Annotated in this window: 44 protein-coding genes and 2 pseudogenes (1 of these 46 running past the window's edge); 21 read left to right on the plus strand and 25 right to left on the minus strand. The window is 62.9% G+C overall.

Annotation, left to right across the window (positions count from 1 at the left end; genetic code table 11):
- Positions 1-732: 732 nt before the first annotated feature.
- Positions 733-1323: pseudogene (locus D7S86_RS22115) on the plus strand (DUF1016 N-terminal domain-containing protein); the annotation flags it as partial.
- A gap of 172 nt (positions 1324-1495) precedes the next feature.
- Here D7S86_RS22115 and D7S86_RS22120 read toward each other — a convergent pair.
- The 7 genes from D7S86_RS22120 to D7S86_RS22150 form a co-directional block, all read right to left on the minus strand.
- Complete coding sequence (locus tag D7S86_RS22120) at positions 1496-2902, minus strand: lactonase family protein (protein WP_121089419.1); 1407 nt, start codon at positions 2900-2902, stop codon at positions 1496-1498.
- Positions 2903-3718: 816 nt separating this feature from the next.
- On the minus strand, positions 3719-6139 hold the full coding sequence (locus D7S86_RS22125) for a TonB-dependent siderophore receptor (RefSeq protein WP_158602050.1): 2421 nt from the start codon (positions 6137-6139) through the stop codon (positions 3719-3721).
- A 297-nt stretch (positions 6140-6436) separates the two neighbouring features.
- Positions 6437-7468: a FecR family protein gene (locus D7S86_RS22130; RefSeq protein WP_121089423.1), complete on the minus strand. Its 1032-nt coding sequence runs from the start codon at positions 7466-7468 to the stop codon at positions 6437-6439.
- 2 nt (positions 7469-7470) lie between these two features.
- On the minus strand, positions 7471-7986 hold the full coding sequence (locus tag D7S86_RS22135; protein ID WP_121089425.1) for a sigma-70 family RNA polymerase sigma factor: 516 nt from the start codon (positions 7984-7986) through the stop codon (positions 7471-7473).
- Positions 7987-8415: 429 nt separating this feature from the next.
- Entirely contained in the window at positions 8416-10425 is a 2010-nt protein-coding gene (gene fhuB, locus D7S86_RS22140) for a Fe(3+)-hydroxamate ABC transporter permease FhuB (protein ID WP_121089427.1), read from the minus strand.
- Positions 10422-11396 (minus strand): ABC transporter substrate-binding protein, encoded by a 975-nt coding sequence (locus D7S86_RS22145; protein ID WP_121089429.1) that lies wholly within the window; start codon positions 11394-11396, stop codon positions 10422-10424. The genes fhuB and D7S86_RS22145 overlap by 4 nt, the downstream gene beginning before the upstream one ends.
- A gap of 108 nt (positions 11397-11504) precedes the next feature.
- The gene (locus D7S86_RS22150) at positions 11505-13757 is read right to left on the minus strand and encodes a TonB-dependent siderophore receptor (protein WP_121089431.1); all 2253 of its coding nucleotides are present in this window, start codon (positions 13755-13757) and stop codon (positions 11505-11507) included.
- Between the two features lie 372 nt (positions 13758-14129).
- Between D7S86_RS22150 and D7S86_RS22155 the strand changes: the two genes are divergently transcribed.
- A complete protein-coding gene (locus tag D7S86_RS22155; protein ID WP_121089433.1) occupies positions 14130-14915 on the plus strand; it encodes an AraC family transcriptional regulator in 786 nt (261 codons plus the stop codon).
- Positions 14916-15033: 118 nt separating this feature from the next.
- Here the strand turns inward: D7S86_RS22155 and D7S86_RS22160 are convergent, their stop codons facing one another.
- Both D7S86_RS22160 and D7S86_RS22165 read right to left on the minus strand, forming a co-directional pair.
- Positions 15034-15846, minus strand: coding sequence for an isocitrate lyase/PEP mutase family protein (locus D7S86_RS22160; protein WP_121089740.1), 813 nt, complete (start codon positions 15844-15846; stop codon positions 15034-15036).
- A 175-nt stretch (positions 15847-16021) separates the two neighbouring features.
- Positions 16022-17200: an MFS transporter gene (locus tag D7S86_RS22165; RefSeq protein WP_121089435.1), complete on the minus strand. Its 1179-nt coding sequence runs from the start codon at positions 17198-17200 to the stop codon at positions 16022-16024.
- Between the two features lie 146 nt (positions 17201-17346).
- Here D7S86_RS22165 and D7S86_RS22170 point away from each other — a divergent pair, with 146 nt between their 5' ends.
- Positions 17347-17865 carry a winged helix-turn-helix transcriptional regulator gene (locus tag D7S86_RS22170; protein WP_121089438.1) on the plus strand — a complete coding sequence of 173 codons (519 nt, stop codon included), beginning with the start codon at positions 17347-17349 and terminating at the stop codon, positions 17863-17865.
- A gap of 3 nt (positions 17866-17868) precedes the next feature.
- Here D7S86_RS22170 and D7S86_RS22175 read toward each other — a convergent pair whose 3' ends face one another.
- Positions 17869-18882 (minus strand): LysR family transcriptional regulator, encoded by a 1014-nt coding sequence (locus D7S86_RS22175; RefSeq protein WP_240648345.1) that lies wholly within the window; start codon positions 18880-18882, stop codon positions 17869-17871.
- 400 nt (positions 18883-19282) lie between these two features.
- On the opposite strand from D7S86_RS22175, the gene D7S86_RS22180 reads away from it, so the two are divergent.
- The gene (locus D7S86_RS22180; RefSeq protein ID WP_121089442.1) at positions 19283-19525 is read left to right on the plus strand and encodes a DUF4148 domain-containing protein; all 243 of its coding nucleotides are present in this window, start codon (positions 19283-19285) and stop codon (positions 19523-19525) included.
- Between the two features lie 63 nt (positions 19526-19588).
- Here D7S86_RS22180 and D7S86_RS22185 read toward each other — a convergent pair whose 3' ends face one another.
- Positions 19589-20254: a winged helix-turn-helix domain-containing protein gene (locus tag D7S86_RS22185; RefSeq protein WP_121089444.1), complete on the minus strand. Its 666-nt coding sequence runs from the start codon at positions 20252-20254 to the stop codon at positions 19589-19591.
- Positions 20255-20572: 318 nt separating this feature from the next.
- Here D7S86_RS22185 and D7S86_RS22190 point away from each other — a divergent pair, with 318 nt between their 5' ends.
- Positions 20573-21772 carry a porin gene (locus D7S86_RS22190; RefSeq protein ID WP_121089446.1) on the plus strand — a complete coding sequence of 400 codons (1200 nt, stop codon included), beginning with the start codon at positions 20573-20575 and terminating at the stop codon, positions 21770-21772.
- A 106-nt stretch (positions 21773-21878) separates the two neighbouring features.
- Here the strand turns inward: D7S86_RS22190 and D7S86_RS22195 are convergent, their stop codons facing one another.
- The 7 genes from D7S86_RS22195 to D7S86_RS22225 form a co-directional block, all read right to left on the minus strand.
- Positions 21879-22895, minus strand: a complete 1017-nt coding sequence (locus tag D7S86_RS22195) for an alpha/beta fold hydrolase (RefSeq protein ID WP_121089448.1) — start codon at positions 22893-22895, stop codon at positions 21879-21881.
- A gap of 51 nt (positions 22896-22946) precedes the next feature.
- The gene (locus tag D7S86_RS22200; protein ID WP_121089451.1) at positions 22947-24146 is read right to left on the minus strand and encodes an ABC transporter ATP-binding protein; all 1200 of its coding nucleotides are present in this window, start codon (positions 24144-24146) and stop codon (positions 22947-22949) included.
- Between the two features lie 51 nt (positions 24147-24197).
- Positions 24198-25070, minus strand: coding sequence for an ABC transporter permease (locus D7S86_RS22205; protein ID WP_121089454.1), 873 nt, complete (start codon positions 25068-25070; stop codon positions 24198-24200).
- Positions 25071-25072: 2 nt separating this feature from the next.
- Complete coding sequence (locus D7S86_RS22210) at positions 25073-25933, minus strand: ABC transporter permease (RefSeq protein WP_121089742.1); 861 nt, start codon at positions 25931-25933, stop codon at positions 25073-25075.
- A gap of 150 nt (positions 25934-26083) precedes the next feature.
- A complete protein-coding gene (locus D7S86_RS22215) occupies positions 26084-27415 on the minus strand; it encodes an ABC transporter substrate-binding protein (protein ID WP_121089456.1) in 1332 nt (443 codons plus the stop codon).
- A gap of 146 nt (positions 27416-27561) precedes the next feature.
- Complete coding sequence (locus D7S86_RS22220; RefSeq protein WP_121089458.1) at positions 27562-28440, minus strand: response regulator transcription factor; 879 nt, start codon at positions 28438-28440, stop codon at positions 27562-27564.
- Positions 28434-31877: a hybrid sensor histidine kinase/response regulator gene (locus tag D7S86_RS22225; protein ID WP_240648346.1), complete on the minus strand. Its 3444-nt coding sequence runs from the start codon at positions 31875-31877 to the stop codon at positions 28434-28436. Before D7S86_RS22225 ends, D7S86_RS22220 begins: the two co-directional genes overlap by 7 nt.
- A 793-nt stretch (positions 31878-32670) precedes the next feature.
- Between D7S86_RS22225 and D7S86_RS22235 the strand changes: the two genes are divergently transcribed.
- From D7S86_RS22235 to D7S86_RS22255, 5 genes are all read left to right on the plus strand, one after another.
- A complete protein-coding gene (locus D7S86_RS22235) occupies positions 32671-33447 on the plus strand; it encodes an SDR family NAD(P)-dependent oxidoreductase (protein ID WP_121089462.1) in 777 nt (258 codons plus the stop codon).
- A gap of 105 nt (positions 33448-33552) precedes the next feature.
- The gene (locus tag D7S86_RS22240) at positions 33553-34869 is read left to right on the plus strand and encodes an MFS transporter (protein ID WP_121089465.1); all 1317 of its coding nucleotides are present in this window, start codon (positions 33553-33555) and stop codon (positions 34867-34869) included.
- A 127-nt stretch (positions 34870-34996) separates the two neighbouring features.
- On the plus strand, positions 34997-35815 hold the full coding sequence (locus D7S86_RS22245) for an SDR family NAD(P)-dependent oxidoreductase (protein ID WP_121089467.1): 819 nt from the start codon (positions 34997-34999) through the stop codon (positions 35813-35815).
- 92 nt (positions 35816-35907) lie between these two features.
- On the plus strand, positions 35908-36516 hold the full coding sequence (locus tag D7S86_RS22250; RefSeq protein ID WP_121089469.1) for a glutathione S-transferase family protein: 609 nt from the start codon (positions 35908-35910) through the stop codon (positions 36514-36516).
- Positions 36517-36746: 230 nt separating this feature from the next.
- Positions 36747-37529, plus strand: coding sequence for an IclR family transcriptional regulator (locus D7S86_RS22255; RefSeq protein WP_121089471.1), 783 nt, complete (start codon positions 36747-36749; stop codon positions 37527-37529).
- 21 nt (positions 37530-37550) lie between these two features.
- Here the strand turns inward: D7S86_RS22255 and D7S86_RS22260 are convergent, their stop codons facing one another.
- Entirely contained in the window at positions 37551-38180 is a 630-nt protein-coding gene (locus D7S86_RS22260; RefSeq protein WP_121089474.1) for an OmpW/AlkL family protein, read from the minus strand.
- A 240-nt stretch (positions 38181-38420) separates the two neighbouring features.
- On the opposite strand from D7S86_RS22260, the gene D7S86_RS22265 reads away from it, so the two are divergent.
- Positions 38421-38879, plus strand: a complete 459-nt coding sequence (locus D7S86_RS22265) for a universal stress protein (protein ID WP_121089476.1) — start codon at positions 38421-38423, stop codon at positions 38877-38879.
- Between the two features lie 171 nt (positions 38880-39050).
- Here D7S86_RS22265 and D7S86_RS22270 read toward each other — a convergent pair whose 3' ends face one another.
- The gene (locus D7S86_RS22270) at positions 39051-40121 is read right to left on the minus strand and encodes a fatty acid desaturase (RefSeq protein WP_121089746.1); all 1071 of its coding nucleotides are present in this window, start codon (positions 40119-40121) and stop codon (positions 39051-39053) included.
- Between the two features lie 659 nt (positions 40122-40780).
- On the opposite strand from D7S86_RS22270, the gene D7S86_RS22275 reads away from it, so the two are divergent.
- The 4 genes from D7S86_RS22275 (at position 40781) to bluB (ending at position 45095) form a co-directional block, all read left to right on the plus strand.
- Positions 40781-41377, plus strand: a complete 597-nt coding sequence (locus tag D7S86_RS22275; RefSeq protein WP_121089478.1) for a hypothetical protein — start codon at positions 40781-40783, stop codon at positions 41375-41377.
- Positions 41378-41610: 233 nt separating this feature from the next.
- Positions 41611-42942: a TAXI family TRAP transporter solute-binding subunit gene (locus D7S86_RS22280; protein WP_121089480.1), complete on the plus strand. Its 1332-nt coding sequence runs from the start codon at positions 41611-41613 to the stop codon at positions 42940-42942.
- 172 nt (positions 42943-43114) lie between these two features.
- The gene (locus D7S86_RS22285) at positions 43115-44095 is read left to right on the plus strand and encodes a quinone oxidoreductase family protein (RefSeq protein ID WP_121089482.1); all 981 of its coding nucleotides are present in this window, start codon (positions 43115-43117) and stop codon (positions 44093-44095) included.
- 319 nt (positions 44096-44414) lie between these two features.
- Entirely contained in the window at positions 44415-45095 is a 681-nt protein-coding gene (gene bluB / locus D7S86_RS22290; protein ID WP_121089484.1) for a 5,6-dimethylbenzimidazole synthase, read from the plus strand.
- Here the strand turns inward: bluB and D7S86_RS22295 are convergent.
- The 3 genes and pseudogenes from D7S86_RS22295 to D7S86_RS22305 form a co-directional block, all read right to left on the minus strand.
- The gene (locus D7S86_RS22295; protein WP_121089486.1) at positions 45086-45361 is read right to left on the minus strand and encodes a DUF4148 domain-containing protein; all 276 of its coding nucleotides are present in this window, start codon (positions 45359-45361) and stop codon (positions 45086-45088) included. The two genes, bluB and D7S86_RS22295, sit on opposite strands and share 10 nt — an antisense overlap.
- 234 nt (positions 45362-45595) lie before the next feature.
- A complete protein-coding gene (locus tag D7S86_RS22300) occupies positions 45596-46651 on the minus strand; it encodes an aldose epimerase family protein (protein WP_121089488.1) in 1056 nt (351 codons plus the stop codon).
- A gap of 359 nt (positions 46652-47010) precedes the next feature.
- A pseudogene (locus D7S86_RS22305) lies at positions 47011-48186 on the minus strand (XylR family transcriptional regulator); the annotation flags it as partial.
- A 241-nt stretch (positions 48187-48427) separates the two neighbouring features.
- Here D7S86_RS22305 and xylB point away from each other — a divergent pair.
- From xylB to D7S86_RS22330, 5 genes are all read left to right on the plus strand, one after another.
- On the plus strand, positions 48428-49900 hold the full coding sequence (gene xylB, locus D7S86_RS22310; protein WP_121089492.1) for a xylulokinase: 1473 nt from the start codon (positions 48428-48430) through the stop codon (positions 49898-49900).
- Between the two features lie 138 nt (positions 49901-50038).
- Positions 50039-51055: a D-xylose ABC transporter substrate-binding protein gene (gene xylF, locus D7S86_RS22315; protein ID WP_121089494.1), complete on the plus strand. Its 1017-nt coding sequence runs from the start codon at positions 50039-50041 to the stop codon at positions 51053-51055.
- Positions 51056-51282: 227 nt separating this feature from the next.
- On the plus strand, positions 51283-52812 hold the full coding sequence (xylG, locus tag D7S86_RS22320) for a D-xylose ABC transporter ATP-binding protein (RefSeq protein WP_121089496.1): 1530 nt from the start codon (positions 51283-51285) through the stop codon (positions 52810-52812).
- Positions 52813-52848: 36 nt separating this feature from the next.
- On the plus strand, positions 52849-53991 hold the full coding sequence (locus D7S86_RS22325) for a sugar ABC transporter permease (protein ID WP_121089498.1): 1143 nt from the start codon (positions 52849-52851) through the stop codon (positions 53989-53991).
- Positions 53992-54374: 383 nt separating this feature from the next.
- Positions 54375-55517, plus strand: a complete 1143-nt coding sequence (locus D7S86_RS22330; protein ID WP_121089500.1) for an aromatic ring-hydroxylating oxygenase subunit alpha — start codon at positions 54375-54377, stop codon at positions 55515-55517.
- An 80-nt stretch (positions 55518-55597) separates the two neighbouring features.
- Here D7S86_RS22330 and D7S86_RS22335 read toward each other — a convergent pair whose 3' ends face one another.
- Positions 55598-56218, minus strand: coding sequence for a hypothetical protein (locus D7S86_RS22335; RefSeq protein WP_240648347.1), 621 nt, complete (start codon positions 56216-56218; stop codon positions 55598-55600).
- Between the two features lie 233 nt (positions 56219-56451).
- On the opposite strand from D7S86_RS22335, the gene nudC reads away from it, so the two are divergent.
- Positions 56452-57447 (plus strand): NAD(+) diphosphatase, encoded by a 996-nt coding sequence (nudC, locus tag D7S86_RS22340; RefSeq protein ID WP_240648348.1) that lies wholly within the window; start codon positions 56452-56454, stop codon positions 57445-57447.
- Positions 57448-57542: 95 nt separating this feature from the next.
- Here the strand turns inward: nudC and D7S86_RS22345 are convergent, their stop codons facing one another.
- Positions 57543-57671, minus strand: partial view of a ribonuclease T2 family protein gene (locus D7S86_RS22345; protein WP_121089506.1) — the final stretch only. The gene runs 555 nt beyond the window's last position; only the last 129 of its 684 coding nucleotides appear in the window; its start codon lies beyond the right edge, outside the window; its stop codon occupies positions 57543-57545.

Raw genomic sequence — 57671 nt, forward strand, 5'->3', positions numbered from 1 at the left:
TCGACATTCGCAAAATCACACCGACTCCGTAAGCCAGAGCTATAACTCGCGGGGGACACACGCTCGGCACTCTGATGAAGGAAATTCGCTTCGTTTAGTGCTGAGCGTGCCTTCGGGCCGCGACGAGAAGCACAATAATCACAATGCCATTCGTCGGCCGTGCAAGCGAACCTCCGATCGAGAAATCGGGCGTCCGCTTTCCATTTAGGCTGAGACGTCCCGTGACGTTGGTCAAACGCCTGCTATGGGTCGGTTGCGCCGACTGCGGCGGACCGTGACCGGCCAGGATCGGTCTCACGCATAGCGGCGCTGTACGACCACAGTCCCGCCGGCAACAGTCATCTAGGCAAGTCCCTTTGAAAGCCAGCGTGCGCCCTGCAATTGACGTCGGGCGCTGGCGTTGACAGCCGTACAGGTCGCGAGCTCGCCGAATATTGACGATCACATTGATCCGAGTGTGGGCGGGCAGATATTCCCAACTGATTCAGTCGGTGACGACGCGCGAGGATTGAGCGCTCGGGTACCGGCAGAACGATGCGGCGCGCCCCGTGGATGCACAGCGAATTTATGAGCGAAATATGAAAGTATGTGGCGGCGCTGGCGCGATACCTTCAGGGTTTCGCCTGAACCGCACCATACGATGAACAGTCAAGTATGCATAGGCCTGATGGCCTGTGACACCGCGCGAAAGAGGGCCAAGCACGCGGATACCGAATCTTGACGTACTTGGAAATCGGGCCGGTCGAGTACACAAAACTTCACAACGAAGTCACGCAAGTTGTTGAGTCCGCACGCCGCGCGGCCGCGCGCAACGTCAACTCAATCATGACAGCGGCGTATTGGGAGGTTGGGCGACGTATCGTGAGCTGCGAGCAAAATGGACAATCGCGTGCTGGATACGGCCAGGCGTTGATTGCAAGATTGGCCGACGACCTCACGCGTCGCTTTGGACGTGGCTTTGGGCCTGCAAATTTGGCCAACATGCGCGCGTTCTATAGCGCTTGGCCTGAGGACGAAATTTTCCAGACGCCGTCTGGAAAATTGGTGGCTACCGATACACGTTCGATGGGTTCCCTAGGAGCGCGACAGTCTGACAAAGTCGCCGACGCGTCGACCATCTCACCGCGCTGTTTGCATTTGATGGCTCGATTCAAGTTGCCGTGGTCCGCCTACGTGCGTCTGCTCTCCTTGAAAACGAAAGACGCGCGCGCCTTTTACGAAACGGAAGCGCTTCGCGAAGGCTGGTCAGTGCGACAACTCGATCGCCAGATCGGCAGCCAGCTTTATGAGCGATGCCTGCTATCGCGCAACAAAGCGGCGCTCGACAGTATGAAATCACCGTCTGTTCTCGTCCCCATTTGGGCCTCCGATGAGACGATCTTGCGGGTGAGTCGGCGAGGACACCGCTAAACGCGTCTGACAAGCTTGAATCCATAAAGAGCGCGCGCCGCCGGCACATATTGCGTGACAAGTACGTGCAGCGGCGGAGGGTGAGTCACGGTTGTGCGATCGCGATCGAGTACGGCGAGCTCCCCGTCGTGAACGTTCCCGTGACCAGTGTCAGCTGGCCCGTAGACGCGTCGAGACCGAAAACGGAGACCGAGTTGCCCGTTGTATTTGCCGTCAATACGAGGTTGCCCGCCGGGTTCAACGCGATCGAAAGCGGACCGTCACCTGCCGCAAAGGGACTGTTCGCAACGGCGGTCAACACGCCAGTGCTTGAGCTGATCTGATGGACCGAAACATTGTTGTCTGGCCCATTTGCTTGCACCGCCAAGGTGCCTGTGGAGTTGATCGCCACCGAATACGGTGTGGTTGCCCCTGTGTCGTCGAACGGACTTCCTGCTACGGATGTCAGTACGCCGTTTGCGTCGACGTTAAAGGCGAAGATTGACATCTCGCCCGGACTCGCAACCAGTATCAGGGTGCCCGCGGGATTCACTGACACGGCGTAAGGATTGAATACCGTCCCAACTGAACTTTCCGTCACGGGTGTGAGCTGGCCGGTTTCCGTGTTGATGCTGAAAACCGAGAGCGAGTTGCCCGTTGCGTTCGCCACGAACGCCAGGGTGCCCGCTGGGTTCACCGCCACGGATTGCGGCCCTTGACCTGTGGCGAAGGGGCTGCCGCTCACTTCTGTCAATTGGCCGGAGGAAGCGTCGACACTGAACACCGAGACGTTGTTGGCGGTGCTATTCGTCACAAACGCGAGTGTGCCAGCGGGGTTCAACGCGACCGAGGTCGGTCCGCCTTGCGTCGCAAATGGACTTCCCGTGACGGGCGTGAGCGCGCCGCTTGTGGCGTCGATCTGAAATACGGAAACGTCGGAATCGTCCGAATTCGTGACGAACGCCAAGGTGCCGGCCGCATTGACGGCCACGGCAGAGGGGGCTTGCCCTGCATCGAATGGGCTGCCCGTCACAGGCGTCATCACGCCCGAGTTGGGGTCGACGATAAAGGCGGAAACGTTGTTGCTAACGTTGTTGGCCACATAGGCGAATAGATTTCCGGCGGCGCAACTGACGTCGATCGTGCTCACGTCGTTGTTGGAAATCGACCCCGAGCCCTGAGCGATCGTACACACCTGATGGAGCGGATTTGCGCCGACGGTCACGGCGTAGGTTTCGCCGGCCGTGAGCGTCGCGGCAAACGTGAAGGCCCCATTGCTCGACACGCTGAGGTTGTTGCCGCCGTTGTCTCGCAGCACCAGCGTGGTCCCTGAGGCCAAGCCTGATACGGTGCCACCAACCGTAAAGGTGGGCGCGGTGGGGCTGCTTGCGGACGTGGATGACGCCGTGCCGTCACTGCCTCCGCATGAGGCGATGAGGAAGGCCAGGGATACCCCCGCGAACAATCGAAGCCAGCGCGCTGACGACATCCGAATAGCATCCGTTGTTTTCATCTGTCTGATCCCTATGCGCTAGGTCGCATGATCGAATGACCCGACGGCGGGCCCTTCGAGCACTCTGCGGTTTGACAGCGAGCCGCACGCACCGCGTCGATATTGTGACCCCGCGACGCCCCCCGTTTTTTGCGCGACGTTACCCAATCTTCAGGGAGAGCGCCATACGCTAAATTGGGTAGATTGCGCGCCGAGTTCGAGCGCGCGCGGGCAACGCTTTCGCTGAAGATCGCGGACAAGTCGGTAGCAGGGTGACGGTGTTCCACAGTCGCTTGTCACGCTTTCTACGGTCCAATTCAAGTCGAGGAACGGACAATCAACAGTGAGCGGCGATGGTCCGTTCGGGGTCGTCAAGCGTCAGCCGATGAGGCGCTGACGGGTTTGAGTGTCGTGGCGGTGCCAAAGTCGGTCGACGTGAACGGATGACAAGAAACACGAACCGAATAACCGACATGGAAAATCGTAATTCGGTGCCATGGGCAGTTGTTGCCAAAGGAATCGACCATGTCGTGCGCGGCGGTCTAAGGAAACCCGGCGATCATGTTTAGCAGCACGGCACGATCCCTCAGTCGACACGTCGCGATCTGTAAGTTGAGGTTGTCATGAAGTGCGCACGCTCAGCGGGTGACGCGGGGGGCGTTGCTGCACCCACACGTGTCGTGCGCGAGGCTGGATCGAGCCTACGCCGCCGCTATCGGATGGGCTATTGGAAAGTGGCGAATCTCGAACCAGCGCGGCCGGCCCGCTCAACCGCGCCGCAGCTCCGCTGAGCGCCGCCTATCCCGTGCACCCCACCCGATTCAGATCAGCCCACACTCACCAGTCGTATTTCGCCGTTGCGATGACCGAACGTTCGAGGCCGTAATAGCAGCCGTTGACGCAGGTCTGCACGTACTTGCGATCGAGGAGATTTTGCGCGTTGAGCCCGAGCGTGACGCCGCGCAGGCGCGGGTCGATCCGGCTCAGGTCGTAGTGAAGCGCGAGGTCCACGATGGTGAACGACGCGACCCGCTCGGTGTTGGATTGATCGAGCGTCGAGCCCGTGAAGCGCACGCCGAGCCCGAGACCGAGACCCGCGAGTGGGCCGCGGTGCAGATCGTATTCACCCCATGCCGAAACGGCGTTCAGCGGTACCGCGTAAATCCGGTACCCCTGGTCGCCATTGTTCGATTTGGCCACCACGGCATGCGTGTAGGTATACGAAGCAATGATCTTGAAGTCTTCCGTCAGATTGGCGCGTGCTTCGAGTTCGGCGCCGCGCGAGCGCACCTCGCCGGTCTGGATGCTGTTGTCGGGGTTATTCGGGTCCTGAGTGAGCTCATGTTGCTGACGGATGTCGAACAGCGAGGCTGTCACGAGCAAATCGGTGTTCTTCGGCTGATATTTGATGCCGATTTCGTATTGCTGGCCTGTCGTAGGCACGAAGGCTTGCCCGTACGCATTGGTGCCGACAGTGGGTTGAAACGAGGTCGAATAGCTCGCGTACGGCGCAATGCCGTTATCGAACAGATAGAGCAGGCCCGCACGCCATGTGAACGCATGATCGTGCTGGGTGCTCGAGGTATTTGCGATCTCGTCGTCCGTCGACGTGCTCGCGGCGTCCTCGCGCACGCCGAGCGTCGCGAACCAGTGACCGATGTTGAGCTGATCCTGTGCGTAGACGCCGACCTGATTGATCGACTGACGGTTGCGCAAATAGTAGTCGCTGTCCGTATACGCCGGCAGCGTCATCGTATAGTTCGGATTCAGGATGTCCTGCGAAGGCGCATCCGCATCCGCTTCGAGATCGTGCGTGACCGTGTGCTGGTAATCGAGGCCGAACAGCACCTTGTGCTTGAGCGGGCCCGTGTCGAACGTGGCCTGCGCCTGGTTGTCGAGCACGAAGCTATTGTCGGTGCTCTCGTCCATGAATTTGTCGCGCACCAGACTCGTGCCAGAGAGACTGTCGCCCTGGACGCTGTCGAACTCGAAGCCGATATGCTGGAACCGCAGGTTCTGGCGGACCGTCCAGACATCGTTGAAAACGTGCTGGAACTGATAGCCGATATAAGCCTGAGTGCTCGATGTCGTGTTGAAGCCGAGATCGCCCGAGTAGAAATCATAGGGAATCTGGCCCGCCGCATTCGGTAATACCGTGCCAAGCGCGGGCAGCTTGTTCCAGAAGCCCATGTTCGGATCGCGACGATAGTCGGCCATCAGCGTGAATGTGGTCGCGGCATCGGGCTTCCAGGTGATGGACGGCGCAATCTCGAGCCGCTTGTTGCGCGTGTTGTCGACCTGCGAGCCCGTGTCGAGTCCCACCGCCGTGAGCCGGTACAGCCATCGATGATCGGCATCGAGCGGGCCGCTGAAGTCGAAGCCCGCGCTCAAATGGCCCCAGTTGCCCACCTGCGTGAAGATTTCGTGAAGCGGCTCGTCGGTCGGCTTCTTCGTGACATAGCTGACCAGCCCCCCCGGCGAAAGCTGCCCGTAGAGGACCGATGCGGGTCCTTTCAGAATTTCGATGCGGTCGAGCATGTACGGATCGTAGGCGGCTGCGATAAACGTGCCGTTGACGAGCGGCAGGCCGTCCAGGTATTCGGTGCGTCCGATGCCGCGCACGACGGTCTGCGAATCGAGCTTGGTATCGGCGCCGTTCATGTCGGTGACGACGCCGGTCGAATACCGGAACGCCTGATTGACGCTCGTGTTGACGCCCTGATCGTCCATTTGGTCGCGCGTGATCTCGCTCACTGTTTGCGGCGTCACGAGCAGCGGCGTATCCGTTTTCGTCGCGACGGTACTGCGCTGCGCGACATAGCCCACGCCCGGGCCGTCGGGATTTTGCGCGTCGGCGCCCGCGTTGACGTTGACGGTCGGCAGGCGCACCTCGTCGGGCACAAGCGGCGGCGCACTGACCGGCGCGGGCACGAGTGTGTAGCCGGCGTCGGTCTTGCCGATCGCATAGCCGCTGCCGGCCAGCAGCGTATCGAAGCCCTGTTCGATGCCGTAGGTGCCGTGCAGACCCTGGCTCGTGCGGCCTTTGAGCCGGTCTGCGTCATATGACAGCGCGACGTGCGATTGCTGGGCGAAACGCGCGAGCGTATCGATCAGATCGCCGGCCGGGATGTCGTAGGTCGCGTCCGCCGGTGCGGCTTCGGCGCGTGCCGATGTATCGAGCAGCGCGGGTGCCGGACCCAGCAGCGCGATTTGCACGGCGAGCACGGCGGCACGCTGGCGCAGCGTGGGGCGAGGCATGGGAACGGCGGTTAAGCGGCGGGCCTGCATGATGAGCGGAGTCCTCTGTCGTTGAGATCGGGCGTCGATCGACGAAAGCAGGCGCTGACCCACGCAGGTACCCGTTAGCGGTGAACCGGGTCCGGAGGGACCTTGCTTGACGCGGCGTCGCGGCCCATGTTTTCGTCGTTTCAGAGAGGTAGGACGGACGAGATTTCAAAACGCGAACCCGCGCCCGTCAGGTCGCGACTCAATTGATGGGGCTGAACGGGCTGAGGCGAGTCAGTGGTGTGGGCGAATCGCGCCGATCGAAGGCATTCAGCGGGCCGGCGCATCGATGATCACGAGCCACGGCGTGAACTCGCGAATCCGGATCATCGGCAGGCTGTCGGCGAGCAGTTGCAGGGACCGGTCCGTGTCGTCGAGCGGCAGCACCGCCGCGACGTTGAGCCCCTCGATTTGCGCGCGGTCGTAGACGATGGCGCCGCGTCGATACCGATTGAGCTCATCGAGTACCTCCGGCAGCGGCCGGTTGCGTACGACGAGGTCGTGCGAGGCCCAGGCCGCTTCGAGGCTGCGCGCATCAACGGGTTCGAGCGGACCCGTGCCGTCGGCCGTGATCCGCAGATGCTGGCCGGCCTCGACGAATACCGCCTCGTTGCTATTCGCCCGGATCTCGGCCTTGGTCTGTACCGCGACCCGCGATTGCAGCATGCTGAGGTCGGTGACGCCGTCGTGCCGCTCGACGACAAAGCGCGTACCGAGAGCGCGAATCGTGCCTTCGCCAGTTTCGACGACGAACGGCCGCTCCACGTCATGCGCGACTTCGACGAGGATCTCGCCCTGTACGAGCGCGAGCGTGCGTCGCTTCGTATCGAAGCGGATATCGACCGCGCTGTCTGCGGCAAGCGTGATGCGCGAGCCATCGGGCAGCGTTTGCGTTTGCCAGTGTCCCGTGCTCGTGCGCAGATCGGCGCTCAGATAGGCCAGCGGGTTGTGCGCGATCCATAGCCAGGTGGGCAGGCCGATCGCGCAGGCGAGGGCAATCGACGCGATCACCTTGCGCGCTCGCGCCGGGCGTGCGCGTCGCGCGGCGTTCAGCGCGCTGCGCGCCGGGCCCGGGCGTCCGCCCGCTACGGTGCGAACCTGCTCGATACGACCGACGAGATCCTGCATGCGTGCGGCAGCCCGTGCATGGCGCGGGTCTTCACGCGTCCAGGCCTCGAAGTCCGCGCGCAGTTGCTCGCGTTCGGCGTCACTGCCCGCACCGAGCCGCACGATCCATTCGGCGGCCTGGGCCGTGATCGCGTCGGGTATGGCGTTGCGGGACGTGGAGGTGGACCGCTCCATCGTCAGCAGTCGAAAATCCGGTGACAGCAGAGCAGTGCCCGCGTCAGATACTTTTGAACCATGCGTATGGAGATACCCATACGCGTGGCGACATTCGCCTGGCTTTCGCCATCGACGTAGTGCAGTTGAAACGCCTCGCGCGCTTTCTCCGGCAACGCTTCGAAAACCCGCACGAGTTCATGGAGCGCATCCACCGCCGCGAGCACGGCTTCGGGGCTGGCCATTTCGCAGGTCGACGCGTGCGCAGCGGCGAGTTCGGACAGGTACACCTGTTCGATACGTTGGCGCCGGCTATGGTCGATCAACAGGCGCCGCGCTGTCGTCGCGAGAAACGCGCGCGGCTCGGCAATACCGATCAGCAGATCGCGCGCGCCGAGAATCCGCACGAACGTATCGTGCGCGATATCGGCGGCCAGTTCGCCGCAGCCGACCTTTTTGCGCAACCAGCCTCTAAGCCAACCATGGTGATCGCTGTAAAGCTCGCTGAGCGCCGAGCTGGGGCTGTCGAGTCGGGTCACGATGGCGGCGTCGAATATGCAAATGAGAATTATTATTGATTATAACGAGGCAAGCCCACGCGGTCCATCGCCACATCCAATGCGTCGCCAATCCATTGGCGCTAGGCAAATGCGCTTTCGATGAACGTCGGGTTTGACACTGTGCACTGTGGATTCAACCCGTCGATGCAACACACTTGAGCCCGTATGAACGGCAGGCGTCTTGCCATGAAGCAAAGCCGACGGATTGACTATTCGGACCGAGATCGGCCGGATGCGGGCCCGTCGCAGCCTTTCGGCGACGGGATACGGTCGACCGTCGTCGGCTTGAAAGCAGCCGCGCTTGATTCGATCACACGGCATGGATGGCTTCGGCCGTCATCGGCTCGTTGCCGAACTGTTTAAGTCGCGTGGTCACGACTCACGGCTCGCCGCACGGTTTAGCAGCGGTTACTTTTGCCTCCATAGGAGGACCAGGAAATACGGTCCGCCGACAAATATCGCCAGCAATCCTGCCGGCACCTGGTTCGGATACAACAGATTCCGGCCCGCCCAGTCTGCGAGAACCAGTAATGCCGCGCCCAATGTCGCAGCACAGAGTGTCTGCGATATGCCGCGTCGAAAACCGGCCATCCTGGCCAGGTGCGGAGCCATCAGACCAATAAATGAAATGGGACCGACGATCACGGTTGCCGCTCCAGTAGCCGATGCGCAAAGCAACAGCATCAGCGTCCTGTCGCGGCGGACATGTACACCCAAAGAACATGCAGCCGGTTCGCCCATAAACAGAATGTCCATCGGCCGAGCGATAAACGGAATCATGCTCGCGCAGACCGCGAGCAGGCCCAAGGCAAGCAGGGCCGTCGGCCTTTGTACGGCATAGGTCGAACCCGACATCCATGCCGCGAGAAACGACATGCGCGGATCGCCGCTCGCCATCAGCAACGAAACGATGCTGCCCAGTAAGGTTGTCATGATGACGCCGGTCAACACGAGCCGTCCCGGCGAAAGCGTCGCACGCAAGGTCGCTGCGAACACCATGACCGTCGCAATGGCGGCGCCGAAACTGGCCGCTGCAATCTGGAGTCCTTGTGCGGCTACAGGCATGACAAACATGAGGACAATCAGGCCGAGTGAGGCACCGGACGAGATACCCAGGATTTCAGGGCTCGCCATCGGATTTCGGGTCATTCGCTGCATCAGGACGCCGGCCAGACCCAACAGGCCGCCCGCTGCCGCGGCGCCACCGATGCGCGGACCGCGCAACGGAATCATAAAGCGCACGTGCGACCATGTTTCCCAGTCCCAGGCGCCCAGCGTGCGATTGAACGATGCAGCAACCACGATCAGCGCGAGTAGCGCGCCTGCGCCCGCAACGCCCCAGACTTGTGTGTGTCGCCGCGAGATGCGTGGAGTAGGCGTCGGCGCAGTCGACAAGGGCCCGACCTCGCGCACGCTGCGCATCAAGAAGAGAAGCAGCGGCGCACCGATGAGCGCCGTCACCGAACCAGTCGGAAGTTCGTTGCCGGGAGTACTCCACAACTGCACGCAATTGTCGGCCAGCCAAAGTAACCCTGCCGATATGAGCGATGCCCATATCAGCCGCTGCCGCAGTGTTCGTGCTCCGCTAAGACGCGCAAGCCACGGGCCCGTCAACCCGACAAAACCGATGATGCCGACCGAGCTGACGACAGCGGCAGCTAACGCTGAAGCGATCGTCAGCGCTAAGGTGCGGATCAGGCGCGGAGACGAGCCGACACTGCGCGCGCTTTCGTCTCCAAGTTCGAGCACGGCAAGCGGCCGATAGATCCATGTCACGAACAGCATGCCCGCGGCGCACTCGCTGAACAGGTGCGCCGCGTTCGCCCAACCGTTCTGATACAGACTGCCGCTTTGCCAAAGAAAGACAGAAACGAGATTGTCCCCGAAGAACAACATCAGAACCGATGTCGCCGCGCCCGCCGACAGCGTGGCGAGTAATCCTCCAAGGATCAGGCTGATCGAAGAGAACGCATGTCGCCATGCAATCGATATCACGATACCGAGGCCCGCGAGTCCGCCTATCATGGCCACCCAATCGCGGCCATAGACAAGCAAGCTTGGAAACCACAGCGAGACGATGACCAGCGAAAGGCTGGCACCGGCCGATACGCCGAGGGTCGTCGGATCCGCGAGCGGGTTCCGCAACACATGCTGAAGGACCGCGCCGGCCAGCCCCAAGGCGGCGCCCGCAATCAGAGACACGGCACACCGAGGAAGAAACAGAAACTGCACCGTCAGCACGCGCATATCGCCGACATTCCGATGTGCGAACAGGGCGGCCCACTGGGCAACAGGCAACGCATGCGACAAATCGATTGCCGCCGCCCACGCGGCAAGCGTCGCCAGAATCAGCACGACATGCTCCGGCCGCAGCGACCGTCTGCGTGCATGTCGGCAATGCGTCGCGGTGCCCGTCATGCGCGCCCTCGAGCCAACATCGACGCCTGAAAGTGCTCGGCAAACTGAACGGCGGTGGGTAATGCGCCCATCGGGTCGAACAGAGCGATGGGGTAGACCCGGCGCTCCCGCACCATCGGGAGTCGGGGCCAGACTGGACTGTGCGCAAGTTGCGCCAATGCGGCGACGGTCTGCTCGCCGTAGTCGATATACAGGAGATCGGCCTCCGGCACGGTCGCGAGCTGATCGAGTCCGATCTGCGCACAACCGTAAGTGTTCGTATGCCCAGTCCACGCGCTCTCGAATCCGATCCGCTGCATGACGTCGTAGGTCACGCTGTTGCGCGCATACAGCAAGATGCTCCGACCCGAAGGATCAAGCTGCGCGATCAACACGGGGCGCTTGGCGTATCCGTGCATTTGCTTACGGATCGTCTGCAAACGTTCATCTGTCCATTGCCGGAAATGGCGCGCTTCATCGACACGACCGATACGCTGTGCGAGTCGAAACATTTCCGCGCTGGCGCGTTCGACAAACTCCGCACGGCCGCCGTCGCCATAAATCTCCATCACGAAGACTGGGGCGACCTGTTCGAGAACGCCCTTGAGACTCGCGCTCATGGCTTCGATGACGACAAGGTCCGGTTGAAGCTCGCGGAGTATCTCGAGATTGGGCTCGAACGGGTACCCGATATCCACGGCATCCTGCGACAGGGGCGGCGTTCCGCCGATCGCTGCGTAAATGCTCGGGGAGCCGACAGCAAGCGGTGATACGCCTAGCGAGAGTAACGTCTCGGTGCCGATGCGGTCAGGCGTCGCCACGCGCACGGCAGGGTGTGCCGTCCGCGCGGGATTCGCGGCCCATGCGCCTGGCGCGACCGCCGACAGCAAAAGCGCGCGCAGTACGTCGCGTCTTGTGACCTTCCGGACTCTCATTTCAGTGATGCGCTCATCTACGATTCGATGGTGATTCGAGCCAAGCCCGATCGGCATGATCGATCAAGCGAAAATGCCCTGCCGGATTGTGCATCGGGCAGGGCGGCGCTAGAGGACGAGCATGTTCCGCGAAAACGTCGGAACTGCTCTGGACTCAAATCTTCGTCACAGCGAAGCGCGCAAGGTGAACAGCACCTCTCGGCGATCGCCGTAGAAAAGGCTCCCGGTACTCGCAATGGATTCGTAGTATTGGCGATCGAAAAGATTCGTCACGTTGATCGATGCGGACAGGTTTTTGTTGATCTGGTAACCCAGTCGCAGATCCACCGTGGCATATCCCCCCTGGCGGACTGTTCCGATACCGTCCGTGGCGCTGATACCGCTTGAAACATATGTACCGCCGCCCAGCGAGAACCTGTGGAGTTCGCCCGGCAGACGATAGTCGGTCCACAGCTTCAACAGGTGCTTGGGCGAAATCGCGGAAAAACCGATGTAATCGGGATTGACGCTCGCGTCCATGTAGTACGTATCCGTATACGTGTACCCGGCGAAAACCGACCAGTCTGATGTGATGTATCCCGTCGCCGTTGTTTCGACGCCGCGGCTGCGCGCCTTGCCCGTCGCGATGTAAAAACCTTCGTCGGGATAACGCGGGTCCGACATCCCCCGGTTTTTCTCCGTCAATTGGAACACCGCCAGCGAGGTGTTCAGGCGGCCATTCATATAGTCGCCCTTCACGCCGACTTCATATTGCTCGCCTTCGATCGGCTTGATGATGTTGCCCGATGCATCCGTCTCTGTTTGAGGAACGAAGATCGACGTGTAGCTCGCGTAGAGCGAGTATTGATCGTTCAGGTCATAGATCAGCCCGGCGTAGGGCGTGACTTTGCCTGTCACGCTGCTGTGCGAGTTGGTGTCGCCAAACGGATTTTCGGCCGCATCTGGCGTGTATGTTTCATTCCACCATGTCGCACGCAGGCCAAGCACCAGCGTCAGAGGATCGGCGAGGCTGAAGCGCGCGTTTCCATAAAGACCATATTGATTCGTCAGCGTGTTCCGTCCGTAGACAGGACCATCGAAGGCGGGCTCGGCGGAGAGATTCGAATAAAGGCTCCCGGTAAATTCGCAGAAATTGCCCGAGCTGCCGAGCAGCGCGTTATCGCTGGCGCCGCAGTAGTAATTGGTCTGCGTCAGACTCTCTCTCTCGTAGCTCGCCCCCACGGTCAGTTGATGCTGACGGCCAAACAGCGTGAACGGCCCGTTCGCCATCAGGTTAACGGACTCCTGCTTATCGTCGAAATTGAACTTGTCGGAACTGAACGTCACTTGATTGTCCGAACTGACGTTCGTGAGCAATGTTTCGTTGAGGAGCGAGTACCGGTTCTCGAGATAGTTGAAGTCGAGATTCGCTTTCCAGCCGCCGCCGAGTTTTTGCTCGATGCCGGCGAATGCCGTCGTGATATCCGATGAGTCGTGATTCCAGGGCGCGCCGAAGTAGGTCGAACGGGAAACAGGCACGGGCGCGTAGTTGTCGTACACCGGATCGCCGTTCCAGGACGCTTTCTGGTCAATCCGTTCGTAACTCGCTCCCACGCGTACCGTCGTATCGCGCGCGATGTCTGCTTCGAGTGTTCCGTATACCGATTTATCGCGCTTCCAGGTCGAATCCTGCAGCAGATCCTGATAGCTGTCGCTGGCCACCACCCGGCCGCGTAACGTGCCGGCCGCATTGATCGGTCCGCCGATATCGACATCGCCGCCAAGATGGCTGCTTGTGCCGCCATAGATTTCGGCGTTTGCGCTGAAAGTCGAAGGCGCGCGCTTGCGGACCAGATTGATCGAACCGCCAGGGCTACCGAAACCATTCAGCAGGCCGTCAGGACCATTCAGTACCTCGACGCGGTCGTACATGACAAGGCTCGGGGCGATCGATGCCAGATTCTGCGTGGTCGGCATTCCGTCGAGCAGCCATGTGTCGATCGGGAATCCGCGCGCGTAGTAATTCGAACGGTCCGAATCCCCATGAAACACGGTGACGCCTGGCGCATAGGTCATGGCGTCATCGAGCGTGCGCATGCTTTGCTGCTGGATTTGCTCCTGGGGAATCACGGTGACCGATTGCGGAATTTCGCGTTGACTCAACGGTATTTTCGAGCCGACGGTCGTTGTGGGATTCACGGCGTCCGCGACGGTGTCGCGATTGGCGTTCACTGTAACGGTCGGCAGCGTGGGGACCGGTACATCCTGGCTCGATGCCGCCGCTCCCGACGGTGCCGACTGTGCGGGCGTGCCCGGCGCATCGCTTGATTGGGCATGCACTGTTGCCGTGAGCGCGATGCCCGCAGCCAGCGCGCTCGCTGTCGACAAATACCGTCTGCCCGCATTCGTCCGCAATCGTCGAATTTTCCTGTGTGTCATACCCCGTTCCTACTGATTTCCAATATCCAAAAATGAATCGGCGCGTTGCACCGACTCGCCACTGAAAGAAGCGTTGTTTGTAGGAACAGTTTTGTATTTATCGATGGGCACGACCCCGAAGCCACGGGACTTCGCATGGCTACGGCAAACCGCTTGCATCGGCGCCTGGACAGATCATTCGGCTTGAAATCGATGCGCTCGAAGGACGGTAATGAGAATCATTAAAACATCGAGCGCCTTGATCCCCGCTGTCGGCGGTACGAAAGGATAGCCGTTTAGCTTACCGAAAGGTCGAAACAGAGCGACGATTTTTGGAACAAAATCTTCGTTTTATCGCTATGATGGCGAAATATCGAAAACTGGAAATCGAGGATGAAAGAGTTCCTTGTGAAGCAGTACCCAAGAAGCCGGGAACGTATCTCACGACCGGTTTTTGCCGCGGTTTCTCGCTATGAACATCAGGATGTTTCAGTCTGGCATCAGCATTCCTACGGCCAACTGGCGTTCTCGATTCGGGGCGTCGTTCGGATGTTGACGCCGACGCGCACGTGGACGCTGCCGCCTTCGCGGGCGATATGGCTTCCGTCTTATGTCGACCATGAATTGCACGCGGTAGGAAGGTCTGAACTTTGCAACGTGTACATTGAACCCGAGGTGTTTCCGTGGTCCTGGTCAAAGCCGACCATCATCACCATCACGCCGCTACTGCGTGAGCTGGCGATCCTCGTGAGCGAAGGCGGGGAAGCATACAGTCCGGATAGCCGCGCCGAGCGTGCAGCCTCGCTGCTGCTGGAAGTTCTTGCCGAGCAGCCTGCCTTGCCTGAAAGCGGAATCCCTCTCCCACGTGACGAGCGATTGCTGGAAATTTGCTCGCGCTCGCTAGCTAACCCGGCAAGCAATCAATCGCTGGATGTCTGGGGCGAGAAATTCGGCGCGACCGGAAGAACGCTCGCAAACCGCTTCCGGGAAGAAACGGGGCTGACTTTCGGCCTCTGGCAGCGCCAACTGCGCGTCGCAGAAGCCATCACGCGGCTTGCGAACGGTCAGACCGTGACAAAAGTGGCAGCCGATCTGGGCTACAGCACCTCGAGTGCATTCATCGCGATGTTCCGACAAGCCACAGGCGACTCTCCACAGCACTACCTGGAGCCGAGGTAGTGGCTGTGCGAGCCGCACCCGTTCTTGTCTGTTGCGCCGGTTTGTATCTGCTCAAGCGTCATCATCGGTCGGGGAAAAGCAGCGATCGCGTGAACGAGGTACAAGCGTATGACCTCTTTCAGGTTTTTGACGTCACGTCGAAGAGACGTTGAATCGTCGAGTAGGGCAATGCATTGGCGACGATTGCATCCGAGCGACCGCTTTGCAGAAAGTTTTTTGCCAGTTCCTGCACGGTACCGAACACCACCTGCGAAATCGCGCCGCCCGCGCTGAGACGTCGAACGCCAAGTCGTCCGAGCGTCTCGGCATCGGCGAGCCCGGGCAATGCCATTACATTCAACGGTACGCTGATCGCTCCAACGATCTTCATGATGTCGGCGGGATCGGCGAGCGCGGGTAAGAACAGGCCGTCGGCCCCTGCCGATGCATAGCGTTTTCCTCGCGCAATCGACTCGTCCGCTTGCTTCGGCTTGTCGACCAGATTCGCGAGCACGACATCGCTGCGCGCATTGATGAACAGGTCTGCGCCCGCCTTCGAAACGGCATCGCGGATCGCCTCGATTTTGGCGGCAAGCATGGAAGGCGCATCGGGACCGTCTTCGATATTGATGCCGGCGATGCCGAGCTCGACCAATCGCATGACGTGGTCTGCGACGGCTTGCGGATCGTCGGAATAACCGTTCTCGATATCGACCGACAACGGCACGCTCACGACTCGAAGGATCCGACGCACGGAACCCACGACTTCATCGACCGGCAATCGACGGCCGTCCTGATAGCCGAGCGCCCACGCGAAACCCGCGCTTGTCGTTGCGACTGCCGTCGCGCCAAGTGACTCCACGAGCCGAGCGCTGCCCGCGTCCCATGCGTTCGGGAGCCGCAGCGGCGTCGAATTGTCGTGCAATTGACGAAATGAACTTGCCTTAGACATGGTGATTCTCCACGAGTCAAAAAAAGAAAACCCATTCGGCCGCAGACGCACGTGAGCCGCATGCACCGCCGTATCCTCCGCGTTCGCATCGGTTTCTTCGTGTCGTTGTTTCGCGAGCGCGACGGTCAACATCGCGTGCTCCGCGGCCAGTCCGACGAGCATGACGCATCCGATCTCACGCCGCTGCGGGACCTTCCATGCCGCGCTTTGCGACCGACGCGATACGCAGGCTCGCGAGTTCGGACATGCCGATCGCGAGGACGACCAGCACACCGGCCAGCAGCCCGAGGTTGTGACCGCCGATGGCGGGAATCGCGGCCGCGCCGAGCGCGCCGGCAATCGATACGCCGATATAGGTGCCCGATGTATTGAGGCCGACCAGCACGGACGTCATCGACGGATTGATGCTGGCGAGACGGAACTGCTGCGGCACGAGCACACCCCACGCGCAAGCGCCCCAGATCGTGACCGCAATGGCCGCGCTCCACAGATGCGCGCCGGACCAGGGCATCGTCAGGATCGCGGCGGCGACCACGGTCAGTTTTGCGATCACGACCTTGCGCGAGCCGATCCTGTCGAGCACGCGTCCGGTCAGCAAATTGGAGACGGTACCGGCGAGACCCCACAGCACGAGCAGCGCGCCAAGGACCATCGGCCGGTTATCGACCGCACGATCGAACACGACCGAGAAGTAGCTGAATACGATGAACGTACCCACTTGAGAGAGCACTGTCGTCGCAAGCGTGAGTCCGACGCGCGAATCGGCGAGCGGGGCGACGCGCTTGGCCAACGAAATGCGCGGCGGCACCGGGACTTCAGGCATGAACACCCAGATTCCCGCGAATGCGCCTGCACCGAGCGCGGCGACAAACACCATCGTCCAACGCCAGCTCGCGAGACCGCCGATCACCGCGCCGATGGGCGAGCCGAGCGCGGTCGCCGTCGTCAGGCCGGCAACAATGATCGACAACGCGTAGCCGCGCCGCTCGGGCGGCACGAGCATCGCACCGGTGCCGCTCGCGGTCGGCGAGAACATCGCCGCGCCCAGGCCGGCAAGCGCGCGTGTGACCAACGCCAAACCGAGGTTCGGCGCGACGATGGTGCCGAGATTCGCGACGACGAATAAGCCGATGCCGCCCAACAGCAGTCGCTTGCGCGCGACGTTCGCGGCCAGCGCCGCGATGGTCGGTCCGAACAGCGCATAGACGAGCGCGTAAACCGTGATCATTTGGCCGGCTGCGCCGATGCTCGTGTGGAAGCTCGTCGACAGCTCCGGCAGGATGCCGGCAAAGACGAAGCTGTCGGTGCCCAGCGCGAACATCCCTAGCGCGAGTGTCAGTAGGCGTCGGTCCATGTCTGTTTCCTTGAAAGTCGTTCTATAAGTTGCGTGACGAAACTATAGGGAAGAGGGTTGCGTCATGCTACTGTCCGGACCGGGAAGCTGTTCCCCGGAAATTGGGGAAGTTGCATCACGAAACTTGAAGTAGGATGGCCCGCACTATGTATAGAAAACGCTTTGACGGCATGGAGTGCTCGATCGCTCGGGCCCTCGACGAGGTCGGTGAATGGTGGACGCTATTGATCGTGCGCGAGTGCACGCAGGGCAGTCAGCGCTTCGACGAGTTTCAAAGCGGGCTCGGCATCGCGCGAAACGTATTGACGGCGCGGCTTGAGCGGCTCATCGAACTGAAGATCATCGAGCGCTTTCCGCTTCCCGAGCGTGCGAACACGTTCGGATATCGGCTGACCGCCAAAGGGACCGATCTGTATCCGGTGCTGGTTGCGTTGATGCAATGGGGTGACCGATGGCTCGCGCCGCGCGGGAAACCCCGTATCCAGCTTCTGGAGCATGCGAGCGGGGAGCCCGTCGAAGTGATCGGCGTGCGCGGACCCGGCGGGCAGGATCTGGCGTTTCATGAAGTCCGTTACGCGCCGGGGCCCGGCGCGACCAAGACGACGCATGCCGTGATCGACGATCGCAATGCGCGCGTTCTCGGCGATGAAGAAGACGAGGCGTGAAGCCTAATTGCGATTCTGCTTGCCGAACCCGGAGAGCGATGCTCTGAGCTTGGGTGCCGCGAAGTCGATGAAGTGTCGAAGTCTGGCAGCCATCAAGTCTCGCGAAACGTGCACGAGATGAACCGGCACCGGATCCACCTCGAACTCGGGGAGCAGTACCTTGAGCTGCCCATTTCTGAGTGCTTCATCGGCATCATGCTCGAACACCAGCGTCAAGCCGACGCCATCGACGGCGGCGCTGACTGCTGCGTCCGGCGTGGTGACTTCAAGCCGTGGCGCCATGTCGAGCGTCAGCAGCTTGCCGGTCGATGGGATGCGAAAGCGCCACGGCGAAAGATAGGGGCTATTGAAAACGACGCATGAATATCGGATGAGTTCATCCGGCTCATGCGGTGCGGGATGACGTTCGAGGAAGGCCGGGCTCGCACACAGGATCGGCCGAAGATAACCGATGCGCGTGGCGATCAGACTGCTGTCGGCCAGTTCGCCGATGCGTACCGCCAGATCAGCGTGCGAATCGATCAGATCGAGGTTGCGGTCGGACAGGAGCAGGCGCGCGGTGATGTCCGGATACGCTGCCAGGAACGGATTGATGACAGGCAGCACATGCAGGCGGCCGAGTTGCACCGGCGCGGTCACGACGAGTTCGCCTCGTGCCGTATGCGACGCGCCGCTCGCCTCGTGTTCCTGCTCGCGAACCATCTCGAGGATCTTGCGCGCCGCGGCGACATAGGACGTGCCGGCGTCCGTGAGCGTCAGCTTGCGCGTCGTGCGGATCAGCAGGCGCGTGCCGAGCATGTCTTCAAGATCGGCGACCTTGCGCGCGAGCGTGCTGGCGGGCATTTTCAGCTCCCGGGCCGCGGCGGAGAGGCTCCCGGAATTCACCGTGCTCAGCAGACATTCCATGGCTTCCAGTCGATCCAACTTGCGCGCCCCGGTCGGTTGAGTGGTCGGTATTGTAGGAGAACCGTGCCTTCGATTACAGCGCGGCGTCCGTGAAACCCGGCAGAGCGTCAACTGACCGCCACGTCCCCTTCGCTCGACTGGGCCGGGCGGAGGGTATCGCAACAGTGACCAGGCTGACGCGCGCGCGACGACCCATCGCAACCGCCGTTATTTCTGGAATCGCGTGGTCTTAGTACGCCGGGCAGATCACGAAGTGATCGCTCAACGCGGTGACAAACCAGCCAGCCAAAGCTCCCGCGACGCCAGGACGCACACTTGCGTCGGCGTGAGACGTGCAACGTTCATCCAGTAAAGCGGCGAGAAGACCCGCGCTTTATTCATTCACGCCACGGGCACGCTGCCAGCCAATATATATAAATGGTGAAAATAGATTAACTTGAACCGTCATATTTTTTGACCATACTGAATACTGAGATTCCGGAAGTTAATTTATCTCAACAGGAGTGCAATCATGAAATTGACGATTTCCGTTTTAGCCCTGGCCGGGTTGTGCTCGGTATCGGTTGCCGCATTCGCGGATTCAAATGCGCCGACACTAACCCGATCCGAAGTGAACGAGCAATTGAAACAAGCGTTTTTGCACGATACACGCGCGGTGGACGAAGCGAACTCCTATCCTGATCCCGATATCGATCGCAGATATGTCGCGAAGCTTCGGCAAAAGGCGTTTGGCCCGGCGTTGGCGAGCCAATAATCAGTTCAATTCTCCATTTCACCCAGGTATTTCCGCGGCCCATTTGATGGGCCGCGCTTTCGATCAGCATGTCGGAGCGAAGCGATATCCAACTCCGCGCACGGCGATCAGATTGGCTTCGAACCGTGCTTGCTGAAGCTTGCTGCGAAGCCGCGATGCAACAATCGTCAAATTGGTTCTCCGTACGTCACGTCGTCCAGGCCAGACATAACGCATGATTCGCTCCCAGGTGACGGGGTCGGCGCCGTCGCGCAGCAGGCACTCCATGAGTAACAGCTCTTGACGCGTGAGGCGGCAGATCTTGCCCCCTGCGCGATAAGTCGAGCTCTTCGTGTCCAGCGCGTCGAGCCGCGAGGCGCGTAGCGGCGAGAGTTCGCGGTGTAGCGACACAATCGCCTCGTGGAATTCGTGGAATGAAGTGGCCATGTCAAACACCGCATGAGTGCCTGGGACCATGCGCACGTCGTGTACGCGTTCGCCGCGTGTTCTGAAGATGACCGTGACCGCGTCCGACGCGCACACACGCCATGGCGCGATTCGCTCGTCGATCCAATCTGTTTCGCAGAGGACATCGGTGACCCGGATGACCACGTCGAATGTCTCGCGTGCGCAGGCTGATTCACGTTCGCTGGCCGCACCGACGACTTCCACGCTGTGTCCGATTTCGATTAACCCCTTGGCAAGATAGCGTGCTTCGGTAGTATTTACAGGGAAAATGAGAATGCGCATTCCTTATCTCTACCCTTATTTCCGAAATTCCCAGTTACGTTAAATGATCGTCCGGTGTGGTTTCATGAAAATAAAACATTGCATTTTAATTAAATTCATCTTTTGCGAATGGCATTTCTGAAACTTGACAAACCCTACGTCGATTTTGGTTGCTCGAAGTACGCACGTTAACCCTCGATTGCCATTAAGAATGATTTACACGTATTTAGTTTATGAGCTCCTGTAATTGGTCGACTATGTATTTGACTATTCGGCGCGAGGGGTGGTCGACGCCGTGACAAGTGCAATTCCACCCAATGGATATCGACGAGGAGACATATGAAGAAAGTTGCAATAGCGGCAGCGCTATTCGCGGTCGCTGCATCCGCGCAGGCGCAAAGCAGCGTGACCCTTTACGGTCGGATCGACAACGGCCTCGAATACGAGTCGGGTCTTCCGAGCGGTCATCGGTTTGCCGCCGAAAGCGGTGACTGGGGCGAGTCGTGGTTCGGATTGGAGGGGTCCGAGGATCTCGGCGGCGGCTCTCGTGCGATCTTCCAACTCGAGGCCGGGCTCAACACGCAGACCGGCGCATATAACAACGGGAGCCTGTTCGGTCGTCACGCGACCGTCGGCTTGGCGAACGACAACTGGGGGACGCTCAAGTTAGGCAACCTCGGGGCCGGTGAGCTCTCGCAAGATAGTTGGGATATCGATCCGCAGGTCATGCAGAAATACGCGATCGCGACCTTGGTACGCGGTCGCAACTGGGCGCAAGCGGGCAACGGCTTCGAGTACACGACGCCGACGCTTGCCGGCCTCGTCATCAAGGGGCAATACGATCTCGGGAACAGCTCCTCGTGGAACTTGGGCAACAGCGGTCCCGGACAACTCGGCAACGCGCCGGGTTCCGGACTGCCGGGGAGTACTCAGGGGCGCTCCGATGGCTTGAAAGTCCAGTACACGACATCAGGTCTCGAACTGCTTGCGATGTACGACGAAATTCGCGATGGAAACGGCGAGTTCGACAACGTGTATCTGAACTCGCGCTCGATCATGGCGGGCGGGACCGCCACGTTCGGTCCCGTGAAGGTTTACGTCGGGTATCAGCACCTGAGCGCGCCAGACGCGTCGGACGTCGGCGTCTATGGGACTGCAGGGGTCCCGTCGGCGTTGCCGGATGGCGTGTCGTTGCCGACGGCCGTCGACCACGAATGGCTGGGTGCGGCATGGCAGGCGATGCCCGCAACGCTTGTCACCGCCGCGGTGTATCACGCCAATGCCAACAACGGTAACGGCAACGCGACGATGGCCACGCTTGCGGGGACGTATAACCTGTCCAAGCGCACCTTCATCTACACCGAGTTCGGTTATCTGCATAACAGCGCGACGTCAAACATCGGTCTCGGCAACGGTTACAGCGATCCGTACGGCGCGAATATCAACAACGATCCTGTGACGGGTAATGCAGCGAGCACCGCGCCCAATTATGGTCACAGCCAGACCGGCGTCTTCGCGGGGATCATGACCGCGTTCTGATGGCCGTTCGGCGCCCCGCACCTGACTACGATGCGGGGCCGTCAGCGTAGACCTGTCTCGGATCGGCCGTGCCCGCGGCGTCGTGCGCCGAGGGCACGTGCGCGACTCAACTGGCGAGCAGTTCCTTCAGCGCCTGGTCCAGCACCTCGATGTCATCCGGGCTCGTACCGGGGCCGCCGGCGAAGTGGCCCCACGACGTCTCGACGACGCGCAGTTCCGCGTTCGGCATATGCTTGACCTCGAACTCGTTGTCGGCCACCGGGAAGTACAGGTCCGTCGAACTCGGCATCACGATGGCCTTGGCCTTGATCGCCGACAGCGCCTTGACGAGGTCGCCGCCGAACAGCGGGTTGTGACTGATGTCGCCGTTTTGCCAGGTCCACAGCATGCCCAGCAGATTGTTCGCATCCTTGGCGAGCAGCCAGCCTTCCCAGAAACTCACCAGAAAGTCTTCGAGCGAGGCATAGCCCAACGCGTCGAGGTCCATGTGATCGCGATAGAACTTCTGCGACAGGCCCCAACCCGCATAGACACGCGCGGCCGCGCGCAAGCCCTTGACCGGCTGCTTCTCGTACCAACCGTCGAGGAACGCCGCGTCGGCTTGCAGGGCGGCCTTCACGCCTTCGAGAAACACGAAGTTGTGGCGCGAACACTTGGCCGATCCCTGGAACGGCAGAATCCGTTCGACCATGTCGGGGTACATCGCGCCCCAGTGATAGGTCTGCAGCGCGCCCATCGACCAGCCCGTGACCAGGGCGATCTTCTCGATGCCGAACGCTTCGGTGACCAGCCGCCATTGCAATTGCACATTGTCGTAGGCGGTCACGCGCGGAAAGCGTGCCGCGTCATACGGCGCGGGCGTATTGCTCGGCGATGACGAAAGCCCGTTGTTGAGCATGTTCGGCACGATGATGAAATACTTGTCCGGGTCCAGGGCCTTGCCGGCGCCGATCAGCCACTCGTTCTCGTAGTGCTGGCCCGAGTACCAGGTCGGGTAGACGATGACGTTGTCCTTTGCGGCGTTCAATTCGCCGTATGTCTTGTACGCAAGCTTCGCGTCGGGAATCGTCATGCCGGATTGCAGCTTCACATCGCCAAGATCAAACAGCTTGTAGTCCATCATTTACGTGCTCCGTGGGTAGCGTGGAATCGAAGGGGAGATAAGGACTGGACGTCAAGCGTCGCAAAGGTAGTGCGCATCCTGGATCGACCAGTGGCACATCGCGCGCTGACCGACGACGACCGGTGCGCGGAGGAAGACGCTGTCCTCGACATAGGCCGAGAATTCGCCGTCCTCGGCATCGAGCTTGAGGCCGATCTTCAAATGGGTGCCCTGATATTCGACCGTATGCACGACACCGCAGACGCTGTTGATCGGCGCGCGGCGCGAGTCGTCGAAGCTTTCGACGAGAATGCGGTCGCGCCGCACGGCGAACGCGAGACGCTCGCCGATCCGTACCGAATGATTCGGCATGCTCAGCGCGAAGCGCACGTCGTCCGCGCTGGTGAGCGTGCCGACATCGCCGGCGACGTTGGCCAACATGCCGTGCAAGACGTTTTGCCCGCCGATGAAGTTCGCGACATAGCTCGATACCGGCTCGGCGTAGATGTCGCGCGGCGTCGCCGACTGCGCAATCCGGCCTTTTTCCATCACGACGACCTGATCGGCGACCGCAATGGCTTCGAGCTGCGTGTGCGTGACGTGAATGAAGGTGATGCCGAGCTCGATCTGCATATCGCGCAGTTCGCTGCGCATTTGCAGACGCAGGAATTCGTCGAGCGCGGAGAGCGGTTCGTCGAGCAGCAGCACGGCGGGGCGCATGATGATCGCGCGCGCCAACGCGACGCGCTGCTGCTGGCCGCCCGACAACTGACCCGGCAGGCGATCTGCGAGCGCGCCGAGCTGCACCTGCTCGATGACGCGGTCCGCTTCATAGCGACGCTCGCGCTTGCCGACACCCCGCACTCGCAGCGAGAACGCGATATTGTCGCGGACCGACAGATGCGGAAACAGCGCGTAGTTCTGAAACATCATCGCCGTGCCGCGCTCGCGCGGCGTCATGCCGACGACATTTTTCCCATCGATCAACAGCGAACCGCGGGTCGGGCTTTCGTGGCCCGCGATCATGCGCAGGATCGTTGTCTTGCCGCATCCGCTCGGGCCCAGAAGACAGCAATAGGTCCCTGCTTCAATATGCAGGTCGATGCCGCTGACCGCCGTCGCGCCATCCGCATAGCGCTTTTCGACGCCGGCCAGATCGATCGCGCCGCATCGTTCCGACTGGGCGGGCGATGCCGGCCGCGCGGTGGCTTCCCGCGTCTTCGCATTCGTTGGTGTCGTTGCCGTGGTATTCGTCGCAGTACTCGTTGACATCCTCAACACTCCATGATTGAAACGTGGACTCGCATGGCGCGCGCTCGGCGTTTAGCGCTTCGCGCGACGGCGCTGTATCAGCACGATCGAGCCCAACGCGATGCCGATCACCAGAAACGAGAGCGCCGTCGTGAGCGTGCCCAGCGCGTAAATCGAAGGCGAGGTGACGTTCTGCGTCATGCTCCAAATCTCGATCGGCACCGTGTTGCTCTGACCGGTGGTCTGAAGCGTGCGGGCGAATTCGTCGTAGGACAGCGTGAAGCCGAAGAGCGCAATGGCGATCAGGCCAGGCAGCAGGATCGGCAGCACCACCATGCGCAGCGTCTGCCAGTCGTTGGCGCCGAGGTCGCGCGACGCTTCTTCGAGCGACGGGTTGAAGCGCCCGAAGATGGCGAACGTGATGAGGATGCCGAATGGCAGGGTCCAGGTCAGTTGTGCACCCAGCGCGGACGAATACCAATCGGGTTGCCAGCCGAGCAAGTTGAACATGAGGCCGATGCCGATGCCGAGCAGATAGCCTGGCGCCGTGAGACTGACGATCAGCGCGTAGAAGATCGCGCTGCTGCCGAAGAAGCGGCGGCGAAAGGCCATGCCCGCGGCCACCGATACGACGACCGTGATGGCCATCACCATCACGGCAAGCGGGAGCGAACGCGACAACGCACCGCCGAGGTCGGCGCCGCCGCCGTCGAACAATTGCGTGAACCAGTAAAGACTCACGCCGCGCATCGGAAACGACAGCGCGCCCTGCGGCCCCTGGAATGACAGCACGAACATGCAGATCATCGGGCCGTAGAGAAAGGCCAGATACACGACGAAGAACAACGCCAGCGCGTAGAAGGTCCACGGACGCCGGGTGCGCACCTTGCCGACGGGTTGCGCCTGGTCCGGCGTGTGAGCAGGTGGCGAGAGATCGATGGACATGTTTAACCCTGCTTGACGAGTTCTTTGCGGACATCGACCACGCGCATCAGCGCGGCGATCGCCACCGTGATCACGATCATCAACACGACCGAGCTGGCCGCCGCATGCGGGAACAGCAAGGTGGAGACGTCGTCGTAGATGGCCGACACCACGGACGCGCGGGAGCCGCCGCTCATCACCTTGACGACATAGAAGTCGCCCATCACGAGCGTGACGACGAAAATCGAACCGAGCGCGATGCCGGATCGCGTGAGCGGCAGCACGACGAGCCACAGCGTCTTGAAGCGGCTCGCGCCGGCGTCGACCGCCGCTTCCAGCAAGCTCTTGTCGATGCGGCTCATCGAATTGAATACCGGCACGATCATGAAAATGGTGAACAGGTGGATGTAGGACACGACCACGGCGAACTGCGAAAACAACAAAAACCGGAGCGGCGCGTGGATCAAACCGAGCGTCATCAGCGTCTCGTTGATCACGCCTGACTCGCCGAGCATCGGCAGCCACGAGATCATGCGAATCACGTTGGAGGTCCAGAACGGCACCGTGCAGACGAGGAACAGGCCGATGGCAAGCAGCCGGTTGCGCACATGAAAGACGAGAAAGTACGCGACAAAAAATCCGATCACCGCCGTACCGAGCCATGTGATGGCCGAGAGCAGGATGACTTGCGCGTAGAGATCGAAGGTCAGCCGCGAGGTCAATACGCTCGCGTAGTTTTCGAGCGTGAACGTCGGGATGACTCGGAACTGGTCGTATCGAAACACGCTGACGACGACCACGAACACGAGCGGCGCCGCGACGAAGAGCAGCAGCACCAGCAGGAACGGCGAGAGCTGCAGATAGGATCGAGTGCTAGGTGACATGTAGATCGTCTTGCGTGTGATAGTCCGCAACGCGCCCGACATCGAGGGCGTCGCGGCGCGATTCAGGATGGGCGTCACGATGCGAACGCCAGCCATCGCGAACGATGACCGGCAAGCGCAAGCTGTCATCCGCGGCGATCGCGGACCGGGTCAGGCGGCCTTGAACTCGTTCCAGCGCTGGATCATGTATTGGTTCTCGTCCATCACCGTGTTCCAGCAGGCGATGTTCGAGAAGCGCTGGGCCAGCGAGCCGCCGTCGCGCACGGTGCCCGGCTTGGCGATCGGCGTGCCGAACGAATCGTTGATGGTTTCGGCGGCCGGCTTGCCGAGATACCAGTAGTCGTATTCGTTGGGTGTCATCTGCGATTGCGCGCTCGTCGGCACCGGGCTGTAGTAGCCGTGACGCGCGACATAAGCGCCTTGCCAGCCCGAGTAGTACCAGTTCAGATACTCATAGGCGGCTTCGAGACGCTTGCCGCTCAGATGCTTCATCAGGCCCATGCCGTTGCACCAGCCGCGATAGCCTTCCTTGCCGTTGGGCTTGATCGCCACCGGCGCGTACGTGCACGGGATGCCCTTGGCGAGCACCGCGGTGACGGCCGGCGACCACATCGACTGGATCGTGACTTCTCCGCTCGCCATCAGTTCGACGGATTGTTCGAACGTGCTCCACGTTGCGCGGAAATGCCCTTCCTTTTTGAGCTTGATCAGCGCGTTGATGGTCGTATCGATTTCGGCGCGGGTCATATTGCCCTTGTTGCCGTAGACAAGGTCGCCGCGCGATTCGAGCGCCTGGGCCGCATCCATGATGCCGATGTTCGGAATATCGAGGATGGCGGCCTTGCCGCGGTACTGCGGATCGATGAGGTCCTTCCACTCGGTGACGACGTGATCGATCTTGTCGGTGCGATAGCCGATCGAGTCGGCGTTGAACACCTGCGGCAAGAAGGTCAGATAGCGCTGCTGGCCGTCCACGATCTTCGTCGCAGACGCGCTGTCGGTGTACATGACCTCGTACGGCGAGATCCCTTGCCGCGAAATCTTGCGACCTTCGTACACGCCGGTCTTGAACAGCGGGAGGATGTCGTTGAATTTGCTGATTCGGTTCGAGTCGATGCCCTGCAGGATGCCGCGGGCCATCGCAACCTTGACTTGCCAGCCTTCCATGTCGGGGATGTCGACGCTTTGCGGTTGCGTGACAAAGCGCGTGATGGCGGCCGACGTGTCGAGGTTCTGCATCTGGATCTTGAAACCGAGGTCCTTCGACGCCTGCTCGCCGATCTCGCGCTGCACGGCGTACGACACGCCGATATGCCGCAACGTGATGTCCTTGAAGTCCTGCTTCCAGATCTGCGGGAACCCATCGATCGGCTTGCCGGCGAGGGCGACGCCCGCCGCTGCCGCTGCCACCTTCAAGACATTCCGGCGCGACGTGTCGACCGGCGGCGTGACGTTTTCCTGTTTCTGCGCTTCGTCTTTCATTCTCGTTTCCCAACGGGGTTGGCGGGGGCCCGCAATGTCGAGCCGTGTGGTCGTGGCTCATTCGTTGGAAACGATTGTGTGAAGACGAAATTGACGGGCATATACGTCGAATCGCGGAGGAATCCGCAGCTTCGCGCAACGCTGCGTTAGCGTCCGAGGGCGATCGATGCCGCGGCGGTGCGTGTCTCCACGCCGAGCTTGGCGAAGATATGTTCGAGGTGTTTGTCGACGGTGCGCGGACTCATGCCGATGATGTCGGCGATGTCGCGATTGGTCTTCCCATACGCGATCCAATACAGCACGTCCGCCTCGCGTCCGGTCAACGCGAAGTTCGCTTGCAGCACAGCCGGATCGGGCACGGTGCTCTGCAGGCTGACGAGCAAGGTAATGCCGCGCGCGTCGCCGACGAGTCGTCTGAAGATCAGGTTCGTCTTCGCCGTGCGTACCTTTAATGACTGCGCCTCGCTCAGCGTCAGGCACGCCTGGAAAGCGTCGAGCAAGCACCCGTCCGACTCGATATGCGGACTGAGCCATGTTTGCGCGGCAGGCGTCTGCCAGGACACGACGCGGTCTTCGTTGACCGTGATCACGGCGCGTCCGACCGCATCGAGCGCGAGCTGGATCTGTTCCATGTCACGCGCGCGCTTGAGGTGCGATGCAATGCGCGCGAGCACCTCGTGCGGCTTGATCGGCTTGGTCACGTAATCGACGCCGCCGACCTCGAAGCCGCGCAGGATGTGCTGGGTCTCCTGCAGTCCGGTCATGAATATCACCGGAATATGCTGGGTTTCCGCCGCGCTTTTGAACGCCCGGCAGGTCTCGAAACCGTCGATGCCGGGCATCAGCGCGTCGAGCAGGATCAGGTCGGGCGGCAGCCGGCCGGCGCGCTCCAAAGCGAGTTCGCCGCCGGTCGCGATCAGCACCGTATAGTCGGCGCCGATCAGTGCGTCGTGCAGCATCGCGAGATTTTCGGGGACGTCGTCCACGATCAGGACGACACCGGCACTCTGAGGCGATCCTAGCATCGCACGTCTCGTTCGTTGATGGCGCGGTTGAAGGACTCGAGATCGAAACGCATGACATGGGTGCGCAATGGCGTGGTAAAGCCCGCATAGCGCGCGCCCAGGCGGTCGACTTCGTCGAGTTTTTCGAGGATGCCGCGCACGTAGCCAAGCGCCCCCAACTCTCGCAGCGACACGATGAATTCGAGCGGTGGCGGATTGGCGGGCTCGTCGTCGAGCGGGGCGGCCGGCGCGTCCGCTTTGATCCAGTCGAGCCGAAGCTTGAGCCCGATGCGGGCGACCAGCTCGGCTACGCGGATCGGCTTGAAGATGAAGTCGTCGGCGCCGATGCCCGCGCTGTTCTCGCGGCCGCGGTCGAAGGCCTCGGCCGATACGATCAGAATCGGCGCGGACGAGATCCCGTTCGCGCGGAGCAGCCGGCTCGCTTCCCAGCCATCGAGGTCCGGCATATTGACGTCCATCAGAATCAGGTGCGGCGCGAATTCGCTGGCCACGCGCAGCGCTTCGAGTCCCGAGTGGGCCTGCGCGAGTTCGAATCCGAGCGGGCCGAGCAGGTGGATCAGCAATTCGCGATCGATCAGCTTGTCCTCGACGATCAGGATGCGGCGCCGCTCGCCCGCGTAGCCGGTCACGTGAACGCCGTTGCGCGCCATGACCGGTTGACGCGTGATTTCGGTCGTCGGCAGGAACAGGCGCAGCTTGAAGCACGAGCCGACGCCCACGGTGCTTTCCACTTTGAGCTCGCCGCCCATCATGTCGGTCAGCATGCGCGAAATCGCGAGGCCCAGCCCGGTGCCCTCCGCACCGTCGAAACGCTGCTCGGCGCCGCGCACGAAGGGCAAAAAAATGCGGCTCAGATCCGCTTCGGAAATGCCGGGGCCGGTGTCCTCGACCTCGAACTGCGCGACACCGTGCCGGTACGATATGCGCCACGTGACCGCACCGCTCGACGTGAATTTGACGGCGTTGCCCAGCACATTGATCAGGATCTGGCCGACGCGCTTGCGATCGCATCGCACCGCGCCGGGCAACGACGACTGGACGTCGCAGATGAACTCGATGCGTTTGACTTCGGCCTGCAGACGGAAGATGTCGGCGATCTCGGTCATGAACTCGCGGAACGGAACGGCCTCGGGTGACAGCGTGAAGCGACCGGATTCGATGCGCGCGATGTCGAGCAACCCGTCGATCAGCGAGACGACGTGGTCGCCGCTATGGCGGATCACGCCGAGCGCGCGTTGCACGCGTTGAGGCACGGACGGGTCGTGGTTCAGCAATTGCGCATAGCCGAGAATGCTGTTCAACGGCGTGCGCAACTCGTGACTGACCGACGCGATAAAGCGGCTTTTGGCAATATTCGCGCGTTCGGCGGCCAGCTTCGCGCGTTGCAGTTCGACGTCCGTCACGCGGTGCGCGTCGATTTCCTCGAGCAGCAGGTGAGCCTGGAGCGACGACTCGTCTTGCGCGACCGCGCGGCTGTCGGCGATCAAGGTCATGCAGCACACGCCGATGGCCGTCGCGAGCAGCATCAATACGACGCAGACCTTGATCGCGATGAGCGACGCATGCACGCGATCGGCCGAGATCATCGCTTTGATCACGGTCTCGTGGTGCACGACGAATGCGAGGATGCCGCCCGCGACGATCGACATGGCGAGTATCAGCAGCAGATAGTGTGCCGGGCGATTCGTCAGCATCGACGGTAGCTTCGGCAGACATTGCCGCACGAGGCTCTTGAGTTGGTAGTCGAGGCGTGCGTGCGGCTTGCAGTAGTCGCCGCAGCGCGCATCGAGCGAGCAGCACAACGAGCATATCGGGCGGCCGTAGGCCGGACAGGCCGACATGTCCTCGGGTTCGTACTGCTTCTCGCAGATGCAGCAGAGCGTACTGCCAAGGTAGGCGCCCGCGCGCGAACCGTCGCCGCATGAGGCCGGCGAGACGGCCGCCGCCGCGTCGCGCGCGAGATAGAACTTGCCGCCGGTGATCCACGCGATCAAGGGCGAGAACACGAACGCGGCGGCGAAGGCCAGTTCGGCGCAGAAGGCCTGCAGCAGCGGTCCGAGCCATCCTGCGTAGGCGCACAGACCGACCACGGCGCCGATCGTCATCGAGCCGAAGCCGACCGGGTTGACGTCGTAGAGGTGCGAGCGCTTGAATTCGATGCCGGGCGGGCTATAGCCGGCGGGCTTGTTGATGACCAGATCGGCCACGATCGCGCCGATCCACGCGAACGCGATGCTCGAGTAAAAACTCAGGACGCGTTCGAGCGCGTCGAAGATACCGACATTGATCAGCGCGACGGCGATCATCACGTTGAAGACGAGCCACACCACGCGCCCGGGATGCGCATGCGTGGTTCGGGAAAAAAAATTGGACCACGCGAGCGAGCCCGCGTAGGCGTTGGTCACATTGATCTTGATTTGGCAGATGACGACAAAGGCGATGGTGACGCCAAGCGCGATCGCGGGCGAGTCGAATACCTGCGAGAAGCCGGTGAGGTACATGCCGGTCGGCTTGACCGCGCTCGCATGGCTGGCGCCGAGGCGAATGGCGAAATAAAACAGGACCGCGCCGCCCAACATCTTGAGCCCGCCGAGCACGATCCAGCCGGGGCCGGCGCTGAGCACGGCGCTCCACCAACGCCACGTGTTGCGGTGTGTGCGCTCAGGCATGAAACGCAGGAAATCGACCTGCTCGCCGATCTGCGCCACGGTGGAGCCGACGATGGTCGCCGCGGCGCCGAAGCGTAACAGGTCGAATTTCGCATCGGGCACGCCGACGCCCGGAAACGCGGTGAAACCTTGCAACGCGTCGGGCTGCTTCCAGAAGATATACGCGTAAGGCAGCACGAGCAGCGTCAGCCAGACCGCCTGGGTCCACGCTTGCAGGCGATTGATCATCGTGATGCCGTAGGTGACCAGCGGCACGACGATCATCGAGCACAGAAAATAGCCGACCCAAAGCGGCATGCCCACGGCAAGCTGCAAGGAAAAGGCCATGATGGCCGCTTCAAGCGCAAAGAAAATAAACGTGAACGACGCATAGATCAGCGACGTCATGGTCGAGCCGAGATAGCCGAAGCCGGCGCCGCGCGTCAGCAGGTCGATGTCGACGCCATGCTTCGCCGCGTAGATCGCGATCGGCGCGGAGCATGCAAAGATCAAGGCGCCGATGATCAAAACGGCCCATAACGCATTGAGAAAACCGTAATCGCGCATCAGCATGCCGCCGATCGCCTCGAGCGCCAGGAATGAAATGGCCCCGATCGCCGTGTTGGCGACGCGAAACTCGCTCCATTTGCGGAAGGCGCGCGGCGTGAAGCGCAGCGCGTAGTCCTCCATCGTCTCGTCGGCCACCCAACTGTTGTACTCGCGGCGAATCAACACGATGCGTTGCGTGGGAGCGAGCGTCTCGGGGCGTACGGGAGGGGGCGCGCTCAAGATGCGAGTCGCTGAGATGGCAAAGCGCGCGCGGATCGTTCGACGCTGGGTCGCGGCGAGGGGCGCAGCGAGATCAGGCCCGGAAAATACGGTGTGCTTTGCATGACGAGATATCAATCGGGTAAATTGCGCTCGCAGTCACGCGCGTGATGGCTAGCTTACGGTGTCAAAAAATTTGCTATGGCAATAAATAAATTGAAGTCGTGAGGATGTCCTGCGTGACGATTTCCCCGACGAAATGCACGCTTACGTAACGCGAAAAATTACGGGAGCGGGCCATTCGTGCGATATGCGCGCGGTCACGCGGAGAACGCTATCCGAACGGATATCGCGACGATATACGCTGTTCCACGTACCGGCGTCCGCGGTCGTGAGCGGGCCGCAGTCTAGGCACGGTCAGCCCGCTAAGACGTCGGCGCGTCGCGCGCGTTCGGCAGACATCGGCCGGCCGATGTGTAGCGTTCTTTGATACGGTTCGTTGCCGGCGCATCCCGCGATCGCGGCTTGCGGTGCCGACGGCAACCCGTCGTGTTCCTGTTGCGCGTGCAAGGGCTTGTACGCCGGAATCGAGCTGCGCACGAAAACCGTTGTTAGCCAGCAAGGACGAATGGCGGCACTCGTGACGCCATTCCGCGCCGCAGCATGACCGTGTTTGCACGTGTCAACCATCGATCCTCCTCCAAAAAACCTTCCCCCGCTTCGACCCGACCTAGGGTTTCGGAGTATTGACTCGCCGATTCACTGATTTACGCTATGCGTAATTGATTACGCAAAACGAATCGGTGACATCGAAATGAGCGAGACGCAGGTGCAAAACGGGCAGCAGACAGAGGTAAACGGATCGAAACCGATCGCGGCGGTGACCGGCGCGGGCGGCGGCATCGGCGCGGCGATCGCGCGCCGGCTCGCGGCCGACGGCTATCACGTCTGCGTGATCGACATCGCCCAGGAAGCCGCCGACGCGGTCGCCGAAGGCATTCGCGCGAACGGTGGGTCGGCTCACAGCGCGGTCGTCGATCTGCGCGATGAAGACAGCGTCGCGCAACTCGTCGCGGGCCTCCCGCGGCTCGACGCCGTCGTCAATAATGCCGGCATCTTCGACGAACGTGCGTTCATCAACCTCACAGCGGAAGACTTCCGCCGTCATTACGAACTGAACCTGATCGCCGTGTTCCGCCTCTCGCGCCACGCGTCGATGCGGTTGCCGCAGGGCGGGAAGATCGTCAACATCGCCTCGCGCGCCTACCTCGGCGCGAAGAACCATGCGCACTACGTCGCGGCCAAGGCGGCCGTCGTCGGCCTCACGCGCGCGATGGCGCTCGAACTGATGCCGCAGGGCATCCTCGTCAACGCGATCGCGCCGGGGCTCGTCGATACCCCGATGCTCAAGGCGCTGACGCCCGAACGCCGCGCGGCCCAGCTCGCGCTGCAGCCGACGGGCCGCGCCGCGCGTCCCGAAGACATCGCCAATGCAGTCGCGTTTTTTGCTTCACCGCAGATGGATTTCGTCACCGGCCAGATTCTGATGGTCGACGGCGGCAAATCGCTGGGCGGCGCGACCGGCATCTAAGTCCGGAAGATCGACGTCCGGCGCACACGCTATTTCAGACGGTCCGCCCGATAGAGGCGCACGGTTGGCACACCGAAAAGGCCGGTATCTCAAGGAGACATCAACATGCAGGCATTTGAAGAAGCAGCGGTCCTTCGCAAGACCGCATGGCGGATCATTCCGCTTATGTTCGTGCTGTACATCGTGAGCTTCATCGATCGCACGAACGTTGGCTTCGCGGCACTCACGATGAACAAGGCCATCGGCCTGACGCCGGCCATGTACGGCCTCGGCGCCGGCATTTTCTTCATCGGCATGTGCCCGTTCGAAGTGCCGAGCAACCTCATGATGGTGCGCTTCGGCGCACGCGTCTGGCTGACCCGCATCATGATCGTCTGGGGCGTCGTGACGCTCGCGACCTCGATGGTCTCGGGCCCGCACAGCTTCTACGCGATGCGCTTCCTGCTCGGCATCAGCGAAGCCGGCTTCTTCCCCGGCGTGCTGTTCTATCTGACCTTCTGGTTCCCGCGCGAGCAGCGCACGCGCATCATCGCGCGCTTCATGATCTCGCTGCCGATCGCCGCGGCCATCGGCGGTCCGGTTTCGTCGTACATCCTGCAGGCCTTCGACGGCGTGCTCGGCCTGCCGGGCTGGCGCTGGATCTTTATCGTCGAAGGGATTCCCGCGGTGCTCTTCGGCTTCATCACGTATCGCGTGCTGCTCGATCGCCCGGCCGACGCGAAGTGGCTCGAACCCGCCGAACGCACGTGGCTTCAGCAAACGATCGACAAGGAACTCAGCGAAGATCAGGCGCATAGCGCCACCGCCGTGCTCGCGACGCTGCTCGACTGGCGCACGCTGGTCATCACGTTCACGGGCATCTGCTTCGTGATCGGGTTCTACGGCGCGGGCTTCTGGCTGCCGCAGATCATCAAGACGTTCCATGTGACGACGCTGCAGGTCGGCCTGCTGAGCGCGCTGCCGAACGCGCTCGGCGCGATCGCGATGCTCGTCTGGGCGCGCCGCTGCCGTCGCCGTCCGATGCGTCTGAGCGACGTGATCATCCCGCAACTCGTCGCGGCGATCGCATTCGTCGTGGCGGGCTTCTGCCTCGACACGCCCGTGATCGCGATGACCGCGTTCTGCGTTGCGATGATCGGTCTCTATGCGTCGATGCCCCCGTACTGGACGTTGCCGACGATGTTCTTCAGCGGCACGGCCGCGGCCGCCGCGCTTGCGTTCGTCAATGCTGTTTCGAATCTCGGCGGTTTCTTCGGCCCCGCGATCATCGGCTTCCTCACGCAAAGCACGGGCAGCTTCAAGATCGCGGTCGCCACGCTCGGCGTCTTCGTGTTCATCGGACTCGTCGCGCTGATTGCACTGACGCCGGCCTATACACATCGACGCGCTGCGGCCGCACGCAATGCGTCGGCACTCGCCTGAGTCTTCGGCGCGTTTGAATACGTCTATAAGGCGCGCGACGCGGCATCCGATGCGGTACGCCGCCGTGGATGCCGCACGACGCGCAGTCGTAACGCGCGCCCGCTCGTACGGCTGAACTGGAGCATGCATGAATCTGCAGTCCCCCTCGAAAGACCTGCCCGCGCAACGTGTCGCGTTGATCACGGGCGCGGCAAGCGGCATCGGCGCATCGGTCTGTACGTATCTCGCGTCGATCGGCGTGCATATTGCGGCGGCCGATCAGAACGTCGCGGGCCTCGAAGCCTTGCGCGCCCAACTGAATCCGAATGTCCGGTTCCTCGGCGAATCGCTCGATGTCCGCGACGAAGCCGCCCAGCACGCATTTGTCGACCGCGTCGAGCGCGAGCTCGGTCCGATCACGGACGTCGTGCCGTGCGCGGGCCTCGCGCGCAGCGCGCCCGCCGAAGAAATGACGATCGAACAATGGGATCTCGTGCTCGGCGTCAATCTGACGGGCACGTTCCTCACGTGCAAGGCCGCGGCGCGCGCGATGTTGCCGCGCGGTCGCGGCAACATCGTCTGCATCGCATCGATCACGGCGAAAGGCGGTCAGCCCGGCCGAGCAAACTATGCGGCGTCGAAGTGGGGCCTCATGGGCCTCGTCAAGAGTCTCGCGACCGAGTGGGGGCGCCACGGCATCCGCGTGAATGCGGTCGCGCCCAACGGCGTCGACACGCCGATGCTCAGCATCGGCGTGCCCGAGCATTTCCGTGACGGCGTGATGCTCGACCGCACGCCGCTCGGCCGATTTGCACGGCCCGAGGAAATCGCGCAGACAATTGGCTTTCTGCTCTCGGACACGGCCTCGTATGTGACGGGGAGTATCCTCGAAGTCGACGGCGGTCTGACGAGCGGATTCCTCACGCATCGCCACGGCGCGGACTATGCATTGCATGGCCGGTCGTGATACACGGGGCAGCGACATGCCCGCCGTCACGCGTCGCTCCGACGCCATGCCGACACCACCACGCGCTCGACGCGCTCCCTGAAGGATCCGATATGAAGGTTTATTACTCGCCGTTTTCTCCGTTCGTGCGCAAGGTGCTCGTGAGCGCCGCCGAGCTCGGCTTTGAAGTCGAACGCCTCGATTCCGCGGCGCATCCGATCGCGCGCGATCCGAAGATCATTTCGACGAACCCGCTCGGCCAGGTGCCGACTTTCTTCGCCGACGACGGCACCGAGCTGTACGACAGCCGCGTGGTCTGCGAATACCTCGATGTGCAGGCTGGCGGCAACAAGCTGATTCCGGCCGCGGGCCCCGCGCGTTGGCAACGTCTGGTCGAGCAGTCGGTCGCCGACGGCCTGCTCGACGCGGCGCTGCTCATGCGCTACGAGCAGGTGATCCGTCCCGACGGTCTGCGCTTCGAGCCCTGGCAGCGCGGCCAGCACGAGAAGGTCGTGTCGGTGCTCGACCGGCTTGAAGCCTGGGCCCCGACGTTCGGCGATCGTGTCGATATCGGCACGATCTCGATCGCATGCGGGCTCGCCTACCTCGATTTGCGTTTCCCGGAAGAGCCGTGGCGCACGCGGCCGGGCCTCGCCGAGTTCTACGCGCGCTTCAGCGAGCGCGAGTCGATGATCAGCACGTCGCATCCCGTGCCCGCTTGAAGCGTGCGATGAGGGTCGCCGTCTCAGGATTGGCACGCCTAAGGCGTGCCGCGTCGGGACCACGCGTCCCGATGCCGCCGCAATAGCGTGAAACGCGCGGGACCGCCGGCATCGATCGTTGACATACGTCGAAACTGAGGCCGGCGGCGTCTTCCTTGCGGAACGGCCCGCGCATCGCGTACCTTCTCGTCTGATCCTTGATTCCTGACTTCGAGCCGCCTCGCGCCACCATGACCAGCAGCACACGAACGAACAGCAAACAGCGCGTGCAGTCCGCCGAGACGGGCGCGGAAGTGCTCAAGGCGCTCGCCAAACTCGGGCCGTCCGCGTCGCTGTCGCGTATCAGCGAATACACCGATATGGCGGCCGCGAAGGTGCATCGGTATCTGCAGGCCATGATCGCGAGCGGTCTCGCGGCGCAGGACAAGCAGACAGGCCGTTATCAACTCGGCCCCGAAGCCGTCACGATTGGCCTTGCCGCGCTGGCGAACATCGACGTCGTCGGCAACGTCTCGGACATGCTGCCCGAATTGCGCGACGAGATTCATCACACGTGCTTTCTCGCGGTCTGGGGCAACCATGGCCCGACCATCGTGCGCGTCGTCGAGAACGTCGGGCAGGTGACGATCCTCACGCGCGTCGGCGCGATCATGCCGCTGCTGACTTCAGCGACCGGCTTGCTGTTCGCCGCTTTTTTGCCGCCGAGCGAGCGCGATCCGATCGCGCGGACCGAGCCTCAGGCCCTGCAGGACCAACTTCACGATCCGAAGTCTGAACTGTCCATGCGACTCGAACGGATCCGGCTCGACCGGCGCTCGGCGATCCAGGGCCTGATGGTGCCCGGGATCGGCGCGATGGCCGTGCCGATCTTCGACGCGCGCATGGACGTCGCGGCCGTGGTCACCGTCATGGGTCCCGAAGCCGTGTTCGACGTGAGCCCGGACGGTCCGATCGCGACATCGTTGTCGAACTTCGGCCGCGCGGCGAGCGTGCGGCTCGGCGCGCCGTCCTGACGCGTCGCCCATTCTCCCGCCTTAGAACTTCCGTCCGATACCGAAGCCGACGATCCACGGATCGATCCGGAGTCGGCCCAGATCCGTGTCGCCGAGCGATGCGTCGGTGTGAATCCAGATCTTCTTGACGTCGAGGTTCACGAACCACTTGTCCGAGATCGCGTAATCGACACCGGCCTGCAGCGCGGGGCCGAAGCTGTGATTCGTGATGTCGACGCCCTGCCCGGCAACCGACAGGCTGTTGTGATAGAACAGCGTGTAATTGATCCCGGCGCCGACGTACGGACGAATGCGTCCCGCATCGTTGAAGTGATACTGGAGCGTGAGCGTCGGCGGCAGCACGCTGACCTTGCCGAGGTTCCCGAGATCCGACGTCAGGTCGTGCCGGCTCGTCGCGAGAATGAGTTCGGCGCCGATCGCGTCGGTGAACATGTACGTGAAGTCGAGTTCGGGGACGGCGCTCGTGCTGACGTCCGAGTGAATGCTCGACAACGTATCGTTCGACGAGACATCGGGGTCGACGACGATGCCGCGCAATCGCACGAGCACGTCGCCTTGCGCGGCATGCGCGGCAGGTGACGCGAGCAACGCGAAAGCGGGCACCGCGAGCGCGGCAAGCAAGCTGCGGATCTTGTTCGAGGCGAGTTTCATGATTGTTCTGGTTTCTCAGCATGCTCGCGATGACGCCGCTGGCTACCCCAGCCAGCATCGGATGCGTCGCGAGCGAAACCAGATTAGGGTTTGCCCTGTGCACGCTTGTTGATCCAAATCATGCGCGGCGAATTCGCTGCCTACCACGCGCGGAATTGATCCGGATCAACGCACAGTTCGAGCACAGCGCGATCATCGAATCCAATCCTTTTTTTGCGACGTCAGTTTGGAGACTGCGACATGTACAAGAAGATACTGGTGCCGATGGACGGCAGCGATCCATCGCGCCGCGCGCTGCTCGAGGCGCTGAGCCTCGCGGGTCTAACGCACGGTACGGTGCGCGTGATCTATGTCGTCGATGAGCCTGCGTTGTTCGCGATGTCGGGCTACTTCGATCCGACGGCAGTCCGGCAGGCGATCGAGGACGACGCGAACACCGTGACGGCCGCCGCGCGCGAGACGATGCGCACGAGCGGCGTGACGGGCGATACGCAGATCATCGAATCGGACAACATCGGCGAGGACGTCGCGACGAGTATCGAAACCGCCGCGACGGCATACGGCGCGGACCTCGTCGTCATGGGCACGCATGGCCGGCGCGGCGTGCGGCGCATGGTCATCGGCAGCGTCGCCGAGCGCTTCTTGCGGGTCTCGACGTGTCCCGTGCTGTTGATTCGCGCGGACGACGCGAATAGCTGAGCGAGGCGTGCGCCGTCGGGCGTTATCGATCGGCTCGGATGTCGATCGTGATGCGCACGCAGCGTCGTTTCGCGCATGTTTCGCCCTTGCGGCGGCCCGCCTGCGCGAGCCGCTTCGATTCAGTCGCGCAAGCCGGTTCGATTGAATCCGGACTCGCCCCGGCGATGCACGTCAAGCGTGACGTTCGACCGGCACGCGACCCTTGAAATCGGTCCAGATGCGCCGCTCGAAATCGTAGAGCTTGCAGTGACGGACCGTATCCCAGTACCACCGCCATGAAAACCGCTGAATGATGATGCGGCCGGGCAGCATCTGCTCGAGCCGCTTCTGGGCTTCGCGAAGCCGATAGAGCGGAATGCTCATGTCCACGTGATGCGCCGTGTGCTCCATGATGTGGTGAAGCAGGCTCCCGATCCCGTAGGGGAACGTCAGGTGGACCGTCGTCGATACGAACGGCTGCGAGCGCGCCCATTCCTCGCGTGACGTGTACCACGACACGTCGCGATGCGTGTGATGCACGTAGACGACGAAGCCCATCATCGTGCACCAGAACAGGAACGGCACGACGAAGCCGAGCCCGACGAGCAGGGCGGCCGACTGATGCGTCGTATGCGCGAGCGCGACAAGCGCGGCGATCCATACCGCGCCATAGGCACAGACCAGCAGTCCGTCGAGGACGAAGATCCGGCGGCGCGTCGGCATTTCACGGCGATTCGGGAACAGCATCTTGCGCCACCACATCTCGTAGAGGTAGTAGAGGCCCGAGCCGAAGCCGCAGCGATAGAGGCGTTCAAGCAGACGCCGATGCGCGGGCAGCGCGTCGTACTCGGCCTGCGTGAGCGGCGCCCAGACGAAGTCGGTGCCCTTGAGGTTCGTGAACCCGTGATGGACGACGTTGTGACCGACGTCCCAGAGGCTATACGGCGTGAGCGACGGCAGAAACGTGATGCGCCCGATCCATTTGTTGAGCCGCCGATGCACGGTCAGGCTCTGATGGCAGGCGTCGTGTCCGATGATGAACAGGCGCCCGGTCACGAAGCCCGCGCTTAGCGCGCAGGCCAGTTTTGCGAGGACGCTCTGGAACACGACGACACCCGCAAGCAGTACGAAGAGCAGGACGTAGTCGAACAGCGCGAGCGCGAGTGCGTGCGATGTCGAGCGGATGTTGAGCGGGATCAGCCACGACCGGATGATTTTTCGGTGCGGCAGGGGTTCGTCGATCGAGAGCGGTGTCAGGTTCATGGGCACCATGGATAGCGAGCGGAGAGGGCTGTGCCGATCGTCTTCGAGCGTGCCCGGACGACGATGTCGAAGGGTTCGCCGCGTCGCCGAGCGAGACCTGGACGCGCGCGGCGTGTCGATGCCGCAGGGCGCGCCGCGCACGACCTGTGTCGCGCGTCGTGCTTCGCAGACCGTCGCCGGCGCGCGTGTCTTGGCTCGGACGAATCGGACAGCCTGTCCCCGCGATGAGGGAGCGGCCATTGTCCGTGCGGCCTCGTGCAGGGGTGTTGATCGACATCAACGAACCCGGCACCTGCGTGGCCGGCGCGGTCGCGCAGGCGGCCAGACGCGCGAAATCGTCACGATCGGCGTTCTGCGGGTAGGATCGCGTCTCGGCGTCTCGGCGTCTCGGCGTCTCGGCGTTCCGGCGCGGTGGCGTGGTGGCGCGGCGGTCGGAATTCGCAGCTCGATGGCTCGACCGAACGCGATACGTCGGCGACGTCGCGCGGCATTCGGCCCCATTTCAACGCGGTCCCGGGGGCGCGTAGGGCCCCGGGGCGCGGCGCGCAGAGTCGGCGCGTCGCTCAAGTTTCGAGCTTTCGGGTCGTAATCCAGAGATATCCAATGGTGTGCGGGAGCAGGGTTTGAAAATTTTGGGATGGTTGCCTCTCGCGGCTGGCATGGCCAGCGCGCTTTACCTGGCGGGCTGCTCGACGAGCACGCCGCCGCGCGCCGCGGTCCAACCGGTCGTCGCCGCGGCGATGCAGTCGCCCGCGACGGTCGCGCGACCGGGCGTCCAGGAACAGGTGTTGGCCGAGGCCAATGACGGCTACGTCCTCGCGGCGCAAGATCAAGACATCGTCTACGTCGACGGCAGCACGTACATCTGGACAACGGGGCCGGACGGACACCGGCATCGGCATCTCTATGGTCACGGCGATCTGCGCCGGGAGATCGTGCAGCGCCGCGACAACCTGCGCGCGGCCAACGCGACGCGTCTGCCCAATCCTGCCGTTGTCGGGGCAAAGCGGGCGCCCGCGCCGGTTCCGAAGGGCACGTTCCAGCGCGCCCAGCAGATCAGCAACGCGCAAGCGCAGGCGCGTGCGCAAGCGGCAGGTCAGACGCAGCTTCACGCGAATTTCGCGGCGCCCGCGAACGGCCAGCATGCGACGACGCCGCATCCGAACGCGACGCGTCCGCTGACCAATGCCGCGGCCGCCGGCTTGCATCCGGTCCAGGCGTCGACCGCGACCCAGCAGACGCATACGGCCGAGTAGGCCGGGACATTCACGCAGGCCGCGCGGCCGATCGACGGGTGGTCCGCACCGGCCGTTTGCCGAATACGGCGTACGTGTGGGCTTTCGGCATACGGGCCTCCCGCATACGGGCTCCCGGCGTACGGCCTTCCGTCGCGTCCGCCGCATCTGTCGTGGGTATCTGAGAGAATGCCGTCCGGGCGCGGCGTGCGTCGCCCGCCCGCGCCCGTGCTCACTTGCCGACGAGACGAACCATGAAACACAACGACACGCAGGGCGCGCATGCGCACTGGCGCGACTATGCGGTTTCGGCGGGTCCGCTGATCGCCTTCGTGCTGATCGCGGTCGCCTTGTTCGTCTGGCTCGTCGATCCCGCTCCGCCCTCGACGCTGACGATCAGCGCCGGGCCGCGCGACAGCTCGTTCATGGCCTACGCGAACCAGTATCGCGAGATCCTGGCTCGAAATCGGATCCGGCTCGTCGTGCTGCCGTCGGAAGGGTCGCTCGAAAATCTGCATCGCTTGCTCGACCCGAATCAGAAGGTCGATCTCGCGCTCGTTGCGGGCGGCGTCGGCAATGGGCTCGATACGTCGTCGCTGATGTCGCTCGGCAATATGTTCTATTCGCCGATCATCGTCGCGTACCGCGGGCCGGCGGCGACGCGTCTGTCGGCGCTCGAAGGCAAACGTGTCGCGATCGGGCGTCCGGGCAGCGGCACGCGCGTGACCGCGCTCGATCTGCTCAAGTCGAGCGGCATCGAGCCCGGCGGCTCGACCGAATTGCTGCCGCTCGACGGCGACGCGGCCGTGCAGGCGATGCTCGACGGCACGATCGACGCGGCGATCCTCAATAGCGACTCCGCGACGCGTCCGGCGATGCTGCGTCTGTGGCATCACCCCGGCATCTCGGTCATGGATTTCGAGCAGGTCGAATCCTATACGCGACTGTTTCCGTATCTGAGCGAAGTCGATCTGACGCCGGGTGTGCTCGATCTCGGGCGCGACGAACCCGATCACACGATCCATCTGATCAGCCCGACGGTTCAGCTCGTCGCGCGACAGACCCTGCATCCGGCGCTGTCGGACCTGCTCGTCGAGGCTGCGCAGGAAGTGCACGGCACGGCGGGGATCCTCCAGCATGCGGGCGAGTTTCCGAACGCGACCGTGCACGATTACCGGATCAGCAGCGACGCGGTGCGCTATTACAAGTCGGGCAAGGGCTTTCTGTACGGTGAATTGCCGTTTTGGCTCGCGAGCGTCGTCGATCGCATGCTCGTGTTTCTGGTGCCCGTGATCGTGCTGCTGTTCCCCGCATTCAGGCTGGTTCCGGCGATTTACCGCTGGCGTGTGCGTTCGCGGATCTATCGCTGGTATGGGTCGCTGATCGCCATCGAGCGTCGCGCTTACGACAACGCGACCGAAACCCAACGCGCGCAATTGCTGCACGAGCTCGACGATATCGAGGGCGCGATCAATCGGATGAAGATGCCGCTCGCGCACGCGGATGCGTTCTACGTGCTGCGCGAGCACGTGAATTTCGTGCGACGTCGGCTCGGCGAAGGCGTGCAGCACGCTGTGTCGGCCTAGCGGGCCGCGGGTTGCCGCCGCCTGTCGCTGTCGCTGTGTTTATCGCTGTCGTTGTCGTTCGCTTCGGTGGCGCGTCTCGGTCTCGCGCCTCTGTGCTTTGTCCCTGCGATCGTGTCGGCATTGTGAATGTCCGTATCATCGAGTCCTCGATCGGACACCCACGGAGACAGGCATGACACAGGCGTTGGCGGTACAACTCACCGAATTCGGCGGACCTGAGGTCATGAAACGCGTGTCGTTCGAGTTGCCGCCGCCGGGGTCGGGCGACGTGCAGATCCGGCAGACCGCGATCGGTTTCAATTATCTCGACGTCTATCAGCGCACGGGCCGCTATCCGTTGCCGACCCCGACGGGCCTCGGTCATGAGGCTGCGGGCGTCGTCGAGGCCGTCGGACCCGATGTCGGCGATCTGCGCGTCGGCGATCGCGTCGTCTATATGAACGCCGGCATCGGCGCATATGCGGACCGGCGCAATGTGCCGGCCGCGAAGCTCGTCAAACTGCCCGACGGGATGGCCGACGATGTCGCGGCGGCGCTGTTCTTCAAGGCGATGACCGCGCAGTACCTCGTCAAGACGACCTATCGCGTTCGCGCGGGCGACATCGTCGTCGTGCATGCCGCGGCGGGCGGCGTCGGCCAGATTCTGAGCGCTTGGGCCAAGGCGCTCGGCGCGACCGTGATCGGCACGGCGGGCTCGCCCGCCAAGTGCGAGATCGCGCGCGCCGCGGGTTGCGATATCGCGATCGACTATTCGACGCCCGACTGGGTCGCGCGCGTGATCGACGCGAGCGGCGGAAAAAAGGCGCACGTCGTCTACGATTCGGTGGGCCGCTCGACGTTCGACGGATCGCTCGATATCGCCGCGCCGTTCGGATATGTCGTCGTATACGGCGCGGCGTCGGGACCGATTCCGCCGTTCGACATCGATCTTCTGAATCGCAAGGGATGCCTGTTCCTGACGCGGCCGTCGGTTTTTCCGCATAACGCGACCGTCGATCTGTTGCGCGCCAACGCGCGTGACGTGTTCGATGCCTACGAAAAGGGCCTGATTCGCGCGCAGATCGGCGCGCGATTCGGCCTGCAGGACATCGAACGCGCACATATCGCGGCCGAGTCGCGTTCGACGACGGGAGCGATCGTCATTACGCCGTGAGCTGTGACGGCGCGCATTGCGCCGGCATCGGGGCCTCGACGTGCCGCGCGGTAAGCGGATGCGAGGGTCGCCGCGGCCCGGTTTCCACGACCCTTTAAGCACGCTCGCGCGCTACATGCGGGGTTGTCTGCATTGCGCGCGGCATCGAGGTTTGACTACATTGACCGCGAGACACGCCGAGGTTTAAAGGTTCGCGGGGCCGCGCGCGGATCGTGGAGACGTCGTGCTCGCGTGCGTCGCGGCTTCGATGTACGATCGCGGCCCGCGATCCCTGCGGCCATACGGCTGCGTCGAGCGTCCAACCTCAAGAGCCGGAACCATGAACCGCTTTACCGACCCCGAAATCGACGCCGTCTATCGCGCGATCTATGAGCGGCGCGACATGCGCCATTTCGTGCCGGGTCCGGTCGATGCGCAGACGCTCGATCGCCTGATCCGCGCCGCGCATCATGCGCCGAGCGTCGGGTATATGCAGCCGTGGCGGATCATGCGGATCACCGACGCGTCGATCCGCGCCGCCTTGCATGCGCTCGTCGACGCCGAGCGCATCCGGACCGCCAAGGCGCTTGGCGAACGCGAAGACGCGTTCATGAAGCTCAAGGTCGAAGGGATCCGCGAATGCGGCGAGGTCCTTGTCGTCGCATTGATGGACGGGCGCGACAAGTATGTGTTCGGACGCCGCACGCTGCCCGAGATGGACATCGCATCGGTCGCGTGCGCGATCCAGAACATGTGGCTTGCCGCGCGTGCCGAAGGGCTCGGCATGGGATGGGTGTCGCTGTTCGATACGGACGCGGTCCGCGATCTGCTGTGCATGCCCGCGGATGCGCGGCCGCTTGCGATTCTCTGTCTCGGCCACGTGGATGCGTTCTACGACAAGCCGATGCTCGAAGCCGAAGGCTGGGACACGCGCCGCGCACTCGACGTCTGTGTGTTCGAGAATACGTGGCCGGCTTCGGCTTCGGCTTCGACATCGACATCTCCCGCGACTCACCCTTGAGTGTTCTGCGCCGGCGTGCCGGTGGCCCAGCGTTGCGGCTCGGCCGACTTGCCGAACTGAGCTTGATAAAGCGCCTTGTTTTGCGCGATTTCCTGCGCGGTCGGCGGATATTGCGTATCGGTGCTCGGAATCATGCCTTCGCGTTGCGCGTTGACGAGATCGGCGCGGACCTGTGCGCGCGTGAGACCCGAGGTCGTGTCGGCGAACGCGCTGCCTGCGAGCGTGGCAAGGGCGACGGAAACGGCGGCGATGGCAAGCTTCTTCATGATGACGGACTCCTGAACGAGTTGGGGGCTGGCCTCGGCGCCGCGCGTGCTTCGCGTTGCGTCTGACCATGGATGCATGATGCGATCCGGCCTCCGACTTCGTGCTGACATCACCGTGACAAAAAAGTCATCGTCGTCGTGCGCGCATCGGCATGCGTCAGGACGAAAAAAAGCGGCGCATGCGTGCCGCCAGGACATGACGGAACGCATGCGCCGCGTGTGCGCGCCGATCGATCAGCCGTCGCTGCGCAGTCCGACCCGATATTGCGTCGTCTGGCGATAGGTCTGGCCCGGACGAAAGATCGCGGGCTCGGGATGCGCGCTATTGACCTCGTTCGGATAGCCGCCGGTCTCGAGGCAGAAGCCCGCATGCTTGTGATAGACCGCACCGTCCTTGCCGCGCACGCCTTCGAGATGATTGCCCGAATAGAACTGCATGCCGCGCTCGGTCGTCACGACGTCCATTTCGCGGCCGCTCGCGGGGTCGTAGACGTTGGCGACATGGCGCAGCGTGCCGACTTCGCCCGACAGCACATAGCAATGATCGAATCCTTGCGCGCGCGTGAGTTGCGCATGCGGCCAGCCGAGCCGCGCGCCGATCGGCGCGGGCGCGCGGAAATCGAATGCGCTGCCCGTGACTTCGGCGACGCCGATCGGAATCAGCGCGTCGTCGACTTCGAGGAACTGGTCGGCCGCGATCGACAGCATGTGGCCGCGGATATCGAGGTCGCGGCCGCTGAGATTGAAGTACGCGTGATTGGTCAGATTCAGCGGCGTCGGCGCGTCGGTGACGCCGCGATAGTCGATCGTCAGCGTGCCGTCGTCGTCGAGCGTATAGAGCACGTCGACCTCGACGGCGCCCGGGAAGCCCGCGTCGCCCTCGGGCGATTCGTAACGCAGCCGCAGGCCGCCGTTTTCAGGCTCGACTTCCCAGATGCCGCGATCGAAACCCGTCGAGCCGCCGTGGAGCAGATTCTCGCCCTCGTTGCGATCGAGCGTGTACTCGATGCCGTCGAGCGTGAAGCGCGCGCCCGCGATCCGGTTGGCCCAGCGGCCGATCAGCGCGCCCATGAATGCGCGCGTATTCCAGTAGTCCGAGGGCGTGTCGTGCCCCAGCAGAATGTCGTCGAGGCGTCCCGACCGGTCGGGTGCGTGCCAGCTCAGCAACGCGCCGCCGAAATCGGAAACGGAGATCTTCATGTCCTGAGCGTTGCGCAGGGTAAAGCGTCGTACCGTATCGCCGGCCGGCAGGGTGCCCCAGACTTCGGATGCAATGGTGTTCGTGCGCATGCTCGAATAGTGATAAATCAGGCCCGGTATTGGGCAGTCGTCTTAGTCAAGCTCGCAAGTGTAGTCGTCGCTTGCGAGGAACGGTGAACCGTCGTGTCATCGGTGTTGCGTGCAGACGATTCGGAAACAGCCGCGGCGGGGCGGCCCCGCGCCGGGGTTTTGACACCGGCGCCGGCGGTCAGGCTCGCGACCGCATTGGCGAGCGCGCCGGACGTCACGCCGGATGCCGCGCCCGGTCCGGGTTGCGTGCCGCCGGGCCCCGCGAGCGTGGAACCCGTCGGCCCTGAACCTATCGGCCCCGATCCCGCCGCGCTCGTGCCCGGCTTGCCGGGCGCGACGGCGTCGCCGCCCTCGGCCTGCGCGCGCAGGCGCTCCTGGAACTCCTTCGGCGTGCAGTCGAGTTCGCGTCGGAATACCGCGTACATGTACTGCACGGACGTGAATCCGCAGCGGATCGCGACCTCGGCGTTCGAGACCTCGTTCTTCGCGAGCAAGGCCTGCGCGTGCTCGAGTTTGTGCCGCAGGATTTCCTGGTGCACGGTGCGTCCGAGTTCGCGCCGGAAATGCTCTTCGAGCGACGAACGCGAGACGCCGACGTAATCGGCGACCTGCTCGGTCTTGATGCCCTGACACGCGTACTGGCGGATAAAGTGCCGCGCACGCATGACATAGGGGCTCGCGAGCGGCTGATGATCGGTCGATTCGAGCACGTTGATGCCGACCGGCGGCACGCGGATCACGGTGCCCGGAAAGCGCGCGCCGAGCAGCATCCGATGCAGCAGGTGCGCGGCCGTGCGGCCCATTTCCTCGGCGCCCTGGATCACCGACGTGATCGGAATGCGCGTCAGCGTGCGCGTGAGCGGATCGTTGTCGATGCCGACGATCGCGACCTGCTCGGGCACCGGAATGTTCGCCTGCATGCAGGCCTGCAACAGCTGGCGCGCGCGCGCATCCGTGACGGCGATGACGCCGACGGGCTTGGGCAGGCCCGCGAGCCAGGTCTGCAGCCGCTCGATCGCTTCGTGCCAGCCGAGCGCCGTGGTCGACAGGCCGCGGTAGATCTCGCCTTCGAGGCCGTCGGCCGCGAGCAGCTTGCGAAACGCGTGCTCGCGCTCCTGCGCCCAGCGGTTGTTCGGGTTCTCGGGCAGGCTGTACAACGCGAAGCGCGGCAGGCCGGCGCCGATCAGATGATCGTAGGCAAGCTGGACGACTTTCGCGTTATCCGTGGCGATATAGGGGACTTTCTCGGGATAGAAGGTCGTGTCTTCGTACGACGACCCGATTGCAACGACGGGCAAATCGCAATGCGAGAGCGTTTCGGCGACGGCCGGATCGTCGAAGTCGGCAATGATGCCGTCGCCGTCCCAATGCTCGATGCCATTGAGTCGCGCGCGAAAATCTTCTTCGAGAAACAAATCCCATGCGACGCGTGTGGAGAGCAGGTAATTGCCGATACCCGTGATGATCTCGCGGTCGTAGATTTTGTTCGCGTTGAAGAGCAATGCGATTCGGTGGGTTGTCTGCGCTTTCTTCATCACTGATCGCGGCATGCCGGATAAGGCGCGGCACGCCGTTTGTCTCCGTTCAATGCAGGGTGTATCGGGTTAATACCTAGAAAATGCACCCTGCTTTTTATTAGAAGCCATTGTAAAAGCTCGCGCGCGATGACGCGTTGCGAAATGATAAAACGCCACCCAGAGTGGCCGATTTCGTAATTGCTCCGAACCGCGGCCGCTGGCAGCATAAACCGCCATTTATCACGGGATATTGCGTCATATGTTTATCGGTATCGATCTGGGCACCTCCGGTGTGAAAGCCGTGCTGCTCGACCGCGACGGACAAGTCCGCGCGACGGCCACCGCACCCCTGACTGTACAGCGTCCGCACGATCGCTGGTCCGAGCAGGCGCCGCAGGCCTGGTGGGATGCGTTCTCGAGCGCGCTCGACGCGACGCTTGCGGCGGGACGCCAGGCGGGGATCGATCCGAAGTCGGTCGAAGCGATCGGGCTCGCGGGCCAGATGCACGGCGCCACGCTGCTCGACGCGAACGGCGACGTGCTGCGCCCCGCGATCCTCTGGAACGACGGCCGCTGTGACGTCGAGTGTACCGAACTCGAAGCGGCCGAGCCGAGTTTGCGCGCGGTCACGGGTAATCTCGCGCTGCCGGGCTTCACGGCGCCGAAGCTCGCCTGGGTACGCAAGCACGAGCCCGAGGTGTTTGCCCGTATTGCGAAAGTGTTGCTGCCCAAGGACTATCTGCGCTACCGGATGACCGGGATCTTCGCGAGCGATATGTCCGATTCGGCAGGTACGTTGTGGCTCGACGTCGCGCGGCGCGAATGGAGTCCCAAGCTGCTCGCGGCATGCGGTCTCACGGTCGACCATATGCCCGCGCTCTACGAAGGCAATCAGGTTGCGGGCGTGTTGAGCCCCGAGATCGCGAAGCGCTTCGGCCTCAATGAAATTCCGGTCGCGGCCGGCGGCGGCGATAACGCGGCGGGCGCGATCGGCGTCGGCATCGCGAAGGCGGGCCAGGCGATGTTGTCGCTCGGCACGTCGGGCGTTTATTTCGCGGTGTCCGACGGTTTTGTCGCGAATCCGCTCAAGGCCGTGCACAGTTTCTGCCATGCGTTGCCGAATACCTGGCACCTGATGTCGGTCATGCTCAACGCGGCGGGCTGCGCCGACTTCACGGCGCGCGTCGCGGGTTATCCCGATGTCGGCGCGTTTTTCGCGGACGTCGAAGCGAACGGCGCGGGCAGCGGTGCGCCGCCCGTCTGGTTCCTGCCGTATCTGAGCGGCGAGCGCACGCCGCACAACAACACGCGCGCGAAGGGGGTGTTCTTCGGTCTGACGCCGGACACGCAACGCATCGATCTCGCGGTCGCGACGCTCGAAGGCGTGAGCTTCGCGCTGCAGGACGGCATCGATGTGCTCCACGAAGTGCTCAAGCCGACCGAGATCGCCGTGATCGGCGGCGGCTCGCGCAGCGCGTTCTGGACGCAGATGCTCGCGGACATTTCGGGTATGCCGCTGACGTTGCGCGCGGGCGGCGAAGTCGGCCCCGCGCTCGGCGCCGCGCGTCTCGCGCATCTGGCCGTCGATCCGCAGGCGTCGCTCGACGCGGTCTGCCCGCAGCCGCCCGTGGTCGCGGTGCGTGAACCCGATCTGAAGCGGCATGCGTACTACCGTGACGAACGTCGTCCGACGTTCGCGAAGCTTTACAAGGCGCTCGAACCGGTGTTCTGAGCGTCGCGCAGTGAGGCAGTAAAGCAGGGGAAGTCAGCAGTATCCAAACCATGCGCAATGTGCGACAACATCACGCGCCGTTGCGACAACAAGCATAAGAAGTCCAGTCATTACCCTTACCGTCTGGAGTGGAGACAAATGAAACTGAAAAAGTTGCAGAGCCTCGTTTGCGGTGCCGTTCTCGCCGGCCTTACGCTCGCCGCGCCGCTTGCTCACGCAAGCAAGGACCACCCGGAAATCGGTTTCTCGATCGATGACCTGCGCGTCGAGCGCTGGGCACGCGATCGCGACTACTTCATCGCTGCCGCTGAAAAGCTCGGCGCCAAGGTCTCGGTGCAATCGGCCGACGCGAGCGAAGAGCGTCAGATCTCGCAGATCGAAAACCTGATCTCGCGCAAGGTCGACGTCATCGTCATCGTGCCGTTCAACTCGAAGGCGCTCGGCAATGTGATCAACGAAGCGCACCAGGCCGGTATCAAGGTCGTGTCGTATGACCGCCTGATCCTCGACGCCGACGTCGACGGCTACATCTCGTTCGACAACGAGAAGGTCGGCGAACTGCAGGCGCAAGGCGTCTACAACGCGCAACCGAAGGGCAACTACTTCCTGCTCGGCGGCGCACCGACCGACAACAACGCGAAGATCCTGCGCGAAGGTCAAATGAAGATCCTGCAACCGGCGATCGACAAGGGCGACATCAAGATCGTCGGTCAGCAATGGGTGCCGGAGTGGAGCGCCGCGACGGCGCTGCGCATCACGGAAGACGCGCTGACGGCGAACAACAACAAGATCGACGCGATCGTCGCTTCGAACGACGGCACGGCCGGCGGCGCGATTCAAGCGCTGGCGGCGCAGAAGCTCGCGGGCAAGGTGCCGGTCTCGGGTCAGGATGCCGACCTCGCCGCGGTCAAGCGCGTGATCGCCGGTACGCAGACGATGACGGTTTACAAGCCGCTGAAGCTCATCGCGAGCGAAGCCGCGAAGATGTCGGTTCAACTCGCGAAGGGCGAAGCGCCGGCCTTCACGACGAAGATCGACAACGGCAAGAAGCAAGTCGATACGCAACTGCTGACGCCGATCCTGCTGACGAAGCAGAACGTCGACACGGTCGTCAAGGACGGCTTCTATACGCAGGCCCAGCTGTCGGGCAACTAATCGGCGCCAAGCCGGTAAGCGCATGAGGTCGCACGCGCGGCTGCCCGGCGATGTCCGGGCATGCCGCACGCGATCGGGACGCGGCGTCGTCGAGCGATCGACGCGCCGCGTTCTCGCATCGACGGCAGCGGCCTCGCGCGCGACCCGGGCCGTTCGCGGACCGCGCGCACCATCGCGCCGCGGCACAGTGACGGCTCGCGGGAAGTCCGTTACGCGAAGGAGAACAGATGGGAACGCCTCTGCTGGAAATGCGCGACATCCGGAAGTCATTCGGTGGCGCGAAGGCGCTCGACGGCATCGACCTTAAAGTGTCGGCCGGGGAGTGCGTCGGCCTGTGCGGCGAGAATGGCGCGGGCAAGTCGACGCTCATGAAGGTGCTGTCGGCGGTCTATCCGCACGGCACCTGGGACGGACAGATCTTCTGGGACGGCCAGGAGCTCAAGGCGCATAGCGTGCGCGACACCGAACATGCGGGCATCGTCATCATTCACCAGGAATTGATGCTCGTGCCGCAGTTGTCGGTCGCCGAGAACATCTATCTCGGCAATGAAATCACGCTGCCCGGCGGGCGCATGAACTACGGCGCGATGTATCAGGGCGCCGAAGCGCTGCTGGCCGAACTCAATCTCAAGGACATCAACGTCGCGCTGCCGGTCATGAATTACGGCGGCGGACACCAGCAGCTCATCGAGATCGCGAAGGCGCTCAACAAGAAGACGCGCCTGCTGATTCTCGACGAACCGTCGTCGTCGCTGACGTCGAGCGAGACCGAGACGCTGCTGCGCATCGTGCGCGACCTCAAGAAGAAGGGCGTCGCGTGCGTGTACATCTCGCACAAGCTCGACGAGGTCGAAGCCGTGTGCGACACGGTCTCGGTCATACGCGACGGCCGGCATGTCGCGACGAAGCCGATGGCCGAGCTCGATCGCGGCAAGATCATCTCGCTGATGGTCGGGCGCGAGATCACGCAACTGTTCCCGAAGGAGCCACATGCGATCGGCGACGTCGTCATGGAAGTCCGGCACGTGACGTGTCAGGACACGACGAACCCGCTGCGCAAACGCGTGGACGACGTCTCGTTCTCGGTTCGCGCGGGCGAGATTCTCGGCGTCGCGGGGCTCGTCGGCGCGGGTCGCACCGAGCTCATGCAGGCCGTGTTCGGCGCGTATCCGGGGCTCTATGAAGCCGAGGTGCTGCTCGACGGCAAGCCCGTCAAGATCACGTCGCCGCTCGATGCGCTCGAGGCCGGCATCGCGATGGTGCCCGAGGACCGCAAGCGTCACGGCATCGTGCCCGCGCTGTCGGTCGGTCATAACATCACGCTCGCGGTGCTCGGCAAGTTCTCGAAGTTCGGCCGCATCGATTCGGCCGCCGAACTCGACACGATCCGCACCGAGATGAAGCGGCTCTCGATCAAGGCCGCGAGTCCGATGCTGTCGATCGCGGATCTCTCGGGCGGCAATCAGCAAAAGGCCGTGCTCACGAAGATGCTGCTGCCGCATCCGAAGGTCGTGATCTTCGACGAGCCCACGCGCGGCGTCGACGTTGGCGCGAAGTACGAGATCTACAAGCTGATGTTCGATCTGGCGAAGCGCGGCATGGCGATCGTCATGGTGTCGTCGGAGTTGCCCGAAGTGCTCGGCGTCAGCGATCGCGTGCTCGTGATCGGCGAAGGCAAGCTGCGCGGCGATTTCGTCAACGAAAACCTGACGCAGGAACGCATCATGGCGGCCGCGATCGGCGCACAGGCCGCCTGATCGCCCGCGAGCAATCACTATTGAAGGACCGGACCCATGCATTCACAAAAATTCCAACAGTTCTTCTCGCGCTACAAGATCCTCGCGCTGCTGATCGCGATCGCGATCATCTGGGCGTTCTTCGCGTCGATGACGGAGGGCGCGTTCCTGACGCCGCGCAACGTGTCGAACTTGCTGCGCCAGATGTCGATCACGGGCATGCTCGCGAGCGGCATGGTCTTCATTATCATCGCGGGCGAAATCGATCTGTCGGTCGGCTCGCTGCTCGGCTTGCTCGGCGGCATCGGCGCGATCCTCAACGTCACGCATAACTGGCCGATCTTGCCGACGGTCGCGGTCGTGCTCGTCGTGGGCGTGCTGCTCGGCGCGTTCAACGGCTACCTCGCGACGTACCGGCGGATTCCGTCGTTCATCGTCGGTCTCGGCGGCATGCTCGCGTATCGCGGCGTGCTGCTCGGCGTGACCGGCGGGTCGACGATCGCGCCGGTATCCGATTCGTTCGTCGTGATCGGTCAGGGGTATTTGCCGCGTGTCGTCGGCGACGCGCTCGCGCTCGTGCTGTTCGTCGTGCTCGCGTTCCTGACGCTGCGTCAGCGCCAGAGCCGCCTCAAGTACCAGCTCGCGGTCGTGCCGTTCTGGCAGGACATCGTGAAGATCGTCGCCTCGGGGCTGATCCTGCTCGCGTTCATCGCGACGCTCGACAACTACGGCGGCATTCCGGTGCCGGTGCTGCTGTTGCTCGTCGTGCTCGGCGTGTTCACGTATATCGCGACGCAGACCGTGTTCGGACGGCGGATTTACGCGGTCGGCTCGAACATGGAAGCGACGCGTTTGTCCGGCGTCAACGTGAACCGCGTGAAGCTCGCGATCTTCGCGCTCATGGGTCTCATGGCCGCGTTCGCGGGTCTCGTGAATACGGCGCGTCTCGCGGCGGGCTCGCCTTCGGCGGGGACCAACGGCGAGCTCGACGCGATTGCCGCGTGCTTTATCGGCGGCACATCGATGCGCGGCGGTTCGGGCACGGTCTACGGCGCGCTGATCGGCGCGCTCGTGATGGCGAGTCTCGACAACGGCATGTCGATGCTCGACGTCGATGCGTTCTGGCAAATGATCGTCAAGGGCGTGATCCTCGTGTTCGCGGTCTGGGTCGACGTCGTGTCGGGTTCGAACCGCCGCTGATCGTCGATCGTCGGCGCGCACTCGATCCACGCATCCGATCCCCGCATCCGATTCGATCCGATTCGGTCCGGCCAGCTCGCGCGTCCCCGCGCGAGCGCACGCCGCGCATCCCGTCTCTTGCGGGACCCATGCGACCCCATTCGATCCCAGGCGGTCCCGTCACGCGCGTGACGGGGGTCGCCTGTTCAAGGCACATTCCTTGCGACGACACTCGGTCGCCGCGTCGTGGCTGACGCCCACGCGGATTCATTCAGGTTAGACTGCGTGCGATATGTCGAATCGGAGCGGCGCTCGATCGCGCTCCGTTTGGCCCCCGTCGAGCCGAATATCGGTTTCTGAAGCGAAACAGAACAACGCACAGTGCGTTAGCGGAGTCGTCCAGCATGCATGCAGCTCCCCCGCTGAATTCCGAGTCCGCCACTCCGGGCGGCGCCGCGCCCGCGACGCCCAAGCGCGACTTGCGGCGCGTCGATATTCATCCTGACTACTGGTATCCGCTTGCCTGGTCGCGCGAGGTCAAGCGCGGCAAGACCTATGGCACGACCTTCGCGGGCGAGCCCGTCGTGCTCTACCGGACCGAGGCGGGCGCCGTGCATGCGCTTGAAGATCGTTGCGCGCATCGGCAGGTGCCGCTGCATATGGGCGTCGTCGACGGCGACGGCATCCGCTGCGGGTATCACGGGTGGACGTACGATTGCTCGGGCAAATGCACCGACGTCCCGTATCTGGGAAAAGAACGCTTGCCCAACGGTGTGCGCGCGTATCCGTGCCGCGAAGCCGAGGGCCTGATCTTCATCTTTCCCGGCGATCCCGCGAAAGCGACCGACGATGCGTTTCCGCCATTGGGCTCGGTCGCGGACCCGAAGTACAAGACGCGCCGTTTCGGCCGCGAGGTCGCGTGCCACTACAGCTTCATGCACGAAAACCTCATGGATATGAACCATCAGTTCCTGCACAGGAAACAGATGGGGCAGATGCGTGCGCGGTCGTTGGGCCGTCGCAGCGGCGAGGGCTGGGTCGAGGTCGATTACACGTTCGCGCGCGAAGCGGGACGGCAGCCGATCGGCGAAGCGCTCGTGTTCAAGGAACGCCGAACGGCGGCGACCGAGCAGGCGAAGGACGTCATGACGATCCGGACGCAGTATCCGTATCAGACGCTCAAGATCGTGAGCGGCGGCGGCACGCTCGTCATGGATCTCTGGATTTGCTATATCCCGCTCGACAAGGAGCAGCGGACCAATCGCACATTCGGGCTGCTGTCGATCCGCAAGCCGAGCCTGTCCGTGCTGCTTGATCTCGCATGGCCCGCGCTGGTCTGGTTTACCGAGCGCATTTTTCGCGAAGACCGCGAAATCGTCGAGCGCGAGCAACTTGCGCATGATCGCCAGGGGGCCGACTGGAACCACGAAGTGTTTCCGGTCATCAACGAATTGCGCGCCCTGCTCGTCGAACAGGGCGCGCCGCCCGTGCGGCTCGTCGATCGCCGCTTTGCGTTGCTGCCGCATACGGCGGCCGGCGCCGACTAAACACGCATGAGTCGGCCGATGCGTGCGTCGATCCGCGACGATGCCGCGCGGCGCGGCGCACGATCGCGTCGGAAGCGTGTTTAGGCGTCGGTCTTCGCGGGCCGGCCGGTCTTGACGGTTTCGAGTTCGCCGATCGCGGCGATCAGACGCTTCGTCGGGGCGGCGTCGAGCAGCAGCAGGCCCGCGCGCAGGAGTTCGCTCTTCTTGACGTGAACGCCTTCGTCGAGACATTTCTGCTTGAGCGCGGCGATTTTCGCGTAGTCCGACTTCGGCATCGTGAAGCTGTCGCGCACGACCTTTTCGACTTTGTCGATCTTCACCTTTTGCTTCTTGTCTTGCGCGTCCTTGCCGGGCGTCGCCGCTTTCTTGCCCGCGTCGGGTTTCGCCGCGTGTTCGGCGGAGCTCACGGGCTTGGCCGCTTGAGTCGGCTTGGCCGGCTTAGCCGCTTTAGCGGTTTTTGCTTCTTTAGTCGCCTTAGCCTCTTTAGCGGGCTTGGCCGGCTTGACGGGTTCGACCGGCTTGGCGGCCTTGACCGTTTTTGCGGCTTTTGCCTTCGGTTCGGCCTTCGCGACGGGCGCTTTGTCCACAGCCTTCGGCGCGTCGGCTTTCTTCGCCGCGGCGGCGGGTTTTGCGCGGACCGCCTTGGCTTTGGCGCCGGCCTTGGGGGTTACGGCTTCGGTTTGCTGTTCGTTGGTTTGCATGGTGCCGCCCTTGGGAAAGTGAAAGACTTTTTTAGTCGGGGCTTTTGCTTGCGCGGTGGTCAATGCGATTCTCCATCAAATGAATGCCGAAACAGTATATACCGTATGAGCAAGATGGAGCCCGAGGGGCCGGAGGCCGAGGCGCGCAAGCGAGCAGGTATTGGGCATCGGTGCTATGGTGTCGAGCTGTCCGGCGCCGTTCGTGCCGCTTCTTTCCTGTACGAGTCTCGATCTTGGATCCCATCGAATCCGCGCTTGCCCAGGCTCCATCGGTATTCGACCGTTCCGCTGCGGTCGGTTTCGGCTTAAACCCGCTCGACCGCTTGTCGCAACGCCGCGATGACGACGCGTTCGTCGATGCGAAACGTCAGGATGCCTCGACGCGCTTCATGGTGCTCGTCGGCGACGTACCGGTGCTCATGCGGCACGGCGATCGATACGATGTGCTGTTTTCGCGGACCGCGCTGGCCTCGCTTGGCACGCCCGTACGCGACATTTTTCTCGGCGTCGATGCCGAAGGCGCCGCGCTCTTCGCCGTTTCGCTCGACGCGGCGCTTGCCGAACGCGTGGCGCAGCAACCGAATCTCGAACCCGTCGATCTGCGTTCGATCGCCACGCGCGGACTTGTTCCGGAGCCGATCCTCGGTGAGCTTGGCGGTGCGAAGGCCATGCTCGACTGGCACGCGCGCCATCGTTTTTGCGCGAATTGCGGGTCCGCGAGCCGTGTGACGGCGGCCGGCTGGCGTCGCGAATGCGATGCCTGCGGCGCGCAGCATTTTCCGCGCGTCGATCCTGTCGTGATCATGCTCGCGATCGACGGCGATCGGTGTCTGCTCGGCCGCCAGGCGCGCTTCGCGCCCGGGATGTATTCGGCGTTGGCGGGTTTTCTCGAACCCGGCGAGACGATTGAAGACGCCGTGCGCCGCGAAGTTCACGAGGAAGCGGGCGTGCATTGCACGCACGTCGCGTATTTCGCGTCGCAGCCTTGGCCGTTTCCGTCATCGCTGATGATCGGCTGTTTCGCGCGTGCGGGCGATACCGAGATCACCGTGGATACGACCGAACTCGAGGATGCGCGCTGGTTCACGCGCGACGAGGTCCGCGCGATGCTCGACGGCACGCATGCAAAGGGCCTGTCTGCGCCCAAGCCGTTTGCGATCGCGCATCACTTGCTCAAGGCGTTCGCCGACAACGATACGGCGTCGCTCGGCGCGGCCGTATCGGCATGATGCGGCGCTCGAACGGCGCGCCGGCGGATCTTTGTCTTTGAGACGCTCGCGCGGACGTCCGCGAGGGCGCACGTCGTGCGCGCGCCGCATTGCGTTTAGCGAATGCTCTTGACGAGAAAATCCGGTTGTCCGCACGAGCGGCGCATCTGTTTCTGAACGTCGGCGCCGCATGCGACGGCGTGGCCGTCCTTGCTGTAGCACAGATGGATTTCTTGGAGGAAGCG

The sequence above is a fragment of the Pararobbsia silviterrae genome (assembly GCF_003628125.1).
GTDB classification, from domain to species: domain Bacteria; phylum Pseudomonadota; class Gammaproteobacteria; order Burkholderiales; family Burkholderiaceae; genus Pararobbsia; species Pararobbsia silviterrae.

Coding starts and splice junctions, on each gene's coding strand:
- D7S86_RS22120 (WP_121089419.1), bottom strand. CDS start 2,902: ATGAAAACAACGGATGCTATTCGGATGTCGTCAGCGCGCTGGCTTCGA.
- D7S86_RS22125 (WP_158602050.1), bottom strand. CDS start 6,139: ATGCCTCGCCCCACGCTGCGCCAGCGTGCCGCCGTGCTCGCCGTGCAA.
- D7S86_RS22130 (WP_121089423.1), bottom strand. CDS start 7,468: ATGGAGCGGTCCACCTCCACGTCCCGCAACGCCATACCCGACGCGATC.
- fhuB (WP_121089427.1), bottom strand. CDS start 10,425: ATGACGGGCACCGCGACGCATTGCCGACATGCACGCAGACGGTCGCTG.
- D7S86_RS22145 (WP_121089429.1), bottom strand. CDS start 11,396: ATGCCGATCGGGCTTGGCTCGAATCACCATCGAATCGTAGATGAGCGC.
- D7S86_RS22150 (WP_121089431.1), bottom strand. CDS start 13,757: ATGACACACAGGAAAATTCGACGATTGCGGACGAATGCGGGCAGACGG.
- D7S86_RS22155 (WP_121089433.1), top strand. CDS start 14,130: ATGAAAGAGTTCCTTGTGAAGCAGTACCCAAGAAGCCGGGAACGTATC.
- D7S86_RS22160 (WP_121089740.1), bottom strand. CDS start 15,846: ATGTCTAAGGCAAGTTCATTTCGTCAATTGCACGACAATTCGACGCCG.
- D7S86_RS22165 (WP_121089435.1), bottom strand. CDS start 17,200: ATGGACCGACGCCTACTGACACTCGCGCTAGGGATGTTCGCGCTGGGC.
- D7S86_RS22170 (WP_121089438.1), top strand. CDS start 17,347: ATGTATAGAAAACGCTTTGACGGCATGGAGTGCTCGATCGCTCGGGCC.
- D7S86_RS22180 (WP_121089442.1), top strand. CDS start 19,283: ATGAAATTGACGATTTCCGTTTTAGCCCTGGCCGGGTTGTGCTCGGTA.
- D7S86_RS22185 (WP_121089444.1), bottom strand. CDS start 20,254: ATGCGCATTCTCATTTTCCCTGTAAATACTACCGAAGCACGCTATCTT.
- D7S86_RS22190 (WP_121089446.1), top strand. CDS start 20,573: ATGAAGAAAGTTGCAATAGCGGCAGCGCTATTCGCGGTCGCTGCATCC.
- D7S86_RS22195 (WP_121089448.1), bottom strand. CDS start 22,895: ATGATGGACTACAAGCTGTTTGATCTTGGCGATGTGAAGCTGCAATCC.
- D7S86_RS22200 (WP_121089451.1), bottom strand. CDS start 24,146: ATGTCAACGAGTACTGCGACGAATACCACGGCAACGACACCAACGAAT.
- D7S86_RS22205 (WP_121089454.1), bottom strand. CDS start 25,070: ATGTCCATCGATCTCTCGCCACCTGCTCACACGCCGGACCAGGCGCAA.
- D7S86_RS22210 (WP_121089742.1), bottom strand. CDS start 25,933: ATGTCACCTAGCACTCGATCCTATCTGCAGCTCTCGCCGTTCCTGCTG.
- D7S86_RS22215 (WP_121089456.1), bottom strand. CDS start 27,415: ATGAAAGACGAAGCGCAGAAACAGGAAAACGTCACGCCGCCGGTCGAC.
- D7S86_RS22220 (WP_121089458.1), bottom strand. CDS start 28,440: ATGCTAGGATCGCCTCAGAGTGCCGGTGTCGTCCTGATCGTGGACGAC.
- D7S86_RS22235 (WP_121089462.1), top strand. CDS start 32,671: ATGAGCGAGACGCAGGTGCAAAACGGGCAGCAGACAGAGGTAAACGGA.
- D7S86_RS22240 (WP_121089465.1), top strand. CDS start 33,553: ATGCAGGCATTTGAAGAAGCAGCGGTCCTTCGCAAGACCGCATGGCGG.
- D7S86_RS22245 (WP_121089467.1), top strand. CDS start 34,997: ATGAATCTGCAGTCCCCCTCGAAAGACCTGCCCGCGCAACGTGTCGCG.
- D7S86_RS22250 (WP_121089469.1), top strand. CDS start 35,908: ATGAAGGTTTATTACTCGCCGTTTTCTCCGTTCGTGCGCAAGGTGCTC.
- D7S86_RS22255 (WP_121089471.1), top strand. CDS start 36,747: ATGACCAGCAGCACACGAACGAACAGCAAACAGCGCGTGCAGTCCGCC.
- D7S86_RS22260 (WP_121089474.1), bottom strand. CDS start 38,180: ATGAAACTCGCCTCGAACAAGATCCGCAGCTTGCTTGCCGCGCTCGCG.
- D7S86_RS22265 (WP_121089476.1), top strand. CDS start 38,421: ATGTACAAGAAGATACTGGTGCCGATGGACGGCAGCGATCCATCGCGC.
- D7S86_RS22270 (WP_121089746.1), bottom strand. CDS start 40,121: ATGAACCTGACACCGCTCTCGATCGACGAACCCCTGCCGCACCGAAAA.
- D7S86_RS22275 (WP_121089478.1), top strand. CDS start 40,781: ATGGCCAGCGCGCTTTACCTGGCGGGCTGCTCGACGAGCACGCCGCCG.
- D7S86_RS22280 (WP_121089480.1), top strand. CDS start 41,611: ATGAAACACAACGACACGCAGGGCGCGCATGCGCACTGGCGCGACTAT.
- D7S86_RS22285 (WP_121089482.1), top strand. CDS start 43,115: ATGACACAGGCGTTGGCGGTACAACTCACCGAATTCGGCGGACCTGAG.
- bluB (WP_121089484.1), top strand. CDS start 44,415: ATGAACCGCTTTACCGACCCCGAAATCGACGCCGTCTATCGCGCGATC.
- D7S86_RS22295 (WP_121089486.1), bottom strand. CDS start 45,361: ATGAAGAAGCTTGCCATCGCCGCCGTTTCCGTCGCCCTTGCCACGCTC.
- D7S86_RS22300 (WP_121089488.1), bottom strand. CDS start 46,651: ATGCGCACGAACACCATTGCATCCGAAGTCTGGGGCACCCTGCCGGCC.
- xylB (WP_121089492.1), top strand. CDS start 48,428: ATGTTTATCGGTATCGATCTGGGCACCTCCGGTGTGAAAGCCGTGCTG.
- xylF (WP_121089494.1), top strand. CDS start 50,039: ATGAAACTGAAAAAGTTGCAGAGCCTCGTTTGCGGTGCCGTTCTCGCC.
- xylG (WP_121089496.1), top strand. CDS start 51,283: ATGGGAACGCCTCTGCTGGAAATGCGCGACATCCGGAAGTCATTCGGT.
- D7S86_RS22325 (WP_121089498.1), top strand. CDS start 52,849: ATGCATTCACAAAAATTCCAACAGTTCTTCTCGCGCTACAAGATCCTC.
- D7S86_RS22330 (WP_121089500.1), top strand. CDS start 54,375: ATGCATGCAGCTCCCCCGCTGAATTCCGAGTCCGCCACTCCGGGCGGC.
- D7S86_RS22335 (WP_240648347.1), bottom strand. CDS start 56,218: ATGCAAACCAACGAACAGCAAACCGAAGCCGTAACCCCCAAGGCCGGC.